The organism is Acinetobacter sp. BIGb0196 (assembly GCF_011759595.1).
In the GTDB taxonomy this organism is placed as follows: Bacteria; Pseudomonadota; Gammaproteobacteria; order Pseudomonadales; family Moraxellaceae; genus Acinetobacter; species Acinetobacter guillouiae.
Genome location: NZ_JAAOZA010000002.1, coordinates 1326440 through 1384110 on the forward strand (window position 1 = coordinate 1326440; position 57671 = coordinate 1384110).

Annotated in this window: 52 protein-coding genes, 6 tRNA genes and 1 CRISPR repeat array (2 of these 59 running past the window's edge); of the genes, 34 read left to right on the forward strand and 24 right to left on the reverse strand. The window is 37.9% G+C overall.

What is annotated here, in order from left to right; all coding sequences use genetic code 11:
• A protein-coding gene (locus FHR28_RS18935) for an RDD family protein (protein WP_166783276.1) crosses the window boundary here: on the reverse strand, nt 1-108 show its beginning. The gene continues 849 nt to the left of window position 1, outside the view; 108 of the gene's 957 nt are visible here — the first part of the coding sequence; it begins with the start codon at nt 106-108; the stop codon falls past the left edge of the window.
• A 240-nt stretch (nt 109-348) separates the two neighbouring features.
• Nucleotides 349-434: transfer RNA gene (locus FHR28_RS18940), tRNA-Leu, on the reverse strand.
• A gap of 216 nt (nt 435-650) precedes the next feature.
• On the opposite strand from FHR28_RS18940, the gene FHR28_RS18945 reads away from it, so the two are divergent.
• The gene (locus FHR28_RS18945) at nt 651-2417 is read left to right on the forward strand and encodes an alkaline phosphatase D family protein (RefSeq protein WP_166783277.1); all 1767 of its coding nucleotides are present in this window, start codon (nt 651-653) and stop codon (nt 2415-2417) included.
• A 59-nt stretch (nt 2418-2476) separates the two neighbouring features.
• On the opposite strand, the gene FHR28_RS18950 is transcribed toward FHR28_RS18945, so the two are convergent.
• From FHR28_RS18950 to FHR28_RS18960, 3 genes are all read right to left on the reverse strand, one after another.
• Nucleotides 2477-3208 carry a hypothetical protein gene (locus FHR28_RS18950; RefSeq protein ID WP_004722467.1) on the reverse strand — a complete coding sequence of 244 codons (732 nt, stop codon included), beginning with the start codon at nt 3206-3208 and terminating at the stop codon, nt 2477-2479.
• Nucleotides 3209-3331: 123 nt separating this feature from the next.
• A tRNA-Leu gene (locus tag FHR28_RS18955) sits at nt 3332-3417 on the reverse strand.
• Nucleotides 3418-3427: 10 nt separating this feature from the next.
• Nucleotides 3428-3501 (reverse strand) — tRNA-Cys (locus tag FHR28_RS18960).
• A gap of 152 nt (nt 3502-3653) precedes the next feature.
• Between FHR28_RS18960 and folD the strand changes: the two genes are divergently transcribed.
• Nucleotides 3654-4502, forward strand: coding sequence for a bifunctional methylenetetrahydrofolate dehydrogenase/methenyltetrahydrofolate cyclohydrolase FolD (gene folD / locus FHR28_RS18965; protein ID WP_004722464.1), 849 nt, complete (start codon nt 3654-3656; stop codon nt 4500-4502).
• 282 nt (nt 4503-4784) lie between these two features.
• Complete coding sequence (locus FHR28_RS18970) at nt 4785-5453, forward strand: class I SAM-dependent methyltransferase (RefSeq protein WP_004819654.1); 669 nt, start codon at nt 4785-4787, stop codon at nt 5451-5453.
• A 37-nt stretch (nt 5454-5490) separates the two neighbouring features.
• Here FHR28_RS18970 and FHR28_RS18975 read toward each other — a convergent pair whose 3' ends face one another.
• On the reverse strand, nt 5491-5916 hold the full coding sequence (locus tag FHR28_RS18975; RefSeq protein WP_004722461.1) for a hypothetical protein: 426 nt from the start codon (nt 5914-5916) through the stop codon (nt 5491-5493).
• 146 nt (nt 5917-6062) lie between these two features.
• Nucleotides 6063-7382 carry an MFS transporter gene (locus FHR28_RS18980; RefSeq protein WP_034617278.1) on the reverse strand — a complete coding sequence of 440 codons (1320 nt, stop codon included), beginning with the start codon at nt 7380-7382 and terminating at the stop codon, nt 6063-6065.
• 458 nt (nt 7383-7840) lie between these two features.
• Here FHR28_RS18980 and FHR28_RS18985 point away from each other — a divergent pair, with 458 nt between their 5' ends.
• Both FHR28_RS18985 and glpD read left to right on the forward strand, forming a co-directional pair.
• Entirely contained in the window at nt 7841-8596 is a 756-nt protein-coding gene (locus FHR28_RS18985) for a DeoR/GlpR family DNA-binding transcription regulator (protein WP_166783278.1), read from the forward strand.
• A 166-nt stretch (nt 8597-8762) separates the two neighbouring features.
• The gene (glpD, locus tag FHR28_RS18990) at nt 8763-10292 is read left to right on the forward strand and encodes a glycerol-3-phosphate dehydrogenase (protein WP_166783279.1); all 1530 of its coding nucleotides are present in this window, start codon (nt 8763-8765) and stop codon (nt 10290-10292) included.
• A gap of 36 nt (nt 10293-10328) precedes the next feature.
• Here glpD and FHR28_RS18995 read toward each other — a convergent pair whose 3' ends face one another.
• The 3 genes from FHR28_RS18995 to FHR28_RS19005 all read right to left on the reverse strand — a co-directional run bounded on the left by FHR28_RS18995 (nt 10329) and on the right by FHR28_RS19005 (nt 14020).
• Nucleotides 10329-11039 carry a hypothetical protein gene (locus FHR28_RS18995; protein WP_166783280.1) on the reverse strand — a complete coding sequence of 237 codons (711 nt, stop codon included), beginning with the start codon at nt 11037-11039 and terminating at the stop codon, nt 10329-10331.
• A 75-nt stretch (nt 11040-11114) separates the two neighbouring features.
• Nucleotides 11115-11993 carry an ATP-grasp fold amidoligase family protein gene (locus FHR28_RS19000; RefSeq protein ID WP_004722451.1) on the reverse strand — a complete coding sequence of 293 codons (879 nt, stop codon included), beginning with the start codon at nt 11991-11993 and terminating at the stop codon, nt 11115-11117.
• A gap of 194 nt (nt 11994-12187) precedes the next feature.
• The gene (locus FHR28_RS19005) at nt 12188-14020 is read right to left on the reverse strand and encodes a phosphoenolpyruvate carboxykinase (GTP) (RefSeq protein ID WP_151956172.1); all 1833 of its coding nucleotides are present in this window, start codon (nt 14018-14020) and stop codon (nt 12188-12190) included.
• Nucleotides 14021-14427: 407 nt separating this feature from the next.
• Between FHR28_RS19005 and FHR28_RS19010 the strand changes: the two genes are divergently transcribed.
• The 20 genes from FHR28_RS19010 to cas6 all read left to right on the forward strand — a co-directional run bounded on the left by FHR28_RS19010 (nt 14428) and on the right by cas6 (nt 35136).
• On the forward strand, nt 14428-15366 hold the full coding sequence (locus FHR28_RS19010; protein ID WP_004722448.1) for a diacylglycerol/lipid kinase family protein: 939 nt from the start codon (nt 14428-14430) through the stop codon (nt 15364-15366).
• Complete coding sequence (locus FHR28_RS19015) at nt 15347-16135, forward strand: metallophosphoesterase family protein (protein WP_166783281.1); 789 nt, start codon at nt 15347-15349, stop codon at nt 16133-16135. The genes FHR28_RS19010 and FHR28_RS19015 overlap by 20 nt, the downstream gene beginning before the upstream one ends.
• A gap of 172 nt (nt 16136-16307) precedes the next feature.
• The gene (locus FHR28_RS19020; protein WP_004722444.1) at nt 16308-16598 is read left to right on the forward strand and encodes a co-chaperone GroES; all 291 of its coding nucleotides are present in this window, start codon (nt 16308-16310) and stop codon (nt 16596-16598) included.
• A 78-nt stretch (nt 16599-16676) separates the two neighbouring features.
• The gene (groL, locus tag FHR28_RS19025) at nt 16677-18311 is read left to right on the forward strand and encodes a chaperonin GroEL (RefSeq protein ID WP_004819670.1); all 1635 of its coding nucleotides are present in this window, start codon (nt 16677-16679) and stop codon (nt 18309-18311) included.
• Between the two features lie 1781 nt (nt 18312-20092).
• Nucleotides 20093-20903: direct repeats of the CRISPR family, unit length 37 nt; unit sequence GTCTTAATCCCTTAGTAACAGGGTTATGTCTTTAGAC.
• Between the two features lie 245 nt (nt 20904-21148).
• The gene (locus FHR28_RS19030) at nt 21149-21427 is read left to right on the forward strand and encodes a CRISPR-associated endonuclease Cas2 (RefSeq protein WP_166783282.1); all 279 of its coding nucleotides are present in this window, start codon (nt 21149-21151) and stop codon (nt 21425-21427) included.
• Nucleotides 21428-21452: 25 nt separating this feature from the next.
• The gene (gene cas1, locus FHR28_RS19035; protein WP_166783283.1) at nt 21453-22394 is read left to right on the forward strand and encodes a CRISPR-associated endonuclease Cas1; all 942 of its coding nucleotides are present in this window, start codon (nt 21453-21455) and stop codon (nt 22392-22394) included.
• Between the two features lie 2 nt (nt 22395-22396).
• Nucleotides 22397-22690: a CRISPR-associated endonuclease Cas2 gene (gene cas2 / locus FHR28_RS19040; protein WP_166783284.1), complete on the forward strand. Its 294-nt coding sequence runs from the start codon at nt 22397-22399 to the stop codon at nt 22688-22690.
• A gap of 101 nt (nt 22691-22791) precedes the next feature.
• Nucleotides 22792-23517 carry a hypothetical protein gene (locus FHR28_RS19045; protein WP_228722106.1) on the forward strand — a complete coding sequence of 242 codons (726 nt, stop codon included), beginning with the start codon at nt 22792-22794 and terminating at the stop codon, nt 23515-23517.
• On the forward strand, nt 23507-23944 hold the full coding sequence (locus tag FHR28_RS19050) for a hypothetical protein (protein WP_166783286.1): 438 nt from the start codon (nt 23507-23509) through the stop codon (nt 23942-23944). The genes FHR28_RS19045 and FHR28_RS19050 overlap by 11 nt, the downstream gene beginning before the upstream one ends.
• 9 nt (nt 23945-23953) lie before the next feature.
• Complete coding sequence (locus FHR28_RS19055) at nt 23954-24490, forward strand: GreA/GreB family elongation factor (protein WP_166783287.1); 537 nt, start codon at nt 23954-23956, stop codon at nt 24488-24490.
• A gap of 10 nt (nt 24491-24500) precedes the next feature.
• The gene (locus FHR28_RS19060; protein WP_166783288.1) at nt 24501-25130 is read left to right on the forward strand and encodes a deoxynucleoside kinase; all 630 of its coding nucleotides are present in this window, start codon (nt 24501-24503) and stop codon (nt 25128-25130) included.
• Between the two features lie 28 nt (nt 25131-25158).
• Complete coding sequence (csm6, locus tag FHR28_RS19065) at nt 25159-26310, forward strand: CRISPR-associated ring nuclease Csm6 (RefSeq protein WP_228722107.1); 1152 nt, start codon at nt 25159-25161, stop codon at nt 26308-26310.
• A gap of 61 nt (nt 26311-26371) precedes the next feature.
• Entirely contained in the window at nt 26372-27493 is a 1122-nt protein-coding gene (locus FHR28_RS19070; protein ID WP_166783290.1) for a Card1-like endonuclease domain-containing protein, read from the forward strand.
• 27 nt (nt 27494-27520) lie between these two features.
• Nucleotides 27521-28738, forward strand: a complete 1218-nt coding sequence (cmr1, locus tag FHR28_RS19075; protein WP_166783291.1) for a type III-B CRISPR module RAMP protein Cmr1 — start codon at nt 27521-27523, stop codon at nt 28736-28738.
• Nucleotides 28739-28750: 12 nt separating this feature from the next.
• Nucleotides 28751-30559 (forward strand): type III-B CRISPR-associated protein Cas10/Cmr2, encoded by a 1809-nt coding sequence (cas10, locus tag FHR28_RS19080; protein WP_166783292.1) that lies wholly within the window; start codon nt 28751-28753, stop codon nt 30557-30559.
• Between the two features lies 1 nt (nt 30560).
• Nucleotides 30561-31742: a type III-B CRISPR module-associated Cmr3 family protein gene (locus tag FHR28_RS19085; protein WP_166783293.1), complete on the forward strand. Its 1182-nt coding sequence runs from the start codon at nt 30561-30563 to the stop codon at nt 31740-31742.
• Between the two features lie 36 nt (nt 31743-31778).
• The gene (cmr4, locus tag FHR28_RS19090; protein ID WP_166783294.1) at nt 31779-32663 is read left to right on the forward strand and encodes a type III-B CRISPR module RAMP protein Cmr4; all 885 of its coding nucleotides are present in this window, start codon (nt 31779-31781) and stop codon (nt 32661-32663) included.
• 8 nt (nt 32664-32671) lie between these two features.
• A complete protein-coding gene (cmr5, locus tag FHR28_RS19095; RefSeq protein WP_166783295.1) occupies nt 32672-33034 on the forward strand; it encodes a type III-B CRISPR module-associated protein Cmr5 in 363 nt (120 codons plus the stop codon).
• A complete protein-coding gene (cmr6, locus tag FHR28_RS19100; RefSeq protein ID WP_166783296.1) occupies nt 33027-34187 on the forward strand; it encodes a type III-B CRISPR module RAMP protein Cmr6 in 1161 nt (386 codons plus the stop codon). The genes cmr5 and cmr6 overlap by 8 nt, the downstream gene beginning before the upstream one ends.
• A gap of 61 nt (nt 34188-34248) precedes the next feature.
• Nucleotides 34249-35136 carry a CRISPR system precrRNA processing endoribonuclease RAMP protein Cas6 gene (gene cas6 / locus FHR28_RS19105; protein WP_166783297.1) on the forward strand — a complete coding sequence of 296 codons (888 nt, stop codon included), beginning with the start codon at nt 34249-34251 and terminating at the stop codon, nt 35134-35136.
• A gap of 297 nt (nt 35137-35433) precedes the next feature.
• Here the strand turns inward: cas6 and csx16 are convergent, their stop codons facing one another.
• Complete coding sequence (gene csx16 / locus FHR28_RS19110; protein WP_166783298.1) at nt 35434-35736, reverse strand: CRISPR-associated protein Csx16; 303 nt, start codon at nt 35734-35736, stop codon at nt 35434-35436.
• Between the two features lie 61 nt (nt 35737-35797).
• Nucleotides 35798-36889, reverse strand: coding sequence for a Card1-like endonuclease domain-containing protein (locus FHR28_RS19115; RefSeq protein ID WP_228722108.1), 1092 nt, complete (start codon nt 36887-36889; stop codon nt 35798-35800).
• 694 nt (nt 36890-37583) lie between these two features.
• Between FHR28_RS19115 and FHR28_RS19120 the strand changes: the two genes are divergently transcribed.
• On the forward strand, nt 37584-37922 hold the full coding sequence (locus FHR28_RS19120) for a hypothetical protein (protein WP_166783299.1): 339 nt from the start codon (nt 37584-37586) through the stop codon (nt 37920-37922).
• A gap of 211 nt (nt 37923-38133) precedes the next feature.
• On the opposite strand, the gene FHR28_RS19125 is transcribed toward FHR28_RS19120, so the two are convergent.
• Both FHR28_RS19125 and FHR28_RS19130 read right to left on the reverse strand, forming a co-directional pair.
• Complete coding sequence (locus FHR28_RS19125) at nt 38134-38508, reverse strand: diacylglycerol kinase (protein WP_004819673.1); 375 nt, start codon at nt 38506-38508, stop codon at nt 38134-38136.
• Nucleotides 38509-38649: 141 nt separating this feature from the next.
• Nucleotides 38650-39798 carry a glycerophosphodiester phosphodiesterase gene (locus FHR28_RS19130; RefSeq protein ID WP_166783300.1) on the reverse strand — a complete coding sequence of 383 codons (1149 nt, stop codon included), beginning with the start codon at nt 39796-39798 and terminating at the stop codon, nt 38650-38652.
• A gap of 273 nt (nt 39799-40071) precedes the next feature.
• Between FHR28_RS19130 and FHR28_RS19135 the strand changes: the two genes are divergently transcribed.
• A complete protein-coding gene (locus FHR28_RS19135) occupies nt 40072-43170 on the forward strand; it encodes a multidrug efflux RND transporter permease subunit (RefSeq protein WP_166783301.1) in 3099 nt (1032 codons plus the stop codon).
• Between the two features lie 167 nt (nt 43171-43337).
• Nucleotides 43338-44675: a magnesium transporter gene (mgtE, locus tag FHR28_RS19140; RefSeq protein ID WP_166783302.1), complete on the forward strand. Its 1338-nt coding sequence runs from the start codon at nt 43338-43340 to the stop codon at nt 44673-44675.
• Nucleotides 44676-44720: 45 nt separating this feature from the next.
• Here the strand turns inward: mgtE and FHR28_RS19145 are convergent, their stop codons facing one another.
• The 7 genes from FHR28_RS19145 to FHR28_RS19175 form a co-directional block, all read right to left on the reverse strand.
• The gene (locus FHR28_RS19145; protein WP_056514285.1) at nt 44721-45170 is read right to left on the reverse strand and encodes a DUF2726 domain-containing protein; all 450 of its coding nucleotides are present in this window, start codon (nt 45168-45170) and stop codon (nt 44721-44723) included.
• A 62-nt stretch (nt 45171-45232) separates the two neighbouring features.
• Nucleotides 45233-45308, reverse strand: a tRNA-Asn gene (locus tag FHR28_RS19150).
• 242 nt (nt 45309-45550) lie between these two features.
• Nucleotides 45551-45626 (reverse strand) — tRNA-Asn (locus tag FHR28_RS19155).
• 5 nt (nt 45627-45631) lie between these two features.
• Nucleotides 45632-45707: transfer RNA gene (locus tag FHR28_RS19160), tRNA-Asn, on the reverse strand.
• 74 nt (nt 45708-45781) lie between these two features.
• Nucleotides 45782-46177, reverse strand: coding sequence for a hypothetical protein (locus tag FHR28_RS21970; RefSeq protein ID WP_224964951.1), 396 nt, complete (start codon nt 46175-46177; stop codon nt 45782-45784).
• Between the two features lie 327 nt (nt 46178-46504).
• Nucleotides 46505-47131, reverse strand: a complete 627-nt coding sequence (locus FHR28_RS19170; protein ID WP_004722425.1) for a superoxide dismutase — start codon at nt 47129-47131, stop codon at nt 46505-46507.
• Nucleotides 47132-47351: 220 nt separating this feature from the next.
• A complete protein-coding gene (locus FHR28_RS19175; RefSeq protein WP_166783304.1) occupies nt 47352-48110 on the reverse strand; it encodes a Nif3-like dinuclear metal center hexameric protein in 759 nt (252 codons plus the stop codon).
• 171 nt (nt 48111-48281) lie between these two features.
• Here FHR28_RS19175 and FHR28_RS19180 point away from each other — a divergent pair, with 171 nt between their 5' ends.
• The gene (locus tag FHR28_RS19180) at nt 48282-49457 is read left to right on the forward strand and encodes a S1C family serine protease (protein WP_004722420.1); all 1176 of its coding nucleotides are present in this window, start codon (nt 48282-48284) and stop codon (nt 49455-49457) included.
• Between the two features lie 80 nt (nt 49458-49537).
• On the opposite strand, the gene FHR28_RS19185 is transcribed toward FHR28_RS19180, so the two are convergent.
• The 3 genes from FHR28_RS19185 to radA form a co-directional block, all read right to left on the reverse strand.
• Entirely contained in the window at nt 49538-49864 is a 327-nt protein-coding gene (locus FHR28_RS19185; protein WP_004722418.1) for a hypothetical protein, read from the reverse strand.
• 188 nt (nt 49865-50052) lie between these two features.
• Entirely contained in the window at nt 50053-51054 is a 1002-nt protein-coding gene (locus FHR28_RS19190) for a Tim44 domain-containing protein (protein WP_004722417.1), read from the reverse strand.
• A 553-nt stretch (nt 51055-51607) separates the two neighbouring features.
• Nucleotides 51608-52993: a DNA repair protein RadA gene (gene radA / locus FHR28_RS19195; protein WP_004722416.1), complete on the reverse strand. Its 1386-nt coding sequence runs from the start codon at nt 52991-52993 to the stop codon at nt 51608-51610.
• Nucleotides 52994-53272: 279 nt separating this feature from the next.
• Here radA and FHR28_RS19200 point away from each other — a divergent pair, with 279 nt between their 5' ends.
• The 5 genes from FHR28_RS19200 to FHR28_RS19220 all read left to right on the forward strand — a co-directional run.
• The gene (locus tag FHR28_RS19200) at nt 53273-54673 is read left to right on the forward strand and encodes an amino acid permease (protein ID WP_004722415.1); all 1401 of its coding nucleotides are present in this window, start codon (nt 53273-53275) and stop codon (nt 54671-54673) included.
• Nucleotides 54674-54828: 155 nt separating this feature from the next.
• On the forward strand, nt 54829-55059 hold the full coding sequence (locus FHR28_RS19205) for a hypothetical protein (RefSeq protein ID WP_004722414.1): 231 nt from the start codon (nt 54829-54831) through the stop codon (nt 55057-55059).
• Between the two features lie 33 nt (nt 55060-55092).
• Entirely contained in the window at nt 55093-56337 is a 1245-nt protein-coding gene (lysA, locus tag FHR28_RS19210; RefSeq protein WP_166783305.1) for a diaminopimelate decarboxylase, read from the forward strand.
• Between the two features lie 13 nt (nt 56338-56350).
• Nucleotides 56351-57196 carry a diaminopimelate epimerase gene (gene dapF, locus FHR28_RS19215; RefSeq protein ID WP_004722412.1) on the forward strand — a complete coding sequence of 282 codons (846 nt, stop codon included), beginning with the start codon at nt 56351-56353 and terminating at the stop codon, nt 57194-57196.
• 151 nt (nt 57197-57347) lie between these two features.
• Nucleotides 57348-57671 carry the 5' portion of a hypothetical protein gene (locus FHR28_RS19220; RefSeq protein WP_105713081.1) on the forward strand. It continues 105 nt past the right edge of the window, so the window shows 324 of its 429 coding nt (coding positions 1-324); its start codon is at nt 57348-57350; the stop codon falls past the right edge of the window.

Below are 57671 nucleotides of genomic sequence, written 5' to 3' on the forward strand. Positions count from 1 at the left end.
GCCCGTCACTAAACAGGCTACGCCGACGGTAATACAGTCGATGATAAATGCGAATATTCGAGGAAATATAGGGGCGGCTTTTTGAGTTTCAGTAGTAATTTTAGACATGGTGTTGGTTTAATTAAGTTTATGAAAATATTAATAATTAATGTAAATTTAATATATTATAAGTTTTTTAATGAAAAATGACCAGAAAAATATAGTTGAGCTATCACGCTTTTTAGCAAGATGTATTGAACTTTGCGTTATTTTTAAATTGGCGATTTATAGATGATTTATAAATTTTAGGCATAAAAAAACCAGCTTATCGCTGGGTTCTTTATTGCACCATTTTAATAAGACTTAAAATGGTGCCCGAGGCCAGACTCGAACTGGCACGCTTTGTGGGCGGGGGATTTTAAATCCCCTGTGTCTACCGATTTCACCACTCGGGCATGTGCGCAATAATAAAGGACAGTTTTTCTCTTGGCAAGCGTATTTATGTCGATTTGCTTTCTTTTCAATCAATTCATGTGCTTATGTTTGAAAATAAAGCATTTTAAGCCGTTGAATGGGTATTTTGTCATGATTTTTTCATCAATTTGAGATTAAAGCGAAATATTAAGCCTTTAAATTGATTGGATAAAAAAACTTAGAGGAAACCAACTTCAATGCCAAACTCAATTTCACGCCGTGAACTTATTCAAAAGTCATTAGCCAGTTTTGGGGCATTATCTATACCAGTGTCGTTGACTGCTTGTGGGAGTGATAACAACGACTCAACATCTCCTACTGCAAAAGTTGAATTTTTACATGGTGTTGCCAGTGGCGACCCATTAAAAGACCGTGTGATTTTGTGGACACGTATTACACCACAGGATACGTCTTTGCGTTTAGAAGTGGTTTGGGAAATTGCCACAGACGATAAATTTACGCAAGTGATCAATACTGGAAAAGTACAAACAGCATCAGCTCAGGATTTTACCGTTAAGGTCGATGCAGACAAGCTTAAGTCCGGGCAAACTTATTATTATCGTTTTAAATTTGGTTCGGTGATTTCGCCAGTAGGGCGTACCAAAACATTACCTGAAACCACCAGTTCGGTGCAGTTTGCGGTGTGTTCATGTTCAAACTATCCTGCTGGCTATTTTTATGTATATAAGGAAATGGCAAAACAAGAGGTCGATGCGATCATCCATTTGGGAGATTACATCTATGAATATGGTAAAGATGGATATGCCACAGAAGAGGCAGTAAAGTTGGGTCGTACCCTCGCTGCTGACAATGATAAAGAAATTATCAAGTTGGATGATTACCGTAAACGTTATGCGCTTTACCATACTGACAGCGATTTACAGGCTGCACATGCGCGTCATCCTTTTATCGTGATTTGGGACGACCATGAACTGGCAAATGATACATGGAAAGATGGTGCAGAAAACCATCAAGCCAATGAGGGTAATTTCTTAGACCGTAAATTGGCGGCTTTACAAGCTTATTTTGAATGGATGCCGATTCGTCCTGTATCTGCAACAGATCATTTGAATATTTATCGCCAATTTAACTTTGGTTCATTGGTACAATTGACCATGTTGGATACACGTATTTTGGCACGTGACAAGCAACTCGATTATGCCAATTATATGACGGCTTCTGGTTTAGATATCGCTAAGTTCCAGACAGATTTAACCAGTACTACCCGTACACTGATGGGTTATACCCAGCGTGAGTGGCTACAAAAGAAAATGGCACAATCTACAGCGACTTGGAATGTATTGGGTCAGCAAGTGTTGATGGCAAAAATGTTAATCCCTGCTGAATTGCTATTGTCTTTATCTGCAATTACCAGTGGAAATGTTACCGCCGAAACTTTGGCAAAAATGAATCAACAGATCATCGAGTTAGTTACTTTAAAAGTTCGTTTGAAAAGTGGTGATCCAACATTAACCGCTGCAGAAAAAGCCCGTGTAACCACAGTTGCACCCTATAATTTAGATGCTTGGGATGGTTACTATGCAGAACGTGAAATTTTATATGGCACACTTAAAACATTAAATAAGAAAGTTGTGGTGTTGGCGGGGGATACCCATAATGCATGGTCTGCTGACTTGCATACTCAAGCGGGTGATTTTGTTGGGGTGGAATTGGCAACCAGTTCGGTCTCGTCACCAGGGATGGAAAAGTATTTAAGTATTCCTTTGGCACAGTTACAACAATTTGAAATGGCCTTCACCACACTCATTGATGAATTGAATTACACCAATTTAAATCAGCGAGGGTACTTAAAAGTGAGCTTTACAGCACAACAGGTACAAGCGGATTGGGTCTTCGTAAATAGCATCAAGGAAAAAACCTATACGGTGGATACGGCTCGTGCCCATCAAGTGGTTTTAAATAACAATTTGGTTGATGTAAAGACTGTTCAGAAAAGTGCATAAATTTTCAAGCCTAAAAAGCCGAGTTTAGATCACTCGGCTTTTTTAATGCTATAGATGGATTACATCATACTGTCCATATAGGCATCTAAATCTTCATATTTATAGGTTTTACACATTTCATTTTCATATTTTAATAGTTCTAAATGTAATTCTAAAAAGGTGACTAAGCGCTTTTGATAAAATTGATATTTCTCAGAATCTTTGGCTAAGAATCGCATTTTGAATTTGGCTTTCTTGGCTTGTTTATAAGCCCATAAACAGCTTTTTCGAATCTGTTGTAATTGGTAATATTCAGTGTCTTTGGTGCTATCTCTAAATAAATTTTCTTTATAAAATTTAACAAAACCAAAGCTCATTGCAAAGAAAAATAACAGACCTTGCAGTAGGGTGCTTTCTATAAAATAAAGATTGAGGGCTTGCAGTACGATCAATACCGCAAGCTTAAGCGGAATATTATTGAGTTGTTGGTATAAATGAGTCGAACTGTGTTTTATTTGTTTGATAATGATCGGAACAATAATCATAAAAAATAACATAATCGCTAAAGCGGCAATGCCATTGGCTTGAAAGCTATCGAATTGAGGAAAATGATTTGCAATATACTGACCTAAACTAAAATAGATGCTGCAAAAAATCATAATCGACAAAATCCAAGGAATAAACTCCTTTGCTTCATCTAGAAGCCCTTTGGTTTTAATTTGACTATAAAATAGAAAGTTGCGCTTAAATGCTTGTGGGTATTGTTGTTGTAATTGATTTAAATAGAGGGAAACTTGCTTGTTTTGAATCATATAGGCTTCGCTTATCTAAATTTCACTTTGGATATTAACATAAAAAACAATATAAAATTTTAGGCATAAAAAAACCAGCTTATCGCTGGGTTCTTTATTGCACCATTTTAACAAGAATTAAAATGGTGCCCGAGGCCAGACTCGAACTGGCACGCTTTGTGGGCGGGGGATTTTAAATCCCCTGTGTCTACCGATTTCACCACTCGGGCTTTACAAGATTGGAGGCGGAGGTCGGAATCGAACCGGCGTACACGGAGTTGCAGTCCGCTGCATGACCACTCTGCCACCCCGCCATGTCTTGGTGATGCACATATTAGCAATCTTTGAAAAAAAAACAATACTATAATTCATGCATATGCACATAAATTCAGCATATGAAAGAAAATTGTCTAAATAATCATGTATTATTTGCAAAATTGATTCATATCTACTTTGGAGATGTGCCGTGGCATTGGTATTGGATGGTCGCGCATTAGCGAAACAAATTGAAGCAGACTTGTTGACTCGTGTTGAAGCTATAAAAGCAAAAACAGGTCGTACCCCAATTTTAGCGACTATTTTAGTGGGTGATGATGGTGCATCTGCGACGTATGTACGCATGAAAGGAAATGCTTGCCGTCGTGTTGGTATGGATTCTTTAAAAGTAGAGTTAGGTAAGGAAACCACAACTGAACAATTATTGGCTGAAATTGAAAAATTAAATGCCAATCCTGATGTTCACGGTATTTTGCTCCAACATCCTGTGCCTGAACAAATTGATGAACGTGCTTGCTTTGATGCCATTTCACTTGAAAAAGATGTAGATGGGGTAACTTGCTTAGGTTTTGGTCGTATGGCAATGGGTGAGGCTGCTTATGGTTCAGCAACACCTGCAGGTATCATGACAATTCTTCAAGAAAACAAGATTGAAATCGCTGGCAAGCATGCAGTTGTGGTAGGGCGTTCGGCTATTTTAGGTAAGCCGATGGCAATGATGCTACTTCAAGCCAATGCAACAGTGACAATCTGCCATTCTCGTACACAAAATCTTGCTGAATTGGTAAAACAGGCTGATATTGTTGTTGGTGCAGTCGGTAAAGCTGAATTAATCCAAAAAGACTGGATTAAGCAAGGTGCTGTTGTGGTTGATGCTGGATTCCATCCTCGTGACGGTGGTGGTGTGGGTGATATCCAATTGGTCGGTATTGAAGATGTCGCTTCAGCTTATACTCCAGTTCCAGGTGGTGTAGGTCCGATGACGATCACAACGTTGATTCGTCAAACTGTGGAAGCTGCTGAAAAAGCGTTAGTTTAAGTCCTGTTTTATTCTGAGCACAGTGAAAGCCATGCATTCACTGTGCTTAAATTCAGCCTACATTTACATAGCAATATTTATTTTTCAGTAAAAGTAGGCAATATTGTCATTAGTTTAATGGTCATGGCTTAACGCGTTTAAGATCTACTTTTAAGTAGCTGTATCTGAGACTTAACAAGAAGTATCTTCTCGAACCTTAGCACATGATGTTACTGTCTATCGAATATGAGGAAGAAGCTGTATTTCCTCAATATCAAAATAATAATTTTGGTCATATTTTGCATGAGCTGTACTTATCAATTTCCTAAAGCCCCACAACATTTACTTGATGCTTTGCATGAAGTGATTCCTCAATGTGAATTATTGGCACAGCAGTTGCCTGAAAGCCCAATTTCGTTATGGTTGATTCCACCTGTTTTTCCAACAGATCGTTTGGATGATGAGGTGATTCGCCGTATTTGGAATGATACACCGTATTGGATTTTTTGCTGGGCTTCAGGTTTAGCAATGGCACAATGGCTGATTGCAGAGCCACAGCATGTAAAAGATAAAGTGGTACTGGATTTTGGTGCGGGATCAGGTGTGGTTGCAATTGCAGCCAAAATGGCAGGTGCAAAACGTGTCATCTGTTGTGATATCGACCCAATAAGTTTGGATGCTTGTCGCGAAAATGCCTTGCTCAATGATGTCGAGCTTGAGTATCTAGATGATTTATATAAAGCCGAACAGGTTGATGTCTTATTGGCTGCAGATGTTTTATATGATCAATCTAACCGGTTCTTCTTGGATGAATTTTTAAAATTTGCACCAGAAGTATGGGTGGCGGATAGCCGAGTGAAAAACTTTAGCCATCCGAATTACCAAAAATTGGATGAACGAAGTGCAACCACTTGGCCTGATTTAGATGAAGCCAAAGAATTTAGAAATGTGAGTTTTTATAAGACGCTATGACAGCGTCTTATTTTATTCTGCGATACACATAGCTAAATCAAGAACAGGTATAACGTACCACATGTAAAGTGCTTGGACGGGTATCTAAGGCTTGGCGTGTTGCATAATCTTCACTGTTATTTAGACTTGGTGTGTTGGAAAGCCCAAAAGATGTACGGCTATGCCCAAGTTGAACGCCAGCCTGATCTTTTGCTGTTTGCGGATTGATTATTTCATTGGTACTTAATACAGAAATTTTATAGTTTTTGTTTGCACCCAACACTTTTTGACATGCGCGCTGTAATTTATCCGCATCCAAATCACGATCTGCACGACCTGAAAGGGTATACGCAAGTGTTGCACTATCTGCTGTTTGATTTTCAATTTGATAACCGGTTACGCCATTGTATTGACGAGGGGTTGTTTGACATGCAGATAAAGCTAAAACGATTAATCCTAAACCTGCATAAGTGATTTTTTTCATCTTTTAAAGTCCTAGCTTTTTGAATTATTTTTAGTATGCCATAGCTTTGCAATTTTCACGATAAGTGAATTGCGTAAATAAAACAGCTTTTTCATGTGAACAAAAAAGCTGTTTTAAATGAATTAGATTGCAAAGTTTACTTTGAATTAATCATCTGTAATCAGGCTATGTTTTTTCGTATCTTTCATAAACACATAGGTGATTAGAGATAAACCGATCATAAAGGTAATGTAATAGAAGAAATAGTTTTCATGCCCAGCATTTTTAAAGCTTAGTGCAACTAATTCAGCCGTACCACCAAATACAGTGTTGGCAAGTGCATAAGGTAAGGCAACACCTAAAGCGCGAATATGCGGTGGAAATAATTCAGCTTTTACAACCGCGTTAATGGCTGTATATCCAGTCACAATGACCATACCACTCATACATAAGAAGAAAGCTGTTTTAGGATCCGTTGTCGAGCCTAAACCATTGAAAATAGGAATGGTAAATAACACACCGAGTACACCAAAAGTGATCATAATTGGTTTACGGCCAATTTTGTCTGAAAGTGCACCGACTGCAGGTTGAATCAACATAAAAATAAAGATTGCGGCTGTGGTAATTTCAGTTGCGGTGGTTTTTTCAAAGCCCGAAGTGTTGACTAAGTATTTTTGTAAATAAGTCGTAAATGTATTGAAGGCTAAGGTACCGCCTGCAGTCAGCATAATGACTGTAAATGCTTGTTTAGGATACTTGGTGAATAAGGCCAAAGCACCAGATGTTTCACCGCCATTTTTAGCTTGTTGTTGCGCTTGTTTAGATGATTCTGTTTCAACCAGACCACGACGAATCCAGAACACAACAATTGCAAGTAATGCACCGATAAAGAAAGGAACACGCCATCCCCATGCATGTAAGGCATCTTCAGAAAGATTATGTTGCAAGATAATCAGCACACAGAGTGCAAGTAATTGACCTGAAATCAGGGTGACATATTGGAAACTTGAGAAAAATCCGCGGTGATTTTTACCTGCCATTTCAGTTAAGTAGGTGGCACTAGAGCCATACTCACCACCAACACTTAAACCTTGTAATAAGCGCGCAAATAAAAGCAGTGCAGGAGCAAACATTCCAACTGAATCATAAGATGGCGCACAAGCAATGATTAATGAGCCAACACACATCAATGAAACAGAAAGTGTTAAACCCGCTTTACGACCTTTACGGTCAGCATAAACGCCCATGATCCATGCGCCGATCGGACGCATTAAAAAGCCTAAAGCAAAAACTGCAGCAGCTTGGAGAAGTTTGACCGTTTCATTGCCTTCTGGAAAGAACACAGGGGCAAAATAGAGGGTAAATGCGGCATAAACATACCAATCATACCATTCGACTAAATTACCAGCTGAACCACCAAGTATAGATTTGAAACGAGTTTTTCTATCAAGTTGCGAAGTGGCAACTTGAGGAGATGAATTGGACAAGGCAATTCTCCAAAAGAATATGCAAAATACAGCCTGTTTAACTTTCATTTTGGATGAAAATCAAAGCAGAAAAATCAAACAGAGAGAATTTCAGTCAGTATGACGAGGGAGATACAAATAATTACAATGCTCGTTATACGCTTGAATGAAAGCAGACCTTATTAGACTTTGGTCTTAGCTGTGTAGAGGGTTTATTGTTGATCCAGAATGAGAAAGTCTAGAAATAAATGAATAATTTTTTTAAAACAGGCATTTAATTTGAAATATTTTATAAATTATAAGAATTTAGCTTAAAGTTAAAGCATATTTGCTTGCATCTAAATGTATGAAATGTACACAATTTGATAAGCTGAGTTGGGAGAATTTAAAAATTTAATCTAGTCGTAAGCTAAGCAGTCATGCTATTTATAGCAACTAGATGTTCATTTTTGAAAATAAAACAATAAGGTTTCACATCTATGGACTTGATGATTCGACAACAGCAAACATTAGCATTGGTTAAGGCTCGGGGCTATGTCAGTATTGATGAGATTGCACAGCATTTTGCAGTTACCCCACAAACTGTACGGCGGGATATCAATCAATTGGCAGATGCCGGACTATTACGTCGTTATCATGGCGGCGCTGCGGTAGGCTCAAGCGTCACCAATACCGCGTATAGCCAACGGATCAGCCATAATTTAGCGGCAAAACAGCGCATTGCAACAGCTGTTGCAAACGCAGTTCCAGACCATGCATCTTTGTTTATCAATATTGGTACAACAACCGAAGCTATTGCCCATGCTTTATTACAACATCGTGGTTTAAAAGTGATCACCAATAACTTAAATGTGGCGAAAATTTTAAGTATGAATGATGATTTTGAAGTACTGATTGCCAGCGGAAAAGTACGCCCCGATGGTGGTGTGATAGGACAAGCCACCTCTGAATTTTTTAAACAGTTTAAAGTTGATTATGCCCTGATTGGTATCAGTGGGATTGATGAAGATGGAACGATGCTCGATTTCGATTTTCAAGAAGTGTCTGTCTCGCAAGAAATTATTTTAGGTGCTCGGCAGGTATTTTTAGCCGCAGATGAGAGCAAGTTTGGTCGTCATGCAATGATGCGCTTAGGCCATCTTTCTGAAATAGATCGGCTTTTTACCAATAAAGTGCCCACTGAAAATTATTTAAAACAAATTCATGCAGCAGAAGTGGCTTTAACTGTGGTTTAAGCTAATTTTAAAACCCATAGTGAAAATATGATAAACGTGAAATTGATCATTTTTTGATAGACATCGATTAAAAAACTATCTATTATTTTCTTAAATGAAAACAAACGAAAATATATTTTCAAAAATGATTGTGAATATATGCAAATGATCAAAGGTGGTGGCGTTTATGACACAAATCAATGAGCAACAAACTTATTATGATATTGCTGTAATTGGTGGTGGAATAAATGGTGTTGGTATTGCCAATGATGCTGCTGGGCGCGGTTTATCTGTGTTCTTGTGTGAAAAAGATGATCTAGCTAGTCATACCTCATCTGCAAGCAGTAAGTTGATCCATGGTGGTCTACGTTATTTAGAACATAAAGAATTTCGTTTAGTGCGAGAAGCGTTGGCTGAGCGAGAAGTCTTACTGGCAAAAGCACCACATATCATTCGTCCTATGCGTTTTATCATGCCACATCAACCTCATTTGCGTCCTGCTTGGTTGATTCGTACGGGGCTGTTTTTATATGACCATTTGGGCAAAAGAGAGAAGCTTGCAGGTTCACATTTGGTTGAATTTGATCCTTATACTAGCCCACTAAAAACAGAGATCACTCGCGGATTTGAATACTCAGATTGTGCTGTAGATGATTCACGCTTAGTGATTTTAAATGCGATGCAAGCACGTGAAAAAAATGCCACTGTGGTTACGCAAACACGCTGTATTTCAGCACAACGTGAACATGGTTTATGGAATATCCAGTTTGAAAATGAGCAGGGCATTTATCAGATACAAGCGAAGGCTTTGGTCAATGCTGCGGGGCCTTGGGTTGCACAATTCATTAAGCAAGAGCTTCAGTTAAAATCGCAATATGGAATTCGCCTCATTCAAGGCAGTCATATTATTGTGCCGAAAATATATGACGGTGATAAAGCCTTTATTATGCAAAATGATGATCAACGTATTGTGTTTGCAATTCCTTATCTCAATCAATACACCATGATTGGCACAACTGACCGTGAATATTTAGCAGATCCGAATAATGTTGAAATTAGTCAGCAAGAGATTGATTATCTGCTTGATGTATCCAATGATCATTTTAAAGTGCAACTGACTCAAGCCGATATTATTCAGACATTCTCAGGGGTGCGCCCATTGTGTGATGATGAGTCTGATAATCCAGCCGCAATCACCCGTGACTATACTTTGGCTTTATCACAAGACCATGAGAATGATGCGCCCTTACTTTCTGTGTTTGGTGGGAAGTTAACCACCTATCGACGCTTGGCTGAGTCTGCCATGGAGCATTTGCAGAAATTTTTCCCTAACGCTGGGAAAGCTTGGACTGAAAAATCCTTACTGCCGGGTGCTGAGAATTTAGTTTCTGTTGATGGGTTGGTTTTAGAAATTCAAAATAAAATCAAAGGGCTTGATCATGAAACTTCAAGCCGTTGGGCACATGCCTATGGAACCTATACATGGAAATTTTTAAATCATTCGACATCTGTTCATGAACTTGGTCAAGACTTTGGCCATGGTTTATATGCCCAAGAGGTCGATTATTTGGTTGACCAAGAGTGGGCGGTCACCAGTCAGGATATTTTAAAGCGGCGTAGCAAGTTATATTTAAAATTTACTAAAGCTGAAATTCAAGCATTGGATGAATATTTGCTTGAATTGCATGAACGCCGCTTACAGAAAGATGTTGCCTAAGCAAAAGTGGAAATATATACCTTTGCACAAGGTACGTTATGACCAATCAAAGGTATATAAAACGCGTTGGGTTTCAGGTTGGTAATACATTAAAATCCAATCTGCCCCATGTGAACAATATTCCCAGCCAGCAACAGCTGCAATAAAATAATAACGCTTGCCATCACGGTCATAAATATGAACCTCTTGATCATCACGGTCTGCGTTGATGTAGCGTAAATCAAAATGTTCATCAATCGGATAAGTCCAGTTTCCACCGCCACATTCACCCCCTAATTGGTCAAGCAGGGTTGTTGCAGAATCATTTTGATATTCAATGCGTGATGTTGAAATGACTTTTCCAGTTTCAGCAAAGCGCTGTTTAAGCTGCACGTAATCTTCATACATTTCTTTATGATGGGTTTTTAGATCGGCCTCGCAATCAGGATTTTCTAAAGCAAAATATCTTTTGTTTGCTAACCATTCATATTGATTTTGTTGATTTAATTGCATAATAAACCAATTTTCATTGGCAAATGCATCAGAAAATTCTGTGGTATCACTTCCGATATAACCTTCATAAGGTTCAATCGGATTGAGCAAATGAATTTTTCCTTGCCATGCTGGATTGATTGCGGATAAATCAATTGAAACAAGTGGAAGTAAATGTTGAGCTAGAAATAGACTTGAAGGGGCGAAGACGACTTCGTGGTCAGGTAACAGGGTTAGATAAGGTTGAATTGTGGTAATGTTTTTAATTGCTGTCATTGCGCTTATTTTTAGATATTGAATGATTGCATTAAATCACAAAAAAGACCGAACGCGTCGGTCTTTTTGCTCGGCTTAATCAGTCAGCCATAAAGCGCCTAACTTTTCATCCCACTCACTTGGGGTGATGACCATACGACCTGCATTGGGGGTTAAGGTAATCTCACTAAAGAAAACATCATCTTGAGATAATAAGAAATCGATTCGACTATAACCATATTTGAAACAAAGATCTTCTGACAGTTGAAGCATTTTATTTAATTTTTGCGGTCGTGCTAAACAGCTTGGCGTATTACTTTTTAGATCAACGGTAAAGGGTTGCAGCACCCAAGATGTGTCATACATATTTGAATAATCCACGCCTTGGCTGTCTTGTACATCGACTTCAATATATCGAGGCTGACCTTCAAAACAATGAACACGGCATGTTGTAATGGTCAGCTTATTGTCTTGATCAACAAATAAATCAATATGTTGTTCGGCCAAAATTAAAGGAACAATGTCTTTGTAATGCCATTCCCGTTTTCTAAAATACATATTTTGTTTAAGGTGGTGATTGAGTTTGTGCTGCGCTTTTTTGATATCAAATTGCGCTTTATCATTACAGACAATTGCACTGCCACTGTCATGATTGCATTTTAAAACAAACTTGTTGGGAAGTTGATTAAAGTCAATTTCCTCAAAGCACTTATATACACCAATCAGTGGAACAAAATGGGAACAACAAATTTTATCTGCAAGCATTTCGCGGACAGCAAATTTATCCGCCAATTTCGTATGTAAGGGCGCTCTTTCATAGATCATTCTGGCGGTGACTTTTTCATTGAAACTTTTAGGCTGATCAAAGTTCGGGGTATAACCCAATTTAGCAATAAATCTTTTGGTGAGATAACGTCTATCTGAGACAAATTTGGCTCTAATAACTTTTGCCGAATAAATAATATTTTCTAACATGATTAAAAAAAATCAGTAAAATAAAGTAATGTTTGAATTATAGAGAAAATATGAATTTTGTACATGGAAACAGTAATCATTTGTATTTTTATTACATAATTGTAATAAATTCTTAAATGATAAAGTGAACTGGTTCACATTAAGCAAAAAAGACCGCTATGTAGCGGTCTTTTTGTATGACTTAATTTTAGCGATTAAGCAGATTTTTTAACAGCTTCTAAAAGCTCATTTTGACGAGTTTTAAGTGCAGCTGGTAAGCGCTCACCAAGTTTATCAAATAACTCAGTGTGGCTCTCAATCTCTTTGATCCATTGATCTTTGTTTTGAGAAGTCACAAGATTAAATTGATCTTTAGTGAAGTCAGAACCTGTCCAGTTCAATTGCTCATAAGTTGGAACAAAACCAATCGGTGTTTCCACTGCTTCAGCACGACCTTCACAACGGTCAATGATCCACTCAAGCACACGCATGTTTTGACCAAAACCAGGCCATACAAAGTTGCCTTCAGCATCGCGACGGAACCAGTTTACGTTATAAATGCCAGGAAGTTTATTGCCTGCAGCTTTCGCTTTAGCACCAACTTCTTCACCCATTTCTAACCAATGAGAGAAATAGTCAGCCATGTTATAGCCAGCAAATGGAAGCATTGCAAATGGGTCACGGCGTACAACACCTTGTTGACCTACTGCAGCTGCAGTTGTTTCAGAACCCATTGTTGCTGCTTTATAAACACCATCAACCCAGTCAAAAGCTTCTGAGATTAAAGGTACTGTATCTGCACGACGACCACCGAAGATGAACGCAGAAATTGGTACGCCAGCTGGATTTTCCCAGTCAGCATCAATAGAAGGGCATTGACCCGCTGCAACAGTGAAACGCGCATTTGGATGTGCTGCTTTTTCACCAGCAACATGCGGTTGGCCTTTCCAGTTGGTCAAGTTAGTAGGTGCTTCTTTAGTTAAGCCTTCCCACCATACGTCACCATCATCTGTTACCGCAACGTTTGTATAGATGACATCTTTATGAAGTGTCGCCATACAGTTTGGATTTGTTTTGATGTTTGTACCAGGTGCGACACCAAAGAAACCAGCTTCAGGGTTGATTGCATATAAGCGACCATCTTCACCTGGTTTGATCCAAGCAATATCGTCACCTACAGTTTCAATTTTCCAACCTTCATAACCTGCAGGTGGAATCAACATCGCAAAGTTGGTTTTACCACATGCAGATGGGAATGCCGCTGCAATATAGTGTTTCTCACCTTGTGGATTGGTCACGCCAAGGATCAACATGTGTTCAGCTAACCAGCCTTGTTGACGACCCATAGATGATGCAATACGTAAAGCAAGGCATTTTTTACCCAATAATGCGTTACCGCCGTATCCTGAACCGTAAGACCAGATCTCACGAGTTTCTGGATAATGCACGATATATTTTTCTGGGTTACAAGGCCATGCAACATCTTTTTGACCTTCAGCCAGCGGAGCGCCAACAGTATGTACGCAAGGAACATAGTCGCCATCAGTGCCTAGTACGTCATAAACAGCTTTACCCATACGAGCCATTTTACGCATACTTACAGCAACATAAGGAGAATCTGTAATTTCGATACCGATGTGAGCAATGTGAGAACCTAATGGACCCATAGAGAATGGAACCACGTACATGGTACGTCCTTGCATTGCGCCATCAAACAAACCGTTAAGGCGAGTACGCATCTCAGCAGGAGCTTCCCAGTTGTTTGTCGCACCAGCATCTTCTTGTTTTTCAGAACAGATGTATGTACGACCTTCAACACGCGCTACGTCAGACGGATCAGAATTCGCTAAATAAGAACCAGGATGTTTTTCTTGGTTCAACGCTTGCATAGTGCCGTTAGCGATCATCAAGTCGATGTAACGTTGATTCTCTTCTTCGCTTCCGTCACACCATTCAATTTTTGCAGGTTTAGTTAATTTAGCAATTTCTTCAACCCATGCAATGAGCTTGGGATGACGAACGAATTCTGGTGCGTTCACTTGGGTCATGGTGAGGCCTATCTAAAATATGTACAATTTTGTGTACAAATAATAATCTGAATGAAGGGATACTACATTCAAATTTAAGTATGAAAAAAAGTGGTGGTATTAAAACATATATTCATAAAAAAAATAAGACTAAAGGCTTAAAAGATACCAATGCTCGAATTTTCACTAAGTGTTTGATTTGTATTATCTAACATGGATTATTGTTTGATTTTTATTGGTATTTTTAAATGGAATATAGGGTATTTTAATTGTAAATAATAATAGTTTACAATAAGTTGAAATTATAAGATTTACTAAATTAATTATTGATTTAATAAATGGGCATAATTCGAATTTTACATAAAGGTGCTTTTATTTGTTTAGAAAATCGACGAAATTAGTGCAAATACTTCAAAATAATCAAGCTTATGGACACAGAACTCAAGCCGCTTTCAATGATTTACAATGAAAAGTCAGGTTTTCATGCCAATCAGAAAGATGATATTTATGAAAAACTCATGACCATCTGGACCTCACATGGTTTTGAAATTCAAGTTTTTGATATTGGTTCAGAGCCTGATATAAAAACCCTGATGCAAAAAATCTTTCAACGTCATGCACAATACTTAGATTGTGGTGTCATTGTCGCTGCTGGTGGTGATGGTACGTTGAATGCAGTCGCCTCGCAAATGTTAAAGCAAAAAATTCCTATGGGAATACTACCTTTGGGTACTTTTAATTATGTGGCGCGTGTTCTACATATCCCCTTGAATATTTTAGAAGCAGCCAATGTGATTGCCACAGGGGAGCCGCGTGCATCACATGTGGCCTGTATCAACGATCAAATTTATTTAAATAATGCCAGTTTAGGTTTATATCCTTTGTTTATTAAAAAACGCGAAGAATATAATCGTCGGTTTGGACGCTTTCCTTTAAATGCGTATACGTCTGGTTTGGATGTACTGATTCGTGATCGTAAAGAACTCAAATTAGAGATCGAAGTAGATGGGCAAAAGTATCCTGTAAAAACACCACTGATTTTTTTTGGTAATAATCAACTGCAATTAAAAGAATTGAATTTAAAAATTTCGAAATGTGCAGAGGTGGGGGAAATTGCCGGTGTAGTGATCGCCAAAGGGGATAAAGCCACTTTATTTAAAACCTTGTTTCAAACCATTCGTGGAAAATTGGAAAACGCTTCCGATGTGTATAGTTTTGGTGCACAAAAAGTCATTGTCTATTCAAAAAAGCCTAAACTGACCGTTGCTGTCGATGGAGAAATTGTTTCAATGACGACCCCATTAACCTTACACGTAGAAAAAAATGCTTTAAAAATTATGGTGCCGCATGTTATTGCATCTGTCTGATCTACATTTTGGTACTGAGCGTCCAGAGTGTATGCGGGCGATTCAAAAGTTTTGTGCTGTGCATAAACCAGAAGTGGTTGTGGTGAGCGGTGATTTAACTCAACGTGCTAAATTTAAAGAATTCTATGCATGTAAACAGTTTTTAGAATCACTAAACATCCCTTATTTTGTGGTGCCTGGCAACCATGATATTCCTTTGTATCATGTCTGGAATCGTGCCTTTAGACCATTTGGCTTATATCAACTGTTCTTTGGCAGTTTAGAACATAGCTTATTTACAGAGCATTTTTATTTAATTGGCATGAACAGTATTCGTCGCCGTTATCATACACGCGGACATATTTCATTTGAGCAAATTCAAAATGTAAATCAGTTGTTGGCCAATGCACCGAAAAATAAATTAAAAATAATCGTTAGTCATCAACCTTTTTATACCTCTAATGAAGACCATCACTTAAAAGATTGTCCAGCTTTAGGGCAGTTTGCCATTAAAGAATGGGGACAACATCAACTGTATGCTTTATTGCATGGTCATTTACATTTAGTTGCGGTCTATGATCTGAATCAAGCCTTTGCGCTAAATTTAATGCAACCAGTTTATGAGGTTCATGCGGGTACAGCAGTTTCTCGACGTTTGCATAAAAATATACCCAATAGCTTTAATGTGATTCATCAAGATGGTGGCTTTGAACATTATTTTTTTGATGAACAATTACAGGAATTTATTGCCAAAACTGCGATAAAAAATTCTGAATTAGACATGATTTGATACAAAAGAAGAAAAAACATACAAATTAAATAAATTTTTTTTCGTTTTCCCCTTGAAGCGTTTATTTCCATCCCCACAAATGTGACATACAAATATTTTGTCGATGACCTAGGAATAAGAAGTCATCTTCGCTGAGTAATCAATGACATTTTAAATGTCTATGGAGTTAGAAATGAGCAAGATTCGTCCTTTACATGACAACGTTGTGATCCGCCGTGTTGAAAAAGAAACTAAAACAGCAGGTGGTTTGATTTTAAGTACTTCTGCAGCTGAACAACCTGCTCAAGGTGAAATTCTTGCTGTAGGTAATGGCAAAATCACTGATAACGGTGTACGCGCTTTAGACGTTAAAGTTGGCGATAACGTACTGTTTGGTGCTTATGCAGGTACTAAAGTTAAAGTTGATGGTGAAGAACTTCTTGTGATGAAAGAATCTGACATTTTAGCGGTATTGGAAGGTTAATCTTCTGCTGTTGAGATGGGTTTTCATCCAAAAATATTGGTCAAAATTTAAAATTTATAAAGATATCTGGAGTTTAGTATGTCAGCTAAAGACGTAAAATTTGGTGATTCAGCGCGTTCAAAAATGATCGCGGGTGTAAACGTACTTGCAGATGCAGTAAAAGTAACTTTAGGCCCTAAAGGTCGTAACGTTGTTATTGATCGTTCTTTCGGTGCACCACACATCACTAAAGATGGTGTAACTGTTGCTAAAGAAATTTCTTTAAAAGACAAATTCGAAAACATGGGTGCACAATTGGTTCGTGAAGTTTCTTCAAAAACCAATGATATCGCAGGTGACGGTACAACAACTGCAACTGTACTTGCTCAAGCGATTTTAAATGAAGGGATCAAATCAGTCACTGCGGGTATGAACCCAATGGATTTGAAACGTGGTATCGACCTTGCGGTTAGAGCTGTTGTTGAAAATATCAAAGCAACTGCTAAACCAGCTTCTGATACCAAAGCAATTGAACAAGTCGGTTCGATTTCTGCAAACTCTGATGAAACTGTAGGTAAGTTGATTGCGCAAGCAATGGAACGCGTTGGTAAAGAAGGCGTGATTACTGTTGAAGAAGGTTCAGGCTTTGAAGATGCGCTTGATGTTGTAGAAGGTATGCAGTTTGATCGTGGTTATATCAGCCCGTACTTTGCAAACAAACAAGATACTTTGACTGCTGAACTTGAAAATCCATTCATTCTTCTTGTTGATAAGAAAATTGGTAATATCCGTGAATTGATTACAGTTTTAGAAGCTGTTGCAAAAACAGGTAAACCATTACTCATCATCGCTGAAGATGTTGAAGGTGAAGCTCTTGCAACACTGGTTGTAAACAACATGCGCGGTATCATCAAAGTATGTGCGGTTAAAGCACCTGGTTTTGGTGATCGTCGTAAAGCAATGCTTCAAGATATCGCGATCTTGACAGGTGCTACTGTGATTTCTGAAGAAGTGGGCATGTCTTTAGAACAAGCAACGCTTCAAGATTTAGGTACTGCACATAAAATCACGATTTCTAAAGAAAATACTGTGATTGTTGATGGTGCTGGTGATGCAAATCAAATTGCTGAACGTGTAACTCAAATTCGTGCTCAAATCGAAGAATCAACATCTGAATACGATAAAGAAAAACTTCAAGAGCGCGTAGCTAAACTCGCTGGCGGTGTTGCTGTAATCAAAATTGGTGCTGCAACTGAAGTTGAAATGAAAGAGAAGAAAGACCGTGTAGATGATGCGCTTCATGCAACGCGTGCTGCGGTTGAAGAAGGTGTTGTTGCAGGTGGTGGTGTTGCGTTGGTACGTGCAGCTAAAGTACTTGACGGTCTTGTTGGTGCAAATGATGACCAAACTGTAGGTGTGAACATCCTTCGTCGTGCGATCGAAGCGCCACTTCGTCAAATCGTATCTAACGCTGGCGATGAGCCATCAGTTGTGATCAATGCAGTGAAGAGCGGTGAAGGTAACTTTGGTTACAATGCTGCAACTTCACAATATGGCGATATGTTAGAAATGGGTATCCTTGACCCTGCTAAAGTAACGCGTTCTGCACTTGAGCATGCTGCATCTGTTGCTGGTTTGATGTTAACGACTGAATGTATGATCACTGATATCCCAGAAGACAAACCTGCTATGCCTGATATGGGCGGCATGGGTGGTATGGGCGGAATGATGTAATATCGTTTCGAACTAGATCAAAAAAATCCTCGCTTTATGCGAGGATTTTTTTATTTAATTTGTCTGATCTTTAAAAAGTCTTTTCTAGTTTTCCTATAACGTGATACGTGATACCGAAATTGTACGCCTATTTCTGAAATTTAATCCCTTATCTTGCACTTTTTACAAAGCAGTGCTTTGCAAATACGTTCAGGGTACGTCTTTAGAAAGAAGATGAGGATGGAGAAGAAGACGAAGAAGAAGAGTCTTAATCCCTTATCTTATGCTGATAAAAACCGATACTTTTTATAAGCTCAGGCAAAGTCTATGGATATGGTGGTACGGTTTTATGGTAATCCGTCCAGAGTCTTAATCCCTTATCTTGCACTATTTACAAAGCAGTGCTTTGCAAATATGTTCAGGCTATGTCTTTAGACATTGACGACCTCCGCACCGCCATTGCAAAACACTCTTAATCCCTTATCTTACGCTTATAAAAAGTGATACTTTTTATGAAGCTCAGGCTATGTCTTTAGACATGGCAAAAAAGTAGATTGTTCTATCGCTTCCGTCTTAATCCCTTAGTAACAGGGCTATGTCTTTAGACCATGGACATAGATTCAAATGTTACGTCATTTAAAGTCTTAATCCCTTAGTAACAGGGCTATGTCTTTAGACCATGGACATAGATTCAAATGTTACGTCATTTAAAGTCTTAATCCCTTAGTAACAGGGCTATGTCTTTAGACAATAAACAAGATTCTAAACTTCTTGATGAAGATGTCTTAATCCCTTAGTAACAGGGCTATGTCTTTAGACATGTGTTAACTGGTAGTGCATTCAGCGAACGTTGGGTCTTAATCCCTTAGTAACAGGGTTATGTCTTTAGACGTCACAAGATGATCTGATCGCTAAGAAAAACAAGTCTTAATCCCTTATCTTGCGCTTATAAAAAGTGATACTTTTTATGAAGCTCAGGCTATGTCTTTAGACTTTCACATCACTTGCCCATCAATCCTTCAATTTAAGTCTTAATCCCTCAGTAACAGGGCTATGTCTTTAGACTTGTTGGTTACTTCTGCACACTTGCGTCGTAATGAGTCTTAATCCCTTATCTTGCGCTTATAAAAAGTGATACTTTTTATAAAGCTCAGGCTATGTCTTTAGACAAATTATACGAAGTTATGGCAAGTATTGTCAGTGTCTTAATCCCTTAGTAACAGGGCTATGTCTTTAGACACAACAGTAAACTCTAAACATGCGGGATCTCGTGAGTCTTAATCCCTTAGTAACAGGGCTATGTCTTTAGACCTTGAGGAAGAGATTGAAACTGAACGTTCTCGGAGTCTTAATCCCTTATCTTGCGCTTATAAAAAGTGATACTTTTTATGAAGCTCAGGCTATGTCTTTAGACGTTATACTCGTATTGCTTCTAAACAAATTCCACAGTCTTAATCCCTTATCTTGCACTTTTTACAAAGCAGTGCTTTGTAAATACGTTCAGGCTATGTCTTTAGACATTGACGACCTCCGCACCGCCATTGCAAAACACTCTTAATCCCTTATCTTACGCTTATAAAAAGTGATACTTTTTATGAAACTCAGGCTATGTCTTTAGACGGATTCAACTCAACTAAATCAGTACAATTCAAACGGACTTAATCCCTTATCTTGCGCTTATAAAAAGTGATACTTTTTATAAAGCTCAGGCTATGTCTTTAGACTAATGCTTATCGTGCTGTTGATGAGAAATTAGTGTCTTTAGACCACTAACTGCTGAACAACTAGCGTTAGAGACTGCTGTCTTAATCCCTTAGTAACAGGGCTATGTCTTTAGACAGAAGACTATCCGTAATAAAACTAACTCACAATGTCTTAATCCCTTAGTAACAGGGTTATGTCTTTAGACAGATGATACAGGTCTAGACTATACAGTAGATCAGTCTTAATCCCTTAGTAACAGGGTTATGTCTTTAGACTGGTATTAACATTATTAATGAACATTTAGAAACGTCTTAATCCCTTAGTAACAGGGTTATGTCTTTAGACCAAGAAAAACTTCAAATATATTAATGAAGTAGCGTCTTAATCCCTTAGTAACAGGGTTATGTCTTTAGACATGAACTATGAGGAGGTTAAGCCTTGGTTCATGAGTCTTAATCCCTTAGTAACAGGGTTATGTCTTTAGACGTTTGATCGTGGATACCGTAAAGGTTGTGAGTATGTCTTAATCCCTTAGTAACAGGGTTATGTCTTTAGACCGTGTAGAACGTGCTAAAGAGCTTGCTCAAGAAGGTCTTAATCCCTTAGTAACAGGGTTATGTCTTTAGACAAAGACATCTATGGCATTCGCGATACCGACTTCCGTCTTAATCCCTTAGTAACAGGGTTATGTCTTTAGACTGATGGCACAAGTGTAGTTGTATTTGAACGTCAGTCTTAATCCCTTAGTAACAGGGTTATGTCTTTAGACAATGCTGATGCGTTATGGACACGTACTCTTAAAGTCTTAATCCCTTAGTAACAGGGTTATGTCTTTAGACAATGTATGGTTGCCAACAGGTGAAACGTTGTTTGTCTTAATCCCTTAGTAACAGGGTTATGTCTTTAGACTCTAGCGTTGTTTATTCCTTTTGTAAAGCAACAACTTACAATGAGGAAATATTTCAAATTATGTATAAGTAAAGTTGCTGTATGACAAAATGTTTCGCAATTTTTCTTATAAGTAAAAGAATCAATAGTTTGAATCAATAGTGCGATAAGATTTGTGTTTAAATACATTTTGTAAGCTTGCAATTGAGAACCTCGGTAAATCATTTACTTTAATGTGATACACATTATTTATTGAGTAAAAAATAATGCAAAGTTATCTAGGTATGTATGATGTCAGTTGTTCTAAATTGCGTTCAGGTATTTTTCGCATATTATCCGCTTATGGCATTCATCAACAAAAATCAGTATTTGAATGTCGCTTTCCTTTAGATCAAAAGCAACAGTTAATTCAACAATTAAGCTTACTGAGCCATGGTCATTCCAAACGTATCATGGTGATTAAAGTTTTTCCAAATCATCCACAAAGTAAATTGTTTGGTATGGCAAAACGTATGCCCAAAAGTGACTGTTTATATATTGCTTAAATAAAAAATAAAAAGGATAGAACCTATGCAAACATTATACATTGACCGTAAAGATACTCAACTTGAAGTAGACCGAGAACGTATTTTAGTACATAGCCATAATCTGCCTAAACCGTTATCTATTGCATTTGCTTATTTATCTTCGATTGTCATAAGTGCCAAGACACAATTGACCAGTCATTTACTCTTGGCATGTGCTAGTCGAGGTATTCCTGTCATTATTTTAGATCCACGCTCTTGTGAATATCATGCGCAATATATTCCACCTTCTAGTGGTATTATTCACCGTAAAATCAAACAATTTGAAATTTTAGATCAGGATGAAAGACGGTTAGGCTATGCCAAACAGTTGGTCTATTCTCATGCCGTACAGCAGTACAAGTTAGTACACTATTGGGAAAAACAACGCTTATTGTTGGAGAAAGATGCAGAACAATTCAAAACAAGAATTAAAAATATGATTCAGATGATTGCATCCAGCCAAAATATGGAACAATTACGAGGAATAGAGGGCGCCACTGCAAAAGTAATTTTTGCCAGTATGAGTTTAATTGCACCTACATGGTGTAAATTTCGAGGTCGCAATAGACGTCCACCGTTAGACCCCATTAATGTTTTATTGTCCTTAAGTTATAGCTTGATTTATGCAGAAGCTACTCGTGCTTTAACAGCGCATGCGCTAGATCCTATGTTAGGGTTTTATCATGAGCCTTTACATGGTCGCTATTCTTTAGCCTGTGATTTGACAGAGCGTGTGCGTTCCGAAATTGAAAAATGGGTATTACATTTAGTACTGAGCGAGCAATTGAACCTTTGTCATTTTAGTTCGTCAGAGCAATTTCCATGTGTACTTAACAAGGGCGGGCGTGCTGTATTTTATCCAATGTGGGAACGTAAATTTAAAGTTTGGAAAAAATATCTCCGTTTAAATGCCCAACAATGGGCGAAAACTATAGATCAGGCATAAATATGTCCAGTAAACAGCAACACTGGATCTGTAGCTATGATGTACGGCATCCCAAACGATTGAAAAAAATACACGATGTTCTTTGTATGTTGGGCATTGCCATTAATTATTCAGTATTTTATTTGAGGTTAAGCCATTCTCAATATCTACAACTATGTAAGGACATACAAAAAATTATACGACCAGAAGATGATGTACGCTTGTATCGATGTGCTTCATTACATACAGCAAACATGATTGGTGAATTTACATCTTTGGGTATTCATTTAATAAGCCATCAAGGTGTTTTGCTTTAATTTTAAGAAACCTGAATTGAAACGTAAGCTTGCAGAATCTAAATGAGGGCACGATTTCATTATTAAATTGCTTCACGACACAGCAACAAGTGAAGCGCATGATGAAAAGTATAGCTCAGAATTTATTAATACAATACCAAACTCAGCTCGACCAATACTTTGCGATCCATCAGGATGCGACAACCGCCTTGTCTACATGGTTGGCTACGCAATTTTCAAAATCTCAGCTTATTCAATTATTAACTTCAATCTTAGCAGACCAACATACATTAACTGAAATAAGTGCTCGTTCATATCGACATGGCAATGGTTTTCTGAAAGTTGTGTTGTTAGATCGTGGATATAAATTACGTTTACACATTTGGTTTGCAGGTCAGGCTTGTGAAGAAAATATTCACGACCATCGGTGGAGCTTTTCATCTTTAATTTTAACAGGTGCTTTAACCAGTGAAATCTGGAAAGACCACGCTCATGGGCAGCAACTCCAAGAATATGAATACCATGCTGCAACAAAAAGTCATGCGCCTTTTAAAATCAATGCGGGCATGCAGACTCTAAAACTGGATCATCTACAACACAATATGGCAGGTGAAAGCTATGTCATGCCAAAAGGCAAGCTACACCGCATTATCAACCCTGGTCACCAAGTTGTCGCAACCATGATGTGCAGTGCCCCAACGGAACAAGGTACAACACGTTTAATTCCAATACATGATGGTATTGATCCCAATATTCAGCCACCAAAAACCAATACACAACAATTGGCAGCATCCTTGACACAATTTATTCAATATCTACAGCAAGAGGAACAGATAAATGTCGCATAAGCATACGTTGTATATGCAACAGCAACTAGGTCGAGTTATGTACATTCCTCCTATAGAAATGAATAAACGCATTGCTGAAGAGTTGGACAGTCTGAAGTGGCTCTATCAACGTCAACCATCTTATTTAAATCAATATGACCAGCTATTTCGTTTAGTCAGTATTTGGTTATTGGTACATGAATACGACTTAACCAATCATCAGCCACATCAGGTACTAAAGGCGGTCTGTATGTTGAATTGCCCAAATTGGGATTTCGACCTGATGATTCAACAACGCCATCTTCTGAAAAAGGGTGTGGTTTTAAGCGTAGAGCCGACATGTTTTGTAGTGTTACAACACGGTCTAAATTTCTTTCAGACTTATTTGCAAGCTTACGTTTCATTACCCAAAGTCAATCTACAGGCAGAATATCAAACAAGAAATTAAGGAAATATTATGAACAGTAAGATCGATATGAATGTGTGGATGACTCAGGTTGGATACCAAAATTTGCTGGCAAAAATTGCACAGAAAGAATTGGAATATGCACAGATACGTGATCATCGTCAGGTGGCATTTGAATTGTCAGGTGATGGTTGGCATGACAACCCTGAATTTAACCGTATGCAACAGCTAGAAGCCAATTTAAACCATACTTTAAAAGAATTGACCGAACGTTTAGAAGCAATGAAATATATTGAAATTTATGATGCGATGCGTAATCGCTCACAAGTAGAAATCGGCAGCATTGTGCAATTGCGCCGCTATGACCTCTCAGATGATTCTGAACAAGTTGAGGTTTGGGAAATTCGTGGGTTTGATGAAACAGATTTAGCTCAGAAGCATTTGGCTTATAACGCTCCTTTAGCGATACAAGTGATGCATTTACAAGTTGGAGATGTCGCAGAAGAAGTACAGATCGGCTCACGACATTTTGATATTGAAGTCATCCATATATTTGAAAATCGAAATCAAGCAGGATTAAAAGGATAAATCGCAATTTATGTATATTGCTATAGAAGGTATTAAAGGAACGGGTAAATCAACATTGTTCCAACAATTAGAGGTTGCATTACGTTGTGATGGCGTATTGTTCGAAACATTTAATCCGACTAAACCGATGCCTACGGATTTATGGTGGGAAAAGGCATATGCCCAATACTCTGAAGTGGACCAGTTCATTGAAGAGTTATATTGTGCGAGAGCGAACCATCATGCAAAAAAAACAGACTTCAATGCTCCATTGGTTTTAGGGGATCGTAGTATTTTAACAAGTTTCGTTACGCGTTGGCCTCAAGATTGTAGTGCGTTATCTAAATATATTAAACATATTCAAATTCAAGAGTATGAGGTTCCTGTTCCAGATTTAGTGATTTATTTGGATGCGCCTATTGAAGTTACGCTACAGCGACTGGCAAATCGTCAGCGAAATTATGGTTTACATGATGAGCAAATCGAACGATTGATTCAAGCAAAACAGAGTTATGAAACTTTTTTTAGATTGAAGAGCGAATTGGGTTTTGAAAACATGAAATATCAATCTTTTGATGCAGGGCAAAATAGTGCGAGTTTATTTGCTCAGGTGTACTCAACTATTAAAAAAAATCTGGAAAATGATTATTTTTTTCCATAATATGTGACGGGGTCTGTGAGAAATAATGATGAAAAAGAATATTTTATTTTTAGTAACGGGGATGACTCCTCAAATTATTACAGAAACAGTTTGGGCCTTGGCATGTGACCCACAAAGTGATGAAAAATGGATTCCAGATGAAATTCATATCATGAGTACAGATGATGGTTTAAACCAAATTCGTAAACGTTTATTTGAAGATCAAGTTTTTCAGCAATTCCAAATAGATTTTCCTCAATTAAAAAATATTGAGTTTAATCTTATTGAACATTTACATGTTATTAGAGATGTGGATGGGAATGTATTAGTAGATTTAAAAACACCTGAGCATAATCAATGTGCAGGGAATGCGATTTGTGAAAAAATTCGTGAATTCACGCAAAATGAAGATGTAAGTTTGCATGTGTCGATTGCGGGCGGACGTAAAACAATGGGTTTTTATGCAGGTTATGCATTGTCACTGTATGGTCGTGCACAAGATACCATGTCACATGTTTTGGTTGAAGAACGATTCGAAGTGGTAAAAGACTTTTTTTATCCAACACCAAAGACTTACTTTGTGACCAATCGTGATGGCAAAGTCCTTGATGCAAAAGAAGCTGTAGTTTGGTTAGCACACGTTGAATTTGTACGCATGCGTGATGCGATCAAAGACAAGCATCAATTGAAGAGTACCGACAGTTTTAGTCAAGTGGTACATAAAATTAATGAATCATTCAATGATGTTAAATTAAAAATTAATTTACATAATCAAACTATTGAGGTAAATGATAAATTTACGATTGATGATTTACCACCACGTGAATTTTCCTTATTACATTGGTTTGCCGATCGTCGCAAACGTGGGTTAGAAGGTATTATTGCTCCTAATAAGAATATTACGAGTAATGATGCAAAACCATCTGATTTAGAAATCATTAATCAATTAACGAAGGAATTTACACCATATTATGAGGAAGTGAAAAATATTAGTGAGGAAAATAAACTAACAGTAGATAAAAAATTTTTTGAAAGTGTGAAATCACATTTAAAAGCTTCATTAGAAGCAAGATTAGGTTTGGAGTTGGCTGCAAAACTTGGTATTACACAAGAACGAGATCACCGAGGGACGTTAAAAAAAGGAACTCCTTTTTATTTAAATTTACCATCTGAAGCAATTGAAATTGTAGATACTTTTTAGAAAATTTAGTGACTTTATTAAAAGATTACGAGCAATAAATTAGTTATTTTTAGAGGGTAAAATGAAAATTGTTTTTTGTACAACATCAAGACAATCCGCTGCAAACTTGCAACCCTTACAATCAACTGAGATTCGGCCAGATTTAGTTTTAGTTGCTAGTACAGAAAGTTTTGACAAGGAAGGCTCTCATCTTATTCAAGAAGTTAAGGCAATGGGGCTTAATGCAAAAGGCATAAAAATTGAAAATGAAACAAGTGTCAAACAGCTATCGCAGCAATTTGAGCGAATCGTAGAAACATATTTTGATTCTGAACTTATTGTGAATTTAACTGGCGGTACAAAGTTAATGGCTTTGGCGGCTTATCAAGTTTTTTCAGGATATGGGTATCGTTGCTTTTACCAAGAATTTTCGACAGGTGAGATTATTTGGTTAGATGATGAAACACGTATTTCAAATCATCAGCAAACAATGAAGTTAGAACGTTATTTGAAAGCATACCAATTTGATGTTGTCCAAAAACAAAAGCTTTCAGATATTCCGAAAAACTATCAAAGCTACATTGCCTTAATTACGCAATATTTAAATAAAAGTTATGAAAAAAATATTAGTTTTATCAGTAAGCTAAATGCGTATGCGTCTGAAAAAAAGCTGCCTAAAGAAGAGTTACAAAAAATTCAATTTGATTACGAAGAAGAAGCTTTTCTTGAGTATTTGAGTAAAGAAACACAAGTTTTTAAATTAAAAAATAACACCTTATATTTTGAGTATCAAGAAGATCAGAAATTTGTTGCAGGCGCTTGGTTTGAAGTTTTAACAGCTCAAGCTTTAAAGCAAGTTGAACAAATTCGGGATCTTTCATTGAGCGTACAAATTGTTAAAAGTACACAACGGAATACTGCTAAAACATATCAAGAATTAGATGTTATGGCGATGTTGTTGCAAAAACTCATTTTAATTGAATGCAAAACTGTCAATTGGAAAAATGCGACTTCAGCTTCAGAAGCTATCTACAAATTGACAGCATTAAGTCAAATTGGTGGTCTAAATACACAGTCATTTTTTGTATCACTTTATGATTTGCCTGCATCTGCGAAGACACGTGCAGCAGAGAATAATATTTATGTGATTAGTGGTAAAAATATTTTACAGCTAACACAACAGCTTAAGAAATGGCTGAACTAAAAATATTCGTTATGGAGGGTAAGATCAATGGCAATTCGTCAACCTGATCTAAATGTTGAAATACCTAATTTAGCAGGCATGCATAGTTTGCAATGGCATAGTATGACCTGTGAATTGATTACCCCTTTATATGGTGGAGGAGTTAAGTCTTCAATCGTGGACTTGAGTCTACCTATTCGTGCCAGTAGTATTCGAGGACAGTTACGTTTTTGGTGGCGTATCCTAGCGAAATATAAGTGGAAATTAGGAAACACCAAAGCAATTCAAAATGCTGAATTTGCTTTATGGGGGGGGCAAGGTGATGAAGATGGTGGCCGAGCAAGTCAGGTATTTTTTAAAGTTACGGATGTTCCAAAAGAGAACATACTTAAAAATTATTTAAAACCTTATGATGAATTTCGGTTGCAATATGTACTTTTTCCTGCTGCAAATGAGACAAAACCTGAGTTAAAGCCGCATCGATTATTGGATATCAGAGGTATTCAATGGACTTTATCTTTTGCATTTTCTCTGCAATTAGAAAAAGATGAGGTTCGGAAACAGCAAGTAATAGAAACTTTAAATTGGTGGGCTAATTTTGGTGGCTTAGGTTTTCGTAGTCGAAAAGGTATGGGAGCTGTACATGTTTCAGAATGTTTAGATTATCCTGAAATTATCCAAGTATTAACACAACAAGATGTTCAATTAGCAGATTGTCAGCTTGTAAGACGTGGTGCTATAGCGGATTCACTTCAAGCCTTAAGAAGTGCTGTAGAAAAGTTATCTAGCTTTAGACAAGGGGTTAATTTAGGCCGTAATGCTGGACAGCAAGCGAATCGACCTGGTCGTAGTCGATGGCCTGAGCCAGATGCAATGCGCCGAATAGTAGGTCGTGGTTATGATTCGAATCATAGCCCAGAGCATCCTGCCGGTAATATTTTTCCTCGTGCTTTATTTGGTTTACCCGTACTTCTGCATTTCCCTAAAGAAAAAATATTGAATGCAACGATTCAGCCATCTGAAGGAGAGCGTCTAGCAAGTCCATTAATTCTAAGACCTCAATTTATAGAGGAACGAAATGGGGTTAAACAATGGGCTTCAGTTGCATTACTGTTGCCTTATCAACATATTATAAATATGCAAGTTCAAGTAAATGAACGGCAATTTCCAATTTGGCAACAGAATGCAGGGGAAAGAATTAAGCCTGTAAATGAATACGATGCTATTGACCCATTAAAAGCTTTTTTAAAATATTTTGTACAGTAAGGTATTGAAATTATGACACAACAATATGTTGCCATACTCTCTGTTGGTCCAGTACAAACCTTTATTGCAGCTGCGCGTCGTAGCCGTGATTTATGGAGTGGATCATGGTTGCTATCAGAACTTGCTAAAGCATGTGCATCTTCTTTATTTGAACAAGGTGCAGAACTAATTTTTCCAAATATTACTCACCCTGAAGTTTTAAAGGAAAACACAGATTTTTCGGTAGGGAATAAGATTCAAGTTGTATTATCGGCGGATAGCAATATTGAAGTTCAAAAGATTATTCAACAGGCAAAATATGCGACGGTTGAACGTTTTAAACGTGAAGCTCAACGTGCTAAAAAGAGTTTGAATTGTGATCAGGATCTACGTTTAGCTGTTTGGAATCAACAACTCGATGACTATGTCGAAGTACAAGCTGCATGGGTATTAATTGATCCTACAAAACCCGAAGCAGAAGCATATAAGCAGGCAACGGAACTTGCATCTCGAATTTTAGCTTCGCGTAAAACAACTCGAGACTTTAGCGCTTCACAGACTGACCCATATGCTATGGATTATATGTTGCCAAAATCTTCTTTGGATGGTGCGCGTGAAACTGTTATTCAGGAAGATAAGAAATTACGTAGTCTGACTCGTGTAAAACTATCACTTGCATCTTCTGAACAACTCGATTGTGCTGGCGTAGTGAAACGTCTAGGTTTTGAAAGTAAAGTAGAGCAGTTTACGCCCTATACACGTGTTGCAGCAGATGCTTGGATTGAACAAGTCTATCAAGAACAGGAATTTACCGATGTTATTTCCGCTTATGAAGCCTTGGTGCGTTTAGGTGTTGCAACCCGCGTGCGCGGTAATCAGGAAATCTATAAAAAATTTGCATTTGATGCACAGTATTTATATGAATACAGATTAGAAGCGGCTTTAAAAGAGTACAGTTTTGAGCATGATGTGTTAACTGCATTAGGAAATTTAAAGAAGACTTTGAAACCATTATGGCGTCAATTTGGGCAACCTTATAGTTACGGGGTATTATTACTTGCTGATGGTGACCGTATGGGGGAGTTACTTGATCAAGCACAAGATAAAACTGAACATAAAGAAATAACACAAGCCTTGTCAAATTTTGCAGGAAGCATTCCGGACTTAATGCGTCAATATAAAGGTCAGTGCATTTATTCTGGTGGTGATGATGTACTTGGATTTGTGCCCTTACATCAAGCTTATGATTGTTCAGAGGCTTTGAGTCAAACCTTTGTGAAAGCGCTTGATGTTGTTGCAACAAAATTAAAGGTTGAAAAGAAACCTACGTTGTCGGTTGGGCTCGCTATTTGTCACGTAAATACTCCTTTAAGTGTTATGCGCGACCTAGCAGCTAAAGCTGAAAAATATGCTAAGGGGGAACATTGTGTTGCTGAGCAACGCCGTAATGCTTTAGCTGTTTTATTATCTGTACGATCAGGTACAGATACTTATTTGCGTTTGAAATGGGATGAAGTCCAGGCACATCAAGCATTTAAGCAGTGGATTCGTTTATATGTAAATAAACAAATACCAACGCGTATCGCTTATGACACACGAGCAATTGATTTAAATACTCAATTTATTAGTTCAGATCGTGATTTATTACAAAAAATTCGAGTTGCAGAACTTAAGCGAATGTTAAAAAAAACACGTTTGGCGACAGGTGAAAAAGTTCCCGAAACGACGATTGAATCTTTACAACATCGTGCGCAAGATATTGATTTAGATAAATTGTCGGATGAGTTGATCGTCGCACGTTGGTTTGCAGCGAAATTGCAAAAAGATTTAGGAAAAGAATAACATGATGTTAAAAAATAGTTATTTAATTGAGTCACTTGCACCATTGGTTTTTCGTTCAGGTAAACCTTTTGGTTCGCAAGCTTCTGCACAAGATGTCATTTTTCCCTTGCCATCTGCATCAGCAGGTTTAATTCGTGCCATTGGCATTGGGCAGAAACAAATAGATTTTACAGAGCAACGTCTAACAGATGTACAACATGAAGCCTATCAAAAAGTACTTTCTATACCTGTGCGTGGTCCATTTTTAGTTCGTTATAATCAACAAGATCAATATGAAATCTTGGTCGCTAAGCCAGCAGATGCACTATATTTTGAAAATCGAGAGACGAGTGAAACAGAATTGGTGCGTTTAGCGCCTGAAGCTTTTGATGACAATATCAGTGGGTGTGATTTACCAAAAGGATTATTGGCTGTCCAAATGCAAAGACCATTAAAAGGTAAGCCACAAGGCGGTGTTAATTTTTGGAGCTTAAAGCATTTAATACGTTGGCAACAGGGTGAAGATCTTAAGTTCGATGAAGTCCATCAATTGGGTTTAAGTCATTTACCTATTGATATTCGAACACATGTTGCGATTGATTCAAGCACACAGGCAGGGGTTTCAGGAAAGTTATTTCAAACAGCAAATTTGGATTTAGCACATCGTAAAAAATTAATAGGTGGTTGGGAAGAACACCGTTATGGCTTTATTGTACAAAGCAACTTAGTGCTGAATCAAGATTTAGCTACTTTTGGTGGTGAGCGTCGACTTTCTAATTTTCAGCCAATTGAAATGCCGAATTTGCAAGAGATCAATCAACAGTTGCTTGATAAAATTAATCAAGCAAAAGGTTTTAGCTTAAATTTTTTAAGCCCTGCAATTTTTGCAAAAGGCTATTTACCGCAATGGATTGATGCAGACAGTTTAGAAGGTCAACTTCCTGAAACTTCGCTACGTATCAAATTAAAAGCAGTGGCAATTGATCGTTGGTTACCTGTATCTGGGTGGGATTCGTTACTTTGGAAGCCGAAAAGCATGCGCAAAGCAGTAGCTGCTGGTTCAGTCTATTGGTTTGAATTGATAGATGAAATGGACTTAGTGAGCTTACAGACATTGAGTGAACACAGTTTTTCAGATCATTTACAAGACCAACGTGATGGTTTTGGGGTGACGGTCATTGCACCATGGTCAAATATTCATTAACACATACTTATTTATAAAATTTTAGGACGTTTAAAAATGCAAGTACGTATTTTTCATTTACAAAATTTATCCGCTTTACATGTCGGTACCGGTCAGGGTGTAGGGATTGTTGATTTACCAATTGCGCGCTCAAAGGCCACAAATTTACCCGTTGTACCTGGTTCAGGTTTGAAAGGTATCTTACGTGATGAATTACAATTAAAAAATCAATTAGATAAACAACAAGTCAAAGCATTGTTCGGCCCAGATAGTTCAGCAGAAGACAGCCATGCAGGCGCAATTGCGTTTGGTGATGCAAACTTGTTGCTTTTACCTATTCGTTCTTTCTCTGGTACGATTGCTTATGCGACTTGCCCATATATTTTACGTCAATACCAGCGCAGCCTTGGTTTAAGTCTCAAAATCCCAACTTTAGATGTTCAACAGGCTGGGGTTGTTGAAGGAAGTGCTTTATTTGTTGGCCGTACTTCAGAAATTGCCTTAGAAGATTTGGATATTCAAGCCAACTATAACGATACTATTCAACAATGGGCTGATGTTATTACTCAAAATATTTATCCAGAAGATGTTGCTCAAGCAGATGATTGGCGTGAACAAGTCAGTAAACGCTTTGTTATTCTACCAGATGATTTATTCTCATTTTTAGCTGACACTGCAACAGAAGTTCGTATTCGTATTCGTATTGATCGTGATACGCGTATTGTAAAAGACGGTGCATTGTGGTCAGAAGAAAATTTACCTGCTGAGACAGTACTTTGGGGGATTATGGGAATCGCGGATGCACGTGATCGTTCAGGCTTGAAAGCGAATGATTTAGCAGAACTTTTACCGAAAGACGAAATGATGATCCAAGTCGGTGGTAAACATACCGTTGGTCGAGGTTTATGCCGTTTATTGATTGCACAAAATCAGCAAGTATAAGGAGGATTATGATGCAAATACGTACACATAAATATGCGGAATTGGCTTATCCACTTGTTGAAAGTATGCAAAATGTACAATTTGAAGCGAAGTATCGTACTTTAGCTTTAAACTTACCAACAATGATTATGCAGTCTGGTTTAGCACAAACCATTGGTTTTTTAATGGCAAAGAGTAAAGAGGAACACCGTAGTTTTTTAGATCATATTGCTACTTTACTAAACTTCAATACTCCAGAAGATTTTCATAAAGCCATTTTAAAGTCGAATATTACTCAATATCAATTATTAACTCGAAAATCTTTAGATGCAGCATCTTGGTTAAAACGCTATACCCAAGCCTTATTAAATAAGGAAGCAGTATATGATTAGATTAATACGAGATAGCCTGGCTCCTTTAGTACCGAAAGCACTAGATGGACATGCAGGATTATTAATGCAACGTGGTTTGCAGGTATGGGAAGAGTCTGATAAAAAAGATAAGCAAGATTTACTTGAAATTATTGGTTCAATTCAGGCTTCAGAATTATATTTATTAGCATTTAACCGTTGGTTAACCCATACCTATAGCGATTCGGAAAATAATCCGAATTATGCCTCAGTAGTTGCCAAAATCGATGGGCGCTTATTTACTGGTCTTTCTATTGGTGGAACTTTAGAAACAGGTGTAATAACTCATCATAGCTATGGTATGCCTATGCTTGCAGGTTCTGCAGTGAAAGGCGCGGTTCGTGCATATGCTGAAAGTATTTTTTTACTAAAAGATGCTGAAGGTAAAGTACAAATAGATGCTAAAGGGAAAACACAAATTAACCCTGCCATGAAAGATATTTTAAATATTTTATTTGGTACAGATGAAGATGCAGACCAGCAAAATGCAGGTTATCTTATTTGGCATGATGCATGGTGGGTTCCACCGATCACTAAAGACGGTAAATTGGCAACGAATGATCAGGCAAAGCCATTTGTTGGAGAGATTGTTACTGTACATCATCAAAAATATTATTCAGATAAAATGGGGCATGTTGAACCTTTAGATATGGAGTCACCTATTCCAAATCAACAAATTGCGATTCAAGGTGATTTTTATTTCACGATTGAAGGTGAACCGCAATGGGTAAAATTTGCTAAAGATTTGCTTGAAAACGTGTTACAGCAAATGGGTATGGGTGCTAAAGGTACTTCTGGATATGGTTATTTTAAGCTGGATGAGCAGCTGACTAAAAATACCAAAGAAAGATATCAACGTCTTTCTATATCCGTTGATTTAAATGATCCATTACAACCAATTCGTCGTGAGCTTCAATTTTTATCTGAAAGTGATTTGATTGAAAACCTAAGTAAAAACTTAAATAAATTATTTGAGAAGTTAGGATTTGATAAAGACAATGAAGAACATTGTCAACAAATTGCACAGGTTGTTTTTGATTGTCATCATGAGCTTATTTCTGAGTGGGCGAATGTGAAAAATCAAAAAAATAAAGAAAGAGCGTGGAAGTTTTTGACTAAGTACAAAACTGTCTAAAGCATTTACCCTGTGAACCTAATTTTACAGGGTTTGATTTACCTTAATTAGTGTTATTTACATGTCAACTTTTCCAATATCTCGTTATTCTATAAAATTTCAAGCGCTTGAAAATATTCAATTGCCCAAATATGCAGGCTCTACTTTAAGAGGGGCTTTTGGACACGCTTTAAAAAGTCTGACGTGTTTAACTGCTTCACGAAATAAAGGCGTATGCCGCTGTGAACCTGTTGAACGCTGTTTGTACAGACAATTATTTGATCCACCAAAGAAAGTTTTAAAATATCAAGATCGGGTACAGGATATTGCCCCTCCTTTTGTGATTGAAGCTTATTCGCTACCAGAGAAAATTTTAAAAGATGAAACAGCAACATTTTATATGGTCTTAATAGGTCATTTTGCGCATCAACAACATATGATCATCCAACTGGCATGGCAACGCGCGTTAGCCGAAGGTATAGGTCAACAGCTTTCTGTAGGTGGGATACAGTCCCAATTGATTGCGTTTTCACAATGTAATCAACCCCAGACTAAAATCGAAAGTCTAAGGTCAGTACGCTTAGATTTGTTTACCCACGCAAGACTTCAACATCATGGTAAATTCTTAGGTACTGAAAACTTTAGTACAGCACATTTTGTTCATGCACTGTTGCGACGTTATTTATCCTTAGTTGAAGCTTATAGTGATATTCAATTAAGTTTGGAAGAGATTGCTCAGATTAATAATGAAATCTTAGAGTTAGAAGGGCAACATCAACTGGAATGGGTAAGTTGGTCTCGTTACTCTAATCGACAAAAACAAAAAATGAATTTGGATGGTTTGATGGGGTCAATTCAGCTAGATAAAGTCAGTGAAAGTCTATTTTATTATTTATATTTAGGCCAATGGCTTCATGTTGGTAAAGGTTGTGTCTTTGGGCTTGGGCAATATACCTTAAAAGCTATTTAGAAAGCTGATTTATAAATTTTCAGCTACAGCGTGACTCTAAACGTAGATACCTTCGTGTGGCTTTGTCTATGTAAGTGTATATATTGTTTAAGTTGCGCTGTCGTTTCACCTAGTGAACATTCATCTGTGAAATATTGATTCTTCGGAATTTTCTATATTCTTCAATTGTTTCTTAGATTTGCATATGTATTTCATACTACCAATCTAAGTTTGATAATAGATAAACTGCATTCTTGAATTAGTATGTATAACAAAGCGTCCTCAGATAGTCATCGCGTATATTTATCATAAGCCAGATCACTTAAATTCGATTTTATGAACCACAAATTCTTGTAAATTTGCTTTACAGTCATTTAATTGATCAAGAGAAAGTTCTACACCACGTAAATGTGATGGAATTTCTAAAGATAAATGAATATAGCGAATGCCTTTTTCATTCAAACTATAGACCAAATTCATTGGTAATGTGCCAATAATGATATCTCGTGCTTGTAGTACATTAAGATCGAATAGGTGTACCAAATGTACATCAAAATGTAATTGGTTTTGCTTTGCCCATTGTAATGCACCAACATGTCGCGTCACAAAATAAGTGGTCATTAATATTCTAAAGTTGAAAATGTAAATACATCATGGCATAACGTTGATATATCATTCAATTTTATAAGCTTATGATCGGGTCTCGTTGACTGCATTCAGGCTGAAGCCATTTTAAGATGTGCTCAGATAAGTTAAGTAATTTCTTTTCTTGAAAAACTTTGATGTCCGCATTTTCAGCGCGGGTTAAGTTATAATCTTTTAAATTATATAAAGAGACAACAGCGCGTTTTTGGTTTAAACCGCCAAAATCGTGTAGAGCAGAAAGTTTATACAGTACATCTTTAGCATTTTCAGAAGCCATCGTTATTGCCGTTTTACACTCGATACAATATAAATGTGCATGATGAATAAACATTACATCCATTTCATTTGATGTATCATTTTTTTTTAATGTTACATTAATTGCTAGCTCAGCTTGAGGATTTAAAGACATAATTGCTTTAAAACATTCATAGCCAGTATAAACTTCTAACCATCCTCCTTTCATGAATTCACGAGCATCTTTGCTTTTGAATGAAATAGTTTTGCTGTTAGTATCAAATTCAAAAAAGTGTTGATTGGTCGTTTGAGCAAGAATATTTAAACTTTCTACTTGTTCTTTTTTCATGGTGTTAAAACATAGACTGAGTTTCTCTTGCTCATCAGACATTGCTGCTAAGAGATTGATGAAAGAACAAAAACTGCGCCCTTTTTTAAAATCATTTTTCATGGCTTCAACCAAAATTTGTGAGTATTTCAATTGTTCAATAGAAATATCAGTAATTGGATATTGGTTTGTAATTTGATAACCACGAGAAACAACACGCTGTTGCAAATTCAAATTGCTATTCATTGGGTAAACAATTTTGTCCCTTTGACGTTGATACCACACTAAACTATTGTCACGACTCTGGTAAAAGCATTCCGCTCTGCTAGTGCCTAACAAGATAGATGCTTTGTCTAAGGCTATGCTCATGAGTTTTGTACCACCCGTCACGTTAAAAAGAAAACGGTCTTTGGGTGCGTGTGTATTTGCCCAAGTAATGATGAGCTCTTTAATAGCAAGCATGTTATTTTCTTCGGCACCATACTGTATTTCTAAGATTTCAATTTGGATATCACAAATTTGTTGAATACTTTGTTGTAGAAGCGCTGTTTTGCCTTCTTTAGTCATTAAATCTGTACTTAAAATTGTATTTTGTCTATATTACTTTTATTTTCTATGAAGTAACGAGCCGATTCTAGATTGGCTTCCGGATGTCCTGTGGTACTAAGTACAAGTATGCGCATATAGTTGTATTAAATGAGTTAATTGAATTGAATAATTCATTTTAATTTGTATTTACTTATATTGTCGACTTTAAATTAGCTATAGTTATTTTAAAAGTTCAGAACCTAGCAATCCGAGCTTTCATTATTACTTTTTATCTTTTAACCACTTTGCAGGATCATAATATATTCTGGTTTTATTTCCTTTCATCGACAAATTTTAGCTTAATCCAATCAGAATTAGGCTCATTGTTTTTAGGTTTTAGTGGCTTGATTTTGAGATTGTTTAACAGAGTCTGTAAGTAAATTATTATCGTATCAATATTTATTCGTAATTCTTTTTTACCATGTGTTGCTGGGTTATCTTAGGTGATCATTATTTTTTTAAATAATTAAATATCAATTACATATTATTTTTTATATCCATGAAATGGTGAAGAATGATGTAATATCGTTTCGATCTAGATCAAAAAAATCCTCGCTTTATGCGGGGATTTTTTATGCAAGTTGTTTCATCCTTGTCTTTTTGTATATTTTTTATTATGCTTTTGTACTGTTCGGTAAATATAAATACAACACGAAAACTGAGGGGAACTAAAATGAAAAGATTAATCTTCATTATTGCAATCAGCCAGATGCTAACAGGATGTTTAAGCATCATGGGACAAAGACTTGAAACAAAAAATGATGTAATGCAGTCTTGGGTGGGGAAGGCAGAAGAGAGACTGATCAGCAAATGGGGGCCACCATCTAGAAGCTATGCACTTCCGAGTGGTGGAAAAATTATTTCATATAACGATGACTGGGGCTCTTGTGTTGAAAAATTTATGCTTGAACAAGGCAAGATCACTAAATGGGGATATAGTAATTGTTCTATGCATCTCAATCGACCTGACAAAATTGACAAGAATATCCCAATTCCACAACCATCACTTTAATCAATTATTTATAGAGATAACTTTAAACTGAAAGTCGCTGTTCGAGTTAAAATGTCGTGGTGCTTAGACTGGAGTAGCGCAGTAAAGCAAAATTAGGCTGTTATAAATTTTTATGGATTGACATTTTACCTGTGGTGGAATGTCACTATGCTTTCTAATTTTTTTAAAAGAATAACTTAGATAAAAAGGTTATTTGATCTAGAAACAATACTTACCTAAAAAGAATAATGACCCAGGTAAAGAAAATAATTGCTTGAGCTACGAACTGTGCGGCACTTCCCATATCTTTGGCATTTTTAGAGAGTGGATGACGTTCTAAAGAAACACGATCAACCACAGCTTCCAATGCTGAATTAAACAATTCTACAATGATTGCCAATAGGCACACAGCAATCATCACTGCTTGTTCAACAGATGAGACATCGACAAAAAATGTAATCGGAATTAAAACGATATTAATCCAAACAATCTGACGGAAAGCAGCTTCATTTTGGTATGCAGCTTTAAATCCTGCTAAAGAATAGCCTGTTGCATTGAGAATGCGTTTGAAACCCGTCGTACCCTTAAATGGAGAATAATCACTCATAAATCAAAGCAGCTAAAGTTTTTAAGAAGTGTATTATTCTAAACTTAAATTGGGATTAATTTTAAACAAAAAACACCAAGTTTAGAAAAAATTAAGCAATCAGTTGAATTGGTTGCTTAATTTTTTTGAATAAATCAGCTGTTACTTGGTATTTGGATTGGCTTTTAAGTACGCATCTAAAGCTTTACGACCTAAACCAGGATCATCGGTAAATACACCATCCACACCAGCTTTAAAATACATCTCATATTCTTTGTTCGCTCCAGCTTCACAACGCTTGGCTGCATCTGCTTCAGCTGTACTACATTTTAAATTGTTGGCAAGGAAGTTATTTTCAGGACGGAAAGTATACGGATGGACTTTTAAGTTCACAGCATGTGCATCTGTAACGAAAGAAGAGGGTGCAGTATAGCTATCATTAAAAATATATGGTTTCCATGGACCTACACCATCAGCATATTTGGCGACGTCTTTTAAACCTTGCGCTGTTGCCATATCGCCATAGGTGGTTTTAATCCCTTGTGCGGCATAATCTGCTGGGCTGATTTTCTTATCATCATAAAGCTGAATAATTTTGGCATGCTTTAAGCTTTTATGTGCTGTCAATTGGTCTTTAAAGTACTTTAAATTATTGACTTCAAATGATTGTAGATAAATTGGCGCAATTTCACGGCTATATTGGTACTTTGCCAAAGTTTTAAGCAATGGATCTTCCATGGCTAAATTTAATTTTTGAAAATATGTTGGGTGCTTGGTTTCAATATAGAGCCCAACCACTTTACCGGTTTTTTTATAATTTTTTTCCGCCAGTTCAATAATTTGCTCAAGGGTAGGGATATTCAACTGATCATTGTATTGGGTATTGTTCGGGCGTAAAGCTGGAATACGCTCGCGTGCTTTAAGTTGATTTAACTCACTTAAAGTAAAGTCTTCTGTAAACCATCCCGTTAATGATGTCCCATCGATGATTTTTGTTTTCTTACGATCTGCAAATTGGCTGAATGTGCTGACATTGGTTGTACCACCAATTTCATTTTCATGGCGTGCAACCAATACGCCATCTTTGGTCGATACCAAATCTGGCTCAATAAAATCAGCACCATCATCAATGGCTTTTTGATAACTTTCAAGGGTATGTTCAGGGCGTAAAGCACTGGCACCTCGGTGACCAACAATAATGATTTTAGGTTCTTTGTATTCTGGTGTGACGTTTTCTGATTTTTTATCATTATCATTACAAGCGGTTAATAACGCCATAATACTGATCATTAACCCAGTATTTTTAATCATATTTTTCTCAAATTCTTATATGGAAACTGGCTGTAGTCTAAGTGGTTAAATTGACACTGTGATGACATCAAGATGAAAAATTGATGAAATGCTTTTGGTTGATTTATGCCTAGAAGAAAAAAATTCTTCATAGTTTCTTCATATTTAAACTTATCATTCGCTTTTCTGTTATTTTTCCTTGAGTTTTTAGTTTAAGTCACAGAATATCCATATAAAGTCGATTTAATTGCTACAACAACTTTACCTCAATCCTTTGACGCAGAACCTACTCTGATGCTCTCAAAATTTTTTATTCAACGTCCTATTTTTGCCTGTGTACTTGCAATTATTGTCATGGCTTTAGGCGTATTTTCAGTCTTGAATTTACCGATAGAGCGATATCCAGATATTGCTCCGCCAAGGATAAGTGTTTCTACAACCTATACAGGTGCAGATGCTGAAACTGTTGAAGAGAGTGTTACTCAGGTTTTAGAGCAGCAAATTAAAGGGATCGACAATCTGCTGTATTTTAGTTCGAGTAGTGACTCATCGGGTCGTGCCAGAATTAGTATCAGCTTTGAAAATGGAACGGATCCAGATACCGCACAAGTCCAAGTACAAAATAGTATCAATGGTGTACTGAACCGCTTACCAGATGATGTACAGCGTCAAGGTGTAACGGTGAATAAATCACTTGGCGATACCTTTATGGTTGTGGGCTTGTATGATGAAACAGGTAAAAGTAACAATATCGAATTAGGTGATTACTTATCTGATCATATAGAACAAGAATTGTCACGGATTGAGGGGATTGGTGAAGTTGATGTTTTCGGCTCTCAATACGCCATGCGAATTTGGCTGAATCCGAATTTACTGCGTCAATATCAATTGATGCCGAGTGATATTCGGTCAGCAATAGAAGCACAGAATACACAGGTTGCAGCTGGTGGCGTCGGTGATTTACCAGTAACTGCTGACCAATATTTAAATGCAAAAGTCACCGCTGGTTCACGTTTAAGAACAGTCGATGAATTTAAAAATATTATTGTTAAATCCAATACAGATGGTAGCTATATCTATTTAAAAGATGTGGCGCGTATTGAGTTGGGTGCAGAAAATTATCAGTCTTTTAATACCATTAATGGTTACCCTTCATCGGGCATGGGGATTTCTTTATCCTCTGGTGCAAATGCTTTAGCAACATCTGCACTCATCAAAGCTGAATTGGCGAAGATTTCTGAAAAATTACCTCAAGGTTATAAGATTGTTTATCCACGTGATAACACGCCGTTTGTGCAAGAATCGATTAAAGAGGTGGTCAAAACCTTATTAGAAGCCATCGTATTGGTGGTTCTGGTCATGTTTATTTTCCTACAAAGTTGGCGTGCAACGCTGGTTCCAACCATTACTGTACCGATTGTGATTTTAGGTACTTTTGCGGTACTCAATGTGCTGGGCATGAGTATCAACACATTGACTTTATTTGCCTTGGTGTTGGCAATAGGTCTGTTGGTCGATGACGCCATTGTGGTGGTGGAAAATGTTGAACGTTTGATGCATGAGCAGGGCTTAACTGCAAAACAGGCATCTATCGAGTCTATGCAGGAAATGACAGGAGCTTTGATTGGGATTACCGTGGTCTTGACCGCAGTATTTATTCCGATGGCGTTTTTTACTGGTTCAACGGGCGTGATTTATCGTCAATTCTCCATCACCTTAGTGGCGGCAATGGCCTTGTCATTGTTGGTTGCATTGATCCTAACTCCAGCACTCTGTGCCATTATTTTAAAACCCAATCCTAAACCCATGCGTTGGGCCACATGGTTTAATCGCAAACTTGAAAATCTAAGACAAGGTTATATTCGCCTGATTCAAAAGACCTTAAATTTGAAATGGGTGATTTTGACGATTTTTGTGGCTTTGATTGCTGTATTTTCACTGATCTATCGGGCTTTACCCACCAGTTTTATTCCAAGTGAAGATCAGGGCATGTTGAGTGTACAGTTCCGTTTAGCTGATGGTGCACCGATGTCGAGTAGTCAGGTGGTTGGGGAAAATATTCGAAAATATTTCCTTGAGCATGAAAAACAAAATGTTGATATTGTGTTGATTCGTTATGGGCGTAATTTTTCAGGTACAGGACAAAATTTAGGAACAGGCTTTGTGGCTTTAAAGCATTGGGATGATCGCTCAGGTACACAAAATTCTGCGCAAGCAATTCGTGAACGTGCGACAAAGTATTTTAGTCAAGATCGCAATGCTCGGATTACTGTCAGTTTGCCTGCTTCTGTAAATGGCTTGGGGGATAGTGATAGTTTAGAATTTTGGATTCAGGATATTAACGGTCAAGGACGGAAATATTTAGACCAACAATTCAGTACATTGCAGGCGCAAGCCAAACAGTTCCAATCCTTTGAAAATCTGGATAAAAAATCCAATCCAGATAAATCTAAGTTAAAAGTTGATGTTAATCAAAAATTAGCATTGGCAAATGGGCTGAGTCAAACTGCGATTAACAATACTTTGTCAGCAGCATGGGGTGGCTCTTATGTAAATGACTTTATTGATCGTGGACGAATTAAACGAGTGATGATGCAGGGCGATGCAGAGTTTCGTTCAAAGCCTGAAGATCTACAGGTATGGACAGTGCGTAATGCACAGAACCAGATGGTGCCATTTAGCAATTTCGCAACGACGCGCTGGGAAGGTGGGCCAGATGTGGTCAATCGTTTCCAAGGTTATACCGCCTTGCAAATGGAAGCCAATGCAGCGGCGCATACCAGTTCAGGTCAAGCTATGAAAGATATTCAGACCTTGATTAGTCAACAAGATGGAATAGATGTTGCGTGGAGTGGCTTGTCATTTGAAGAACAAAAATCAAGTAGCCAAGCATGGTTACTCTATTTGATTTCGATCGGCTTTATTTTCCTTTGTCTCGCAGCCTTATATGAAAGTTGGTCGATTCCAACCGCTGTGATTGCGGCAATTCCTTTGGGGATTGGAGGCAATATTATTTTTAGTAAATTGGCAGGTTTTCCAAACGATATTTACTTCCAAATTGCATTGCTAACAACGATTGGTCTGTCGTGTAAAAATGCGATTTTGATTGTTGAGTTTGCTGCACTATCACAGGAAAAAGGTAAAACAGCGATTGCTGCTGCATTAGAAGGCGCAGGGTTGCGGTTACGTCCAATTCTGATGACATCCTTGGCCTTTGGTGCAGGTATTATCCCCTTGGTTGTTGCGTTTGGTGCAGGTGCTGCCAGTCGTCAAGAAATAGGGGTAAGCGTATTGGGTGGGGTGATCTTCGGAACAGTTTTAGTTTTGCTGTTTATCCCATTTATGTATGTGCTGGTTCGTTCAATTTTTAAATCAAAAGTACCCTCTGAGTAAGGGTGTTGATTGATGAGCTTCGCTTGCTCAATGGTCTTTGATGATCATTGATCAAGCTTAAAATCATACAGAACCTTTAAAATATGTTTCACAACAAAAAACATCTTTATTTTCGTGGGATTGCAGTCCAACATGTGGCAAAAGTTTGATGGAATTTGGATCATCCTATGCAATTTTCTTTGGCACTTGTTTCAGAAATAGAAAAAGCCATTAAAAACCATCAATTTGATCTCATTGAAAAACAATTTGAACAAATCAATGACGCCGATATCGCAAAAATTTTGGCAGATTTATCTTTAAATGAACAGCTGACATTGGTGGAGTATTTACCCAATGCTGCCTACATTCTTGAGTTTTTATCACTCGAACAACAACTTAAAATTTCTGAACATTTACCGAAACAGATACTGGTCAATATCATTTCTGAGATGCACTCGGACGATCGTACTGATTTATTTAAGTACTTGCCTTATGCATTACAACAATCTGTTTATGCCGATTTAAGCCCTGAAATACAACAGCAGATCCAACATTTAGCCAGATATCCAGAAGAGTCTGCTGGTGCAATTATGAGTTCAGATTATGTGACATTGTCACCTGATTTGAACATGGCACAAGCCATCAAGCAGATCAGAGCAATTGCCACAGATCGTGAAACGGTCTATTTGATTTATGTGGTCAATGCACAAGGCAAGTTACTCGGGGTTGTGTCTTTACGTGAAATTATTCTTGCTGAGCCTGAGCAAACCATTGCTGAAGTTATGAGTACGGATTTGATTATTGGGGACGTTAATGAAGACCAAGAGAGCATTGCAGAGAAGCTGCATTATTATGACTTTATTGCGCTGCCAATTGTTGATGAGCAACAACGTCTTTTAGGTATTGTTACTTATGATGATGCCATGGATGTCGTCACTGAAGAAGCCACAGAAGACTTTTTAAAATCCAGTGCAGTCTCATCGTCTCCTAAAATGAGTATTAAGACAGCACCGATTCATTACCTCTATAAAAAACGGGTATTTTGGTTGGTGATTTTGGTTTTTGGCAGCTTATTGTCTGGATTCGGGATTGCGCATTTTGAAGATATTATCGCAAAGAATATTGTGCTGGTATTCTTTTTGCCGCTTTTGGTCGGGAGTGGCGGGAATGCTGGCTCACAATCGGCCACGTTAATGGTACGGGCATTGGCAACGGGTGATGTACATTTAAAAGATTGGATGTATCTGATTGGGCGTGAAAGCTTGGTCGGTTTATGTTTGGGCGGAACAATGGCAATTGCTGTGTCCATTCTTGGCTACTTTAGAGGCGATGCAATGGTCGCTTTGGTTTTAGCTTTAAGTATGATGGGTATCGTATTGATGGGTTGCTTAATAGGAATGAGTCTGCCATTTATACTGAATCGTTTAAAACTGGATCCAGCAAGTGCTTCGGCACCCTTAGTAACTTCGATTTGCGATGCAACAGGCGTTATCGTTTACTTATGTATTGCATCGATTATTTTATAAGACATGGTTGAATGGTAAGCTTTAAAAATGCTTGGCTGATCATGTTTAATCAGCAATGTCTTTTCTTAAATCTCGACAACTGGGAATATCGGTATAGCGATATACCTGATAACCTGCTTGTTCTAACATCTCGTCACGTTGTGCATCGATATGTTCTTTGCCAAGGTGACTGGGATCATCAAGTTCAATAATAGCAATCACTTCAAGCTGTTTGTCGAGTAGCACAAAGTCGGTCACTTTGCGATTGAATTTGGAACGCAATTTAAATTGATTGCAATCAATTAATGCGCTAAACGCGACTTGTGCAAGTACATGATGTTGTGGAAAGGCTTCATTTAAACGGAAAAACATTTTCTGTTCAAAAGGGGTGATCACACGTTTTGCATAATAATGTTTATTTCGAAATAAATACTGACCAAAGCAGGCAAGCAATAAAGCAAAGGTTGCGATACTGCCAATCAATAAAAATAAAATTTGATGTAAATCGAGAGACATAAGGGATCGGTATCGTATAGACAAGAAAAAACCCACTCAATCATGAGTGGGTTTTTAAAATCTGGCTCTCCAACCTGGGCTCGAACCAGGGACCTGCGGATTAACAGTCCGTCGCTCTACCGACTGAGCTATTGGAGAATCTGGAACGCATTTTAGGGATGAAATGGGAATGGGTCAAGGAAAAATTGTTAAATTCATCATAAAAAAGCATTATTTGCTAAATATTTGATCATTCTGAATAAAAGTAAATCTGAATAAAAGCAAAGTTGTTTTAAACGTTCTAAAATTTAGGCGTAAGCCGAAAAACGTTTAAATCTTTTGTCTATAGAAAATAAAGATATAAAAAAGCCCACTTCATTATGAGTGGGCTTTTTAGAATCTGGCTCTTCCACCTGGGCTCGAACCAGGGACCTGCGGATTAACAGTCCGTCGCTCTACCGACTGAGCTATGGAAGAATAGATGGCTCTCCAACCTGGGCTCGAACCAGGGACCTGCGGATTAACAGTCCGTCGCTCTACCGACTGAGCTATTGGAGAATCTGATGCGCATTTTATGGATGAAAGCCAAAGTGGTCAAGTGAAATGATAAGAAAAAAGTCTTAAATGTTTTTTTATTGTCCGAATTTAAAGAGTTTGTATATATATTGATTATTTTTAAAGTTTTCCAGTTCTTTATTCGAGATTAAATGATCATAAGTGATTAAATTTTGTTGCAGCTGAAGAAGGGTTTGTATTCGTTGTGATGTTTTCATTCGGACTAAAGCGCTAAAAATAATCGCGATTTCTAAGATTTGAATATTTTTAAAAAGCAAGTTTGATGAAATCACTATATTTTTAACCCTATAGGCTTTTTTCCACAAAAAATGTTGTTGCATAATGTGATCAATAAACATTAAGTCAAGTTCGTAACACATACCAAAAGAAAAGCCTCGATGTTCTTGCTGTATTTTACGCATGCTGAAAGCAGAAATTTGTGCATAATTAATGGTGATTTTTATTGCATACATTTGAATTTGGCAAAACTCGGAATGAAAACATATCTGTGGTCGTCCATGTTTGATCAGCAAAGACAATGAAATAAGTTTAAACAACACAATAAACAGCCAAAATAGGACCACAAAAATAAAAGTGAAGCTGATATCGTCCGTGTCGGTAATATAGAGATAACAGGGGATCTGAATAGCGCTAAGCATTGCATAACTATAAAAGATTTTTATTGGATCTGCTTTTACCGTGTAATTAGGATTGATCATATTTGAATTGAAAAAATTGAATCGCATAAAAAGGCCATTCTAATCAGAATGGCCTTTTTACAAAAATAAAATGCTGAGATCTTATTTTTCAACACCAGCTTCTTGGCCGGCATATTTCGCGTTTGCATAGTCCCAGTTTACAAGGCTTTCTAAGAAAGTCGAAATGTATTTAGGACGAGCATTACGGAAGTCGATGTAATAAGCATGTTCCCAAACATCAATTGTAAGTACCGCTACTTTGCCATGTGCAAGTGGAGTATCTGCATTTGAAGTTTTAAGAATAGAAAGCTCGCCATTCACTTTATCAGCAACTAACCAAGCCCAACCTGAACCGAATTGAGTTGTTGCAGCAGCTGCGAACTCTTCAGCAAATTTTTCGTAAGAACCGAAAGCTTCATCAATTTTAGCAGCTAAAGCGCCAGTAGCTTTACCGCCACCGTTTTTAGCCATACAGTTCCAGTAGAATGTGTGGTTCCAAACTTGTGCAGCGTTGTTGAATACACCTGCTTTAGAAGCATCGCCAGCAACAGCAACAATGATCTCTTCTAAAGTTTTACCTTCAAGATCAGTACCCTTGATTAAGTTGTTTAAATTTACAACATAAGTATTGTGGTGCTTGTCATGGTGGAATTCTAAAGTTTCTTTGCTGATGTGCGGCGCAAGATCTTCATAGCCGTATGGTAAAGCAGGTAAAGTAATGGTTGTCATGTTTTAAATTCCTTGCATTTAGCTGGGTTTTAACATTAAGTGGCTTTATTGTAATGGATTCTTTCAACAATTGTGCAAGATGTTAAATAACAATACACAATTTATTTCGATTTAATACGTATATAGAAAATCTAAAAAGTACATCGCATTTTTATGGAAAAGTGTCTAATCGGCAGAGCAATATTTGCCAAAAAATGCGCTACATTTTTTAGGATAGCGCTTAAATCGGGTTGTTGAGTTCGAAATAACTAGCGTCAATATTGAACTGTTCAGCGATCGCTTGAGCAAGTTGTTGAACACCATAGCGTTCTGTTGCATGGTGACCACATGCGTAGTAATGCACATCTAACTCTTTGGCTTCATAAAAAGTACGTTCGCTGACTTCACCTGAAATATAGGCATCACAATTCATCGCTGCCGCTTTGCCAATAAAATCCTGTGCTCCACCTGTACAAAATCCGACTTTTTGAATCAATGTTTTTTCTGCATTGAGATGGATGGTGTTGAAACCTAATTTTTCAGTGAGAAGGTGTTTAAAATCTTCTGGTGAGATCGGGTTTTTTAAATAACCAATATTACCAATCGGATTGCGTTCGCTTGGGTCTAAAGCTTCAATATTTTCCAGCCCAAGGATTTTGGCAATCATTGCATTATTCCCCAGCGTTGGATGCGAATCTAAGGGGAGGTGGTATCCAACAAGTGAAATATCATTTTGAATTAATGCTTTGATTCGTTTGCCACGCATGCCAGTGATTGGATAGGGTTCACCTTTCCAGAAATAACCATGATGGACCAAGAGCAGGTCTGCTTGTTGTGCAATCGCTGCATCAATCGCATCCTGTGACGCTGTGACTGCACACAGGATTTTTTTTACTTCAGATCGTCCTTCGATTTGTAATCCATTGGGCGCGTAATCTTTAAATTCATGTGATTTTAAGGTTTGATCACACCACTGGATGATATCTTTGAGTAAAGCCATGAATAACCTTTATTTAAATGAAGTGTGTTAAGACCATCAAAACATATTTTAAATTGTAACTAAAGCTGAACAAAACTCTTTGTGTTTTTTATGTTTCTTGATTGATTTGCTTTACAATATACAAATTGCTTTTGCATCAACGAATTAAAAAATTCTTAGAGGAATAAAAACGTGCGGCGTTCATTTACTTGGCTCCCTTGGGTTTTACTGATACTGGTTATTATTTGTTTTGTGGTTTGGCAAAAACTTCAACAGCCCAAAGCACCGATTGCTGCTGATGGTGTGAAGATGCCTGCTGAGAAAGTTGAGCCTTTGGTCAATACATCTCGAACGGGTGGTGTGGTGTCCTATAGTGCTGCCGTTAAGGTTGCCGCACCAGCAGTGGTGAATATTTTTACCACTCAAAAAGTGAAACAAAATCATCCATTGCTCAATGATCCTGCGTTTAGAGAGTTCTTTGGAAATCAGATTCCTGAACAAAATCAAAACCAGAATGAAAATAGTCTGGGTTCAGGGGTGATTGTGCGTCCAGATGGTTATATTTTGACAAATAATCATGTGATTGCTCAAGCAGATCAAATCGTTGTTGCCTTGCAAGATGGTCGCCGTGCAGAAGCGACTGTAATCGGGACAGACCCTGATACAGATTTGGCTGTGATTAAAATAGAGTTGAAAGAATTACCTGTCTTGCCATTTAAATTGAGTGGCAATGAAGTCGGTGATGTTGTATTGGCAATAGGAAATCCATTTGGTGTCGGGCAAACGGTAACGCAGGGGATTATCTCTGCGACGGGTCGTTCTGATCTCGGTATCAATACTTACGAAGACTTTATTCAGACCGATGCAGCCATTAACCCAGGTAATTCGGGTGGTGCATTGATTGATGTGGCTGGGAATTTGATTGGGGTTAATACTGCAATCTTCTCACAGTCAGGTGGTTCGTTGGGGATAGGCTTTGCCATTCCTGCCAAAATCTGTCAGCAAATTTTAAATTCGATTTTAAAAGATGGTCGTGTGATTCGTGGATGGATGGGCATTAGTTTAGTTCCTCCAACGCAAGCAGATGTTTTACAACCGCGTCAGCCAGGTGTTGTGGTTGCTGATGTATTGAAAAAAGGTCCTGCGGCGGAAGCGGGGATTAAAGTGGGCGATCGTATTGTTAAAGTGAATAATGAAGATATTACTTCAACCTCACATTTAATTAATTATGTTGCACTCCAAGCACCGAATACCGATATTCAAGTTGAAGTCATCCGTGGCGAACAAACCGTCAATCTCACGGTTAAAGTGGGTGAGCGTAAAGTTCAAAGTGCTGACTCACAATTTATCCCTTTACCACGACGTTAAGTATCGCAAAAATTTTAGCCCTGATTCATCAGGGCTTTTTTATTTCTGAGATGCAGATTTTCCTTAGCTCATAAGACTATTTAGTGAGGCCAATTGGCACAGGGATTAGGTAATAGGCTATGGATTGCACCAACCTCTTCATCTGAGAGCTTTGCATCTTTATTTTTATCTAAGAATTTAAATAATTTAATTTTTTTATCTTTGCCTTGAAACTGTCTGTCATCTGGCCACGGTAGTGGATCAAAGTCTTTGACTTTTAAGAACTCATTGAGTTCAAAGGTATCATTCTTATTTAAATCATAGGTCTTATGAAACTTCTCCCAGTCTAAAGAAGCCGGATCACAGGCAAAGCTAAAGCTTGAAAGTGCGCTACAACTGAGAATGAGACTATAGATTATTTTATTCATTTGTTTTATCCCATTTTTTTAATTAGCTTTGATTATAAAGACAAAGTGATTTTAAACGAATGGCTGCATCTCAACAAAACTATTTCCGTCTTGATTTAATCTATTCGATAGAAAATCATCAATATCTACTGTATTTAAAAAAAAACAGTGCCGAAGCACTGTTTTTATTGCAATAAAATGCTATTCAATTAACTTTCTTGTTGAATTCCAGCAACTAACCAATCTTGAGTAGACCCTGCTGGTTTAACAAAGTGCCATACTTCTGAGAACGGTACAGGTTGACTATTTAAGTCTTCGCTGACAGTTCCTGTAAAACGAACACTCACCACGTATTGTCCATTTTCTGTTGCACTATCCAATACCAATGCATTTAAGTTTGAAAACTCAGCCACATCTTGATCTTGGTTTGCCATGATATCGCTGTACATTGACTGATAAAGATCAGCTGTTAAATAGCGTTGAATTTCAGCAATATTGCTCACTGAGTTCATTGACTGAATATGGTTAAAGCGTTGACGAGCAACACGTAAGAAAGCAGCAGGTTCAGTTCCATCCGGAAGTTGATTGCCGCTTTGCATAGAGGCTGCGCCAAACGGTGCTTGTGTTGCAGTACCACCATTGACAGACTGACCAAAAATATTGGTCGTGTCGTTTGAACTACGTGCCGTATTGTTTTGACCAAATGGCGCAGATGTTGGACCTGTGCTATTTGGTGCATATGGATTATTGCTGGCTAATTTTTTTTTTGCGCCGAATTTACGGAACAAGAAGAATGCAGCACCTGCGATCAGGATTAACCAGATCCAGCTTGGAATTCCACCTTTTTTCTCTTCTTGTTGAGCAGCTGCTTGTTGTTTCGCTAATTCAGCATCATTGGTCTGTGCTTGGGCATTACCATTATGATCATCAGCCATTGCATTTGCCGCAATCGCACCTACTGCTGCACCTGCAACACCAGCAGCAACCATTTTACCTACACCAGAACCTGATTTTTGTTGACCAGGTTGAGCAGGCGTTGGTTGTTGAGCAGGCGTAACTTGTCGAGGTTGAGAATAAGACTGACTTGAACTCGAAGAACGGCTCATGCCATGGCTTTTACCACCACCTGCACGTTTTGCTTCAGCTAAAGGTGCTACAGCCAAAGTTGCCATTAAAATACCTGCGACCAAGCCGCGCTGTCGAACTTCCATTGAATCTACCTATATTAAAAATATGTTGATGAATATGAGTGCAAGCACATTACTGTAATTGCTTTTCATAGTTCTCTTTATGCAGTCTTTTTAAGAGAATTTCAATGTTTTTAAGATTTATTTGCACATATATTCACATAAACATAACGAATATATTGCTGGGCTTTTAAAGCCCAATACGGATTTTCTAATCTATTGAAATAATTAAAACTATCAATTTAAAAAGGCTTTTATCATATCGGTGGAATTGTGCTGTGATATACAAATTTAGTGCAGCAATTTATGATAAAAATTCTCATGATTTAATGGATAATTTATAGCGTGTAGTATCCAGCCTTTACCTTTAAATTATTTGAATAAATATCGATCGATCAATCCGTTATAAAAATGATTAAAGCAAAACTGTTGTTTCAACTTTAGTCAGAGATTTAATTTTTATTGGATCTATGATGGTTCATTTAATGAGGGAGAAGAAGCAAATTTTTATTTAAGCTATCTATCAAAGCAAGCTTACTTCCTTGTAAGGCTTGGTCCTATTTTATAAATGGGATGCTTAGACTTCATCACTCAATTGCATGGCTTCTGTTAATGCCTCATGCAGTCGAGCCACTGCAATGATTTGTACACCTGCAATAGGCTTTTGGGGGGCATTGCCTCTAGGTACGATGATGTATTTAAAACCATGTTTTATGGCTTCTTTTAAGCGTTCTTGTCCATTGGGAACAGGGCGTATTTCACCTGATAGACCCACTTCACCAAACACAGCCAATTGTTGTGGTAAAGCTTTAGAGCGTAAACTTGAAGCACAGGCCAAAAGTACCGCAAGATCAGAACCTGTTTCGGTAATTTTCAAGCCACCCACGACATTGACATAAACGTCTTGTCCAGAGGTCTGCACACCACCATGACGATGCATGACTGCAAGCAACATATTTAAGCGGTTTTGTTCTAAACCGAGTGCGACCCGACGTGGTTGTCCATGTGCGTCATCAACCAGCGCTTGAACTTCAACCAATAACGGACGTGTACCTTCACGACTGATCATCACCACTGAACCGGGAATCGCTTCATCATAACGACTTAAAAAGATAGCAGATGGATTGGCGACTTCTTTTAAGCCTTTATCTGTCATGCCAAATACACCAAGTTCATTGACTGCACCAAAACGGTTTTTGACAGCACGAATCATACGGTAACGGGAGTCAGATTGCCCTTCAAAATACAGTACGCAATCGACCATATGCTCAAGCACACGCGGACCTGCCAAGGCACCTTCTTTGGTGACGTGACCAACAAGAAATAACGCTGTACCACTATTTTTTGCAAATCGAGTCAATAGTGCCGCTGACTCACGAATTTGCGAAACACCGCCGGGAGCAGATTGTAAGGTTTCGGTATATAAGGTTTGGATTGAGTCAAGGATGGCAACGGCAGGGCGTAATTGTGCGAGGGTATCACAAATTCGTTCTACACACGTTTCTGCCATGACTTGTAATTTATCAGTAGCTAAGTCGAGGCGATTAGCACGTAAAGCCACTTGTGAAAGTGATTCTTCCCCTGTGACATAGAGCGCTGAATTCTTCGCAGCAGCCATATGTGTTGCGGTTTGCAACAGAATCGTTGATTTACCAATACCGGGGTCACCCCCGATCAGGACGACAGAACCTGTGACTAAGCCACCGCCAAGTACTCGGTCAAATTCACCAATACCCGTAGCTAAACGTGTTTCATTGGACACGGTAATCTGGTTAAGCAAGGTGACATTGGCTGCTTGTCCTGCATACCCACCGCCCATAGGTTTGGCACGATGTGATACGACAGGTTCAATTCGCACTTCAGTCAGAGAATTCCATTCACCACAGTCTGAACATTGACCTGCCCATTTTGGATGGTCTGTACCACATTGTTCACAACGATAAACAGTTTTGACTTTGCCCATTTTGAGTGCGTTCACCTTTTGAATGATGTGCTGAATGTACCAATAGCGCCATTGAAATACAATTTTTTGCTTAACATCTCGCCAAAAACTATTTTGGCACGTAAACTGCAAATCGAAGGAACGGTAAAAATAAGAAAGGTAAGGGATAGTCGTTTGACTATTAAATAAGCTAAAAGATGAAAAAACTTAGATATTTTAAGTATTCATTGAAAAAGGCTTTTTTATTTTTTTTGTTTTAAGCTACTTTTGTACAACGAAATCTGAGAGAAGAATATAACAATGTCAAATGAAAACCTCAGTTCTTCTGCGGAAACAGGTGAACTAGCAAGAAGTTTATCGAATCGTCATCTACAATTGATTGCAATTGGTGGTGCGATTGGTACAGGCTTATTTATGGGTTCAGGGAAGACGATCAGTCTTGCGGGACCATCCATATTATTTATTTACATGATCATTGGTTTGATGGTTTTTTTCGTCATGCGTGCGCTTGGTGAACTGTTACTTTCGAACTTGCAATACAAGTCATTTATTGATTTTTCTACAGATTTGATCGGACCATGGGCAGGCTATTTTGTCGGATGGACCTATTGGCTGTGCTGGATCACAATTGGTATTGCAGATCTATCTGCAATTATCTATTACTTACAGTTCTTTAATAATGGGTTGCCATTTACTCCAAGTGAAGGGGCAATGATAAGTGTTGCCGCAATCTTCTTTATTTTAGGGTTGAACCTAGTCACAGTAAAACTGTTTGGTGAATTGGAATTCTGGTTTGCGCTGATCAAAATTATTGCCATTGTGGTGTTAATTTTGGTGGGTTTCTGGATGATTTTTACCGGCTTTACTTCAGCAGCAACAGGTCAAGTGGCGTCATTTACTCATCTTTGGGATCATGGGGGAATGTTCCCGAAAGGCTTTGAAGGCTTCTTAGCAGGCTTCCAAATTGCCATCTTTGCTTTTGTCGGTGTTGAACTTGTTGGTACCACAGCAGCAGAAACCAAAGATCCAGAGAAGAACTTACCTAAAGCCGTTAACTCAATTCCAATCCGTATTATTTTCTTCTATGTATTGGCATTGGTGATTGTTATGTCAGTCACACCATGGAATATGATTGATCCTAAAGTTAGCCCATTTGTGAACTTGTTTAGTCAAGCGGGAATTGCTGCGGCTGCAATCATTATGAACTTGGTGGTCCTTTCTTCTGTAATGTCTTCAATGAACAGTGGTGTATTCTCAACAAGTCGTATGCTGTTTGGTCTTTCGCGTGAAGATCAAGGTCCTAAAGCATTTGGTCTGTTAAATAAACGCGCAGTTCCAGCGAATGCTTTATATTTCTCTGGTGTATGTCTATTGGGTGGTGCGGCATTACAATATTTCGTTCCAAACACAGTCGAAGCATTTACTTTAGCAACCACACTATCCACGATCTTGTTTATCTTGGTATGGATCATTATTTTGTGGAGTTACTTGGTGTACTACAAAACACGCCCAGAACTTCATGCAAAATCAGTGTTTAAATTACCCGGTGGACCGATTACTTGTTATATCGTGATCATTTTCTTTGTTGGTACGATTGGTATTCTTGCATTAGAACCAGATACAATGAAATCATTGATGGTCAGTCCGATCTGGCTCATTATCCTTGCAATTGGTTATTTCTGTTTTTATAAGAAAAAATAGTCATTAACGATTTCAATGATATTGATAAGAAAACGTCAGTAATTTACTGGCGTTTTTTTTATTCTCATTTTAAGCTTTAAGGCTTCCGCTTTGGTCTATATTTTAGATTCAAGGTATAAGGTATACTGACGAAAATTTTGGAAATAGGTGAACAAATGCGTTTTGCAATTTGTGGCATCGGTTTAGTTTTAGCAAGTACAGTGTTGGTGGGTTGTGGTCAATCAGGCAATTTGCAGTTGGCAAACAGTCAAGACTATGACAAACGTGCCAAATATTTGCTTTATTCAAAAGATGCCAATAAAGCTGCCCAAAGCAAGGCAAAAGTGCAAGATCAGACAGCCGTTGCAGATCAGTCTGTGCCAGCGTCTCAAGCCACTTCAAACTAAACCTAATTACACTTTCATTGAAAGGATAGATTCATGAGTTTCTCCCGCATTCATGGGGTATTGCATGCAGAGCAATGTTCTTTAGATCAACTCGCGCAGCAATATGGCACACCGCTTTATGTTTATTCAAAAGCAACTTTTGAAAAGCATTATTTGGATATGGATCAGGCATTTAGCTTTATCGATCATCAAATTTGTTTTGCGGTGAAGTCAAACTCAAATCTTGCGGTATTGAATGTATTGGCAAAATTAGGCTCAGGCTTTGATATTGTCACAGGTGGTGAGCTTGCGCGAGTCCTTGCCGCAGGTGGAGATGCTACAAAAATCGTATTCTCAGGTTTAGGCAAACAAGAAGCAGATATTCAAAAAGCCCTAGAAGTCGGGATTGCGTGCTTTAATGTGGAATCCCATGCTGAACTTGATCGTATCCAAAAAGTTGCGGCAGGTTTAGGCAAAAAAGCTCCGATTTCGTTACGGGTAAACCCAGATGTAGATGCGAAAACACATCCTTATATTTCGACAGGTTTAAAAGAAAATAAATTTGGTATTCCATCAGATTCAGTTTTTGAAACCTATCAATATGCAGCGTCTTTACCCAACCTTGATGTGATTGGGATCGATTGTCACATTGGTTCGCAATTAACTGAAACACAACCTTTCGTAGATGCGCTTGACCGCGTCATTATGATGATTGCAAAATTGAAAGAATTGGGCATCCAGCTTAAACACATCGATATTGGTGGTGGTTTAGGGGTGACCTATAAAGATGAAACACCGCCAAGTGTTGCTGAATATGCCAATGCAATGCGTCCAGCTTTAAAGAAATTAGGCTTAAAAGTCTATATGGAACCGGGGCGGAGTATTTCAGCAAATGCTGGGGTATTGGTGACGAAAGTTGATTTGTTAAAACCAACCAATCATCGTAATTTCGCAATTATTGATGCTGCAATGAATGACTTGATTCGTCCATCGCTTTACCAAGCGTGGATGGACATTCAACCTGTGGTATCGCGTATAGATGTTGAAGCAAAGACTTGGGATATCGTGGGCGCCATTTGTGAAACTGGCGATTTCCTTGGTAAAGAACGTAAACTTGCCATTCAGGAAAATGACAATCTTGCTGTTTTAGGTGCAGGTGCGTATGGTTTTGTCATGAGTTCAAATTATAACAGCCGTGGTCGTGCTGCTGAAGTCATGGTCGATGCTGACCAATCGTATGTGATTCGTAAGCGAGAAACGATTGAATCACTTTGGGAAAATGAAAGCTTATTGCCTTAAGGAGCCATTTTAAATGTTATTAGAATTTACCAAAATGCATGGTCTAGGCAATGACTTTATGGTGGTTGATTTAATCAGCCAGCGTGCATTTTTTGATGCAATGACCATTCGCCGTTTGGCTGATCGCCATTTCGGGATTGGTTTTGATCAACTGTTAATTGTTGAACCACCAGATTTTCCTAATGTTGATTTCAAATATCGTATTTTCAATGCTGATGGTTCAGAAGTAGAGCAATGCGGCAATGGGGTGCGTTGTTTTGCACGGTTTGTTTATGAACGTCAGTTGACCAATAAAAAGCGTTTTAAAGTTCAAACCAGCGCTGGTATTGTCGAACCTGAGTTGGGTGAAAATGGTTGGGTGCGCGTCAACATGGGCTATCCAAAATTTTTACCCAATGAGATTCCATTTCTTGCAGAAGAGCCAGATGCATTGTATGACATCGCATTGCAAGATAATGAATTGCTGACTATTGATGTGGTCAATATGGGCAATCCACATGCAGTGACAATCGTTCCCGATGTTTTAACTGCAGATGTTGCCAAAATTGGTCCTCAAGTGGAAGCACATGCACGTTTTCCGCAACGAGTAAATGCAGGCTTTATGCAAATTGTTGATGAAAAGCATGCGCGCTTACGTGTGTTTGAACGTGGTGTGGGCGAAACGATGGCATGTGGTACAGGCGCTTGTGCAGCCGCAGTCTCTGGAATGCGTCGTGGCTTACTTGCCAATAATGTCGAAATTGAGTTGGCTGGTGGTAAATTACAAATCGAATGGAAAGAAGGCGATGTGGTTTGGATGACAGGGCCGACGGCAACCGTTTATGAAGGTCGTTTAGATTTACGTTATTTCCAAGGTTGATCTGCTTTTCTTTTTACAGCTTAGAGCAAAGCCCTGAATTAATTTCAGGGCTTTTTTATCTCTAACTGCTTAGTTTTTGGATTAAAAAAGACCAGATAAATGTTTATACTGTTTAGAGATCTAAATAAATAATCACAAGGAAAAATAAACAATGGCAATAGATCGTATTGATTGGCATGGTGAATCCGCAGAGCAAGCAGGCTTTCCATATGAAAATGGTGGAACACATATTGGAATTTATTTGGCCTGGATTATCAATAACCAATTGGAAGGTGAGTTTCACCAAGAAGAAAGTGCCGATGAATTAGAACAAGTACGCACACGTCAAATGACTGGACGACAGTTTTTGATCAATATGTGTGATGAAAAATTTTGGGAAGAAGATTTAAATGAACAAGGCTTTGAGTTTACCCAAGCCTATTATGAGAGCCATCAATATTTTAAAGATTATGATGAAATCTTAGTTGATGCTAGA

Bases quoted from the DNA above. Each gene is read 5' to 3' on its own strand.
- FHR28_RS18945 (WP_166783277.1), top strand. From the start codon at position 651: ATGCCAAACTCAATTTCACGCCGTGAACTTATTCAAAAGTCATTAGCC.
- FHR28_RS18950 (WP_004722467.1), bottom strand. From the start codon at position 3,208: ATGATTCAAAACAAGCAAGTTTCCCTCTATTTAAATCAATTACAACAA.
- FHR28_RS18970 (WP_004819654.1), top strand. From the start codon at position 4,785: ATGAGCTGTACTTATCAATTTCCTAAAGCCCCACAACATTTACTTGAT.
- FHR28_RS18975 (WP_004722461.1), bottom strand. From the start codon at position 5,916: ATGAAAAAAATCACTTATGCAGGTTTAGGATTAATCGTTTTAGCTTTA.
- FHR28_RS18985 (WP_166783278.1), top strand. From the start codon at position 7,841: ATGGACTTGATGATTCGACAACAGCAAACATTAGCATTGGTTAAGGCT.
- glpD (WP_166783279.1), top strand. From the start codon at position 8,763: ATGACACAAATCAATGAGCAACAAACTTATTATGATATTGCTGTAATT.
- FHR28_RS18995 (WP_166783280.1), bottom strand. From the start codon at position 11,039: ATGACAGCAATTAAAAACATTACCACAATTCAACCTTATCTAACCCTG.
- FHR28_RS19000 (WP_004722451.1), bottom strand. From the start codon at position 11,993: ATGTTAGAAAATATTATTTATTCGGCAAAAGTTATTAGAGCCAAATTT.
- FHR28_RS19005 (WP_151956172.1), bottom strand. From the start codon at position 14,020: ATGACCCAAGTGAACGCACCAGAATTCGTTCGTCATCCCAAGCTCATT.
- FHR28_RS19010 (WP_004722448.1), top strand. From the start codon at position 14,428: ATGGACACAGAACTCAAGCCGCTTTCAATGATTTACAATGAAAAGTCA.
- FHR28_RS19015 (WP_166783281.1), top strand. From the start codon at position 15,347: ATGTTATTGCATCTGTCTGATCTACATTTTGGTACTGAGCGTCCAGAG.
- FHR28_RS19020 (WP_004722444.1), top strand. From the start codon at position 16,308: ATGAGCAAGATTCGTCCTTTACATGACAACGTTGTGATCCGCCGTGTT.
- groL (WP_004819670.1), top strand. From the start codon at position 16,677: ATGTCAGCTAAAGACGTAAAATTTGGTGATTCAGCGCGTTCAAAAATG.
- FHR28_RS19030 (WP_166783282.1), top strand. From the start codon at position 21,149: ATGCAAAGTTATCTAGGTATGTATGATGTCAGTTGTTCTAAATTGCGT.
- cas1 (WP_166783283.1), top strand. From the start codon at position 21,453: ATGCAAACATTATACATTGACCGTAAAGATACTCAACTTGAAGTAGAC.
- cas2 (WP_166783284.1), top strand. From the start codon at position 22,397: ATGTCCAGTAAACAGCAACACTGGATCTGTAGCTATGATGTACGGCAT.
- FHR28_RS19045 (WP_228722106.1), top strand. From the start codon at position 22,792: ATGAAAAGTATAGCTCAGAATTTATTAATACAATACCAAACTCAGCTC.
- FHR28_RS19050 (WP_166783286.1), top strand. From the start codon at position 23,507: ATGTCGCATAAGCATACGTTGTATATGCAACAGCAACTAGGTCGAGTT.
- FHR28_RS19055 (WP_166783287.1), top strand. From the start codon at position 23,954: ATGAACAGTAAGATCGATATGAATGTGTGGATGACTCAGGTTGGATAC.
- FHR28_RS19060 (WP_166783288.1), top strand. From the start codon at position 24,501: ATGTATATTGCTATAGAAGGTATTAAAGGAACGGGTAAATCAACATTG.
- csm6 (WP_228722107.1), top strand. From the start codon at position 25,159: ATGAAAAAGAATATTTTATTTTTAGTAACGGGGATGACTCCTCAAATT.
- FHR28_RS19070 (WP_166783290.1), top strand. From the start codon at position 26,372: ATGAAAATTGTTTTTTGTACAACATCAAGACAATCCGCTGCAAACTTG.
- cmr1 (WP_166783291.1), top strand. From the start codon at position 27,521: ATGGCAATTCGTCAACCTGATCTAAATGTTGAAATACCTAATTTAGCA.
- cas10 (WP_166783292.1), top strand. From the start codon at position 28,751: ATGACACAACAATATGTTGCCATACTCTCTGTTGGTCCAGTACAAACC.
- FHR28_RS19085 (WP_166783293.1), top strand. From the start codon at position 30,561: ATGATGTTAAAAAATAGTTATTTAATTGAGTCACTTGCACCATTGGTT.
- cmr4 (WP_166783294.1), top strand. From the start codon at position 31,779: ATGCAAGTACGTATTTTTCATTTACAAAATTTATCCGCTTTACATGTC.
- cmr5 (WP_166783295.1), top strand. From the start codon at position 32,672: ATGATGCAAATACGTACACATAAATATGCGGAATTGGCTTATCCACTT.
- cmr6 (WP_166783296.1), top strand. From the start codon at position 33,027: ATGATTAGATTAATACGAGATAGCCTGGCTCCTTTAGTACCGAAAGCA.
- cas6 (WP_166783297.1), top strand. From the start codon at position 34,249: ATGTCAACTTTTCCAATATCTCGTTATTCTATAAAATTTCAAGCGCTT.
- csx16 (WP_166783298.1), bottom strand. From the start codon at position 35,736: ATGACCACTTATTTTGTGACGCGACATGTTGGTGCATTACAATGGGCA.
- FHR28_RS19115 (WP_228722108.1), bottom strand. From the start codon at position 36,889: ATGACTAAAGAAGGCAAAACAGCGCTTCTACAACAAAGTATTCAACAA.
- FHR28_RS19120 (WP_166783299.1), top strand. From the start codon at position 37,584: ATGAAAAGATTAATCTTCATTATTGCAATCAGCCAGATGCTAACAGGA.
- FHR28_RS19125 (WP_004819673.1), bottom strand. From the start codon at position 38,508: ATGAGTGATTATTCTCCATTTAAGGGTACGACGGGTTTCAAACGCATT.
- FHR28_RS19130 (WP_166783300.1), bottom strand. From the start codon at position 39,798: ATGATTAAAAATACTGGGTTAATGATCAGTATTATGGCGTTATTAACC.
- FHR28_RS19135 (WP_166783301.1), top strand. From the start codon at position 40,072: ATGCTCTCAAAATTTTTTATTCAACGTCCTATTTTTGCCTGTGTACTT.
- mgtE (WP_166783302.1), top strand. From the start codon at position 43,338: ATGCAATTTTCTTTGGCACTTGTTTCAGAAATAGAAAAAGCCATTAAA.
- FHR28_RS19145 (WP_056514285.1), bottom strand. From the start codon at position 45,170: ATGTCTCTCGATTTACATCAAATTTTATTTTTATTGATTGGCAGTATC.
- FHR28_RS21970 (WP_224964951.1), bottom strand. From the start codon at position 46,177: ATGTATGCAATAAAAATCACCATTAATTATGCACAAATTTCTGCTTTC.
- FHR28_RS19170 (WP_004722425.1), bottom strand. From the start codon at position 47,131: ATGACAACCATTACTTTACCTGCTTTACCATACGGCTATGAAGATCTT.
- FHR28_RS19175 (WP_166783304.1), bottom strand. From the start codon at position 48,110: ATGGCTTTACTCAAAGATATCATCCAGTGGTGTGATCAAACCTTAAAA.
- FHR28_RS19185 (WP_004722418.1), bottom strand. From the start codon at position 49,864: ATGAATAAAATAATCTATAGTCTCATTCTCAGTTGTAGCGCACTTTCA.
- FHR28_RS19190 (WP_004722417.1), bottom strand. From the start codon at position 51,054: ATGGAAGTTCGACAGCGCGGCTTGGTCGCAGGTATTTTAATGGCAACT.
- radA (WP_004722416.1), bottom strand. From the start codon at position 52,993: ATGGGCAAAGTCAAAACTGTTTATCGTTGTGAACAATGTGGTACAGAC.
- FHR28_RS19200 (WP_004722415.1), top strand. From the start codon at position 53,273: ATGTCAAATGAAAACCTCAGTTCTTCTGCGGAAACAGGTGAACTAGCA.
- FHR28_RS19205 (WP_004722414.1), top strand. From the start codon at position 54,829: ATGCGTTTTGCAATTTGTGGCATCGGTTTAGTTTTAGCAAGTACAGTG.
- lysA (WP_166783305.1), top strand. From the start codon at position 55,093: ATGAGTTTCTCCCGCATTCATGGGGTATTGCATGCAGAGCAATGTTCT.
- dapF (WP_004722412.1), top strand. From the start codon at position 56,351: ATGTTATTAGAATTTACCAAAATGCATGGTCTAGGCAATGACTTTATG.